The following is a 57,443-nucleotide window of genomic DNA, read 5'->3' on the forward strand; positions in this document are numbered from 1 at the left end:
CGATGTATGCCCTCTTTAACTCCTTTATATAGTTGCCATCTATATCATAAACAGAGACTGTATTCGAAAGGGTGAACTTCTCTGAACGGTCTGAGGTGACATATACGTTCTTCCCATCAGATCCAACACCTTGCCATGCCCTAAATGGTTTCTTCATTTTAATTGTTCCTTCATAAGAACTCTCAAAAGCCAAGGTATGAAAAGATAATAGCCCACTTAAACCAAATGCAAGGCATAAAATAACAATATTCTTTTTCACAGCGCCCCCTATATGTACATGATTGTATTTAATCCTCTTAGTACTATCTATTCTGAAGTACAAGAGTCACTTACTATTATATTTTTTTGTGTTTTTACGGTATAAATTATTATCGCATCTTTAAAAAAAATTAATGAGGATTGTGAATAAAAAAACGTCTAGGATAAGCCAGACAAAATTTCATTTTAGATACAAAATCATTAGTTTTCTCTAATTAAACAATTTACAATTTCTTGCGTCACAAAAACATAAGGATTCAGATATAACCTACTGATACTTACAAATATAGCAATAGGGTTACTGATTCCAAAATTACTTTGGCTCCAAAGTGATTTTGGATTTGTAAGTTCAGGCTCTACAAGATCATACTTTTCCATCAGCCTATCCTTTGTTCCACGATCCATTACAGCTCCGTTTCCTTTATCCGCAAAGACTGCTCCTGATGAAAAACACGGCATGATCAGAACAAAGGAAATGATGAGTATTGCTAGTTTCTTTTTACGCATAATACAGCTCCTAATTCTTTCTATGGTACTAAACTCTAAACCTTGTACCAACTCAAATATTTCTCGGGTAATCGCAGGAAATCTATGTATTCGACAATCTTGATCAGTTGTAGATTATATTCCTTAAAAATAATGGGATAAAAAGTATTAAATTCTATAATACACCTTTCTCCATATAAAAACAAAAGCACCCCACAGCTAAAATTAGTAGGGTACTTTTGAATAATTCTCCGTATTTACAATTCCAACATTCCAATAAATATTCTATGGGGTTGGAGTTCCGCCATTGGCATTTAGCGTTTCTCCACTTATATAGCTCGATTCCTGGCTAGCAAGAAATACATATGCCGGAGCCATTCCCCGCAGGCTGTCCCGGACGACCAAGTGGTGTGCACGCACCGAACTCCTTCAGCACTTCTTCTGGTTGCCCACCCACCACCTGATATTTCCACAAAAATACCCTAACTACCTGATAAGGTGGCTAGGGTATCTCATACTCTAAGTATCATTAATCATTTAATGGCCTTAAATTTCCTCTGAACTGTCTTGAACCGACTCATAACGAGTACGTATTTCACGATTTTTAGCGTAGATGTATAAATCTAAAGCCACTATTCCTCTACGTGCCAATTTTACAAGCAGGACGAAAAAGTAGATTCCCAAGCCAATTGATATCAACCAAATTAAAAAGAACAAAACACCTACTCCCCCGCCGAAAAAAAGACCTGTGTGTTCCATACGATTTATTCGCTCCTTAAGCAATTTTCATTTTTTATCAGTCTATATTGCTTAAGCTTAAATAAATATATGGAAACTCACACATGAATCGGGACACCCTCCAACAGTTTCGCGTATACATTACATAAAGGAGTGATAAATCATGGGCTTTTTTATTTTCCTCTTTGTTCTGTTAGCGCTACTTAACATCTTTTTCCCACGATTCGGATGGTACATGAGATACGGATGGATGGTCAAAGGTGACGTTGAGCCGAGTGAGGCTTATTTATTAATGACCCGCGTCAGCAGTATAGTGGCACTTATTATCCTCTTTTTTATCTGGTCTAGTTTCTGACTTATCCTAACGCTCTTAATACATCCTCAATCTTACGCTGATGCGACAATACGCCGTAATTCATCCAGGCCATGAAATCCACCTCATATACGCAGCCGTTACGCACAGCAGGCAAGCTGCGCCAGAGTTGTGTATCCAGTAGTTCCCGTCCTCCTCCTTCAAGCCGATCAAAGGTAATGAACAAATGATCCGCAGTCAGATTGGCAAGCTCTTCTTTTGTCAGGTTCATTCGATTCTTTCCACGGGTCAACTTCCGAACCAAACTATGGGGTTGCAAGCCCAAATCATGATGAAGCACGCTTCCTGTATACCCCAAATGCTCACATCCATAGAGAGTGATTCCGTAGACTGAGATTCTTAAACAAGCTATGGTCTGACTATGGACGGAACGGGTAAGCAGCTGCTTGGCTTGCTGTGCCTGATGCTCATAATTGCCGATCACTTCCTGGACACGTTCCGTTCTGCCAAAGACCGCTGCTGCGGAATACAATGTGGCACGCCAATCCTCTTGATGAACAGGCAGCTTGAACAACGGAGCGATCCGGCTGCACTCCTCCAGATGCCAACGATGAAAGCCATTATCCAGCAAGATCAATTCGGGCGTATACCGGGAGAGCTCCTGCCAATTACGAGTCGAAATATCTACCTCAGGCACATTGTGGAGAGCCAAGTACTCTTGTTTCCCCCACTCGGCGTGAGAATATTGCGCCACAGGCGTAATATCTAGAGCCAATAGATAATCTTCCAAAAAAGGAGCAAACACCCTCAATCCATCCTGATGGAAGCTTCTGTATTGGCCGGGAGTAACACCAACCGATCTTTTAAAACGCCGATTAAAATAATACTCATTGCTATATCCGACGGATAACGCGATATCATGCATACGATCATTCGTCAGCAGTAGATGCTGCTGCGCTCTTTCGATACGAAGCCCGTTCAAATGCTCCAAGGGAACCCTCCCTGTTACTTCTTTAAATGTTTGTGTGTAACGCGCACGTGTAATACCTGCAACTTCAGCCAATTGATCGACGGTTACAGCTTGATTATAATGTTCCTCCATATAGTGAATGGAACGCTGGATTGCCTCATGATCACCCGTGATCTGAACGACAGAGGAATTTGCACGCATGATTAGCAGCAGCAGCTCCTGAAAGCGCGTATGGCCTGCGAACCATTCGATCTCATCTGTGCTTTTACGGCTATGGTAGATAGCCTCTAGCAGTAATTTACATTGTGAAAAGGGTTTACAGCTTAACAAACCAGATCGAAGGATATCCTCTTTCGTCCTTCTTTCCATTTCACTCTGCCTATCTTCCCCGGTTTCGATGATTTCAAAAGTAAGCCGATAAAAGCTAAGCCCCCGCTCCTCGGCATTGATTTTGCTTAATAGCCCTGGTTCGAACAAGAACCCAGTACCTTTTTCCAGTGGAAACTGCCTCATCTCAGCCTCAACAAACCCCAGTCCTTCCGATACAATGATTAGGGTATGATCCTGAAACACCTCACTCTGTCCGCTTCCTGACAGGGATTGGGTTTCTATATTTATCAAGCTATAGAATAGCTTCCTTCTATTGCTGTCTTGCAAATCTTTTGCCATTCTCCCGCCCCCAATTGAGAACCATTTTCATTCACTTCAGTGTAAAACAAAAAAGAAGGTCTATCAAGGGTGCTGATAGACCTTCTTTTTGCTATTCCTTAAAGGCGGCTGCCGTTTATTTCACCATAGCTTCCAGCAGGTCATCAAGCTTCATCGAATTGGCCGTGATGGCACCAGTCTGCCAGTGGGAACGTTCCATTCTATAAACATTCCCGTTCTTCACTGCGGGCAGGCTCTTCCACAGCGGCCCATCAAGAATTTGGATCGCTTCCTGATTCCCTTCAGTATCCCAGCCCCCGTTGTCAGGGAATACGATGATATGATCCGCTTCGAGCTGAGGAATAAGCTCTTCGGAAATAATAGATTGATATTCGGTCATTTCTGCAGCCATAGGCACGGGTGTCAGGCCAAATTGAGAATAAATCACACCGATAAAACGGTTTTTAACACCGAACAAAGCAAAGGTCTTATCCGCTACGTTGAGCCGGATCACTGCTACTTTTTCTTGCCCCAGAGCCTGTTGCAGTTTAGCTTTTCCATCTGCAACCTTCTGATCATAAGCTGCGAGCACAGCTTCCGCCTTCTCCGGAATACCGAGCGCATCTGCAATCGATGTAAGCACTTGTCTTGAGTCCAGCAGCGCCGCCTCTGGGAGACGATAAGTTGGTGCTATCTTGGAATATTGTTCATACCTCGCCGCATCCGCGCCTCCGTCCGCAATAATCAAGTCAGGGTCTTTCTCCAACAACGCTTCCAAACTTCCGGTGATATCAAATTCTGGCACATCGAGATTTAAGTAATCCTGCTTGCCCCAGCTTGGATGATACCACTGAACCACCGGGGTAATCCCCAATGCCTTCAAATAATCTTCAACATAGATCCCGGCTACCCGTTGCGGTTTAACTGGAATTTCAACATCTCCGAATTCCCCTGTAATCGTCCGAGTTGCACCCTTTTCTGATGCATTTTCACTTCCTTCGGTTGGCGTACTGTTGCTAGCAGAGGTTGGTTCCCCTGCATTCTCTGTTTTAGCAACGTTATCTTTCGTAGTATTGCTATTCGTTCCGCATGCCGCCAGCGCGGTCAATGCCATAATAAGTACGGCTGACCACAAAAACTTCCGACCCCATCTTACCATTATCCCTTCACTCCAATGCTATATTTTCATTGATTATCATTCTCAATAATCATTATCACAATAATAGCATGACTTTTATAGCTTTCAATGCACTTTCTCCGCAAAAATCTTATACAAACTATTAACTAGTTTCTTCCCTTCTTCACAAATTTCTTTTTATTTACGATTGATTTATACAATGCTTTCACTTACAATAAACTCATAAACGCGCGTTTATGAAAAGAGGGGAAACATGCGCAGCGAAGATATAGCTAAGTTGGCCGGGGTTTCCCGAAGTACGGTATCCCGCGTGATCAACAACTATTCCAACGTCCCTGAAGAGACCCGTGCCAAAGTACTGCGGGTGATTGAGCAACATCAGTACGAACCGAACAGCTTTGCAAGAGCTTTAGCCGGTAAGAAGACCGATACGATCGGACTCTTCGCCATCAGTATGAACGAGAAGGAGAATACTACCCGAATTTATCAGAACAATTACTTTGCTCCATTCGTTGATGCCGTAGTCGACACCTCGAATGCCCGCGGATGTTATGTACTGATTCATACGGTGTACTCTCCCGACGATTTTATCAAGGTAAAGCAAGCTTTTCTTCAAAAACGGATTGACGGCGGTATCATTGTCGGCACTCAGAAGGATATTAATATCGTACGGGAAATGGTAGGGCTCGACTCTCCTCTAGTATTAATTGATTACGATATCTCTGAGATTATGTCGGAGCATCTTGACCGCAATCATCTGGCCGTTGTGAATTCCAAAGATTACGAGGGCACCACAGAAGCGATTGAATACTTGATCTCTCTGGGGCACGAAGAAATCGGCATCATCTGTGGGCAAATGAATACGTATTCTGGTCGAGAGCGTTATACTGCCTATGAGGATACACTGAAGAAGCATGGCCTGCCTATCAATGAGAGATTTATTCTGAAAGGTGATTTTCTGAAAGAGACTGCTTACGAAGAGGTTAAGAAGCTTCTTGCTTCTGGAGAACCTTTGCCAACGGCCTTCTTCTCCTCCAACGATGATATGGCTATATCAGCGATGGAGGCGTTCTCCGAGCACGGAATCATTGTCCCTGAGGATCTCTCCATTGCTGGATTTGATGACATTCAGTTAGCATCCCGTATTCAGCCTAAGCTGACCTCTGTACGCTTGCCGATCTATGAAATGTCCAAGGCTGCAGTAGAAAAAGTAATCGAGCTGTGTGATTCACAGCAGCCGACCTTTAGCACGATCAGCTTTCCAGCTCGTTTAGTGGAGAGAGATTCCTGTCAACCGCCGAAGAAATAGCTTAGGATCAACTCTTCACTGAAGAAATCTACATATTTTTTCGTGAAGCTGCTATGATTCGGTATCGAAACTACTGCTTTAGTTGTCCTGTATGAAAGCATTGAGAAAACTCCCTTCCCTCGAGGGAATTTTTTCTGAAACTAATAAACGCGCGTTCACAATCGAAAGGAGACTTTCTCACATGAAATTCGGAACCTTTGACGACACTCGAAAAGAGTATGTAATTAAGACACCTAAAACCCCTTACCCTTGGATTAACTATCTTGGTAATGAGCAATTTTTCGGACTTATTTCCAATACAGCTGGTGGTTATACCTTCTATAGAGACGCTCGTCTCAGAAGATTGACCCGTTACCGTTATAACAATATCCCACTGGATACCGGCGGCCGCTACTACTATCTTTATGACGATGGTGATTTCTGGACCCCAGGCTGGATGCCAGTAAAACGTGATCTCGACTTCTACGAATGCCGTCACGGTCTTGGCTACACTTCCATTACTGGTGAACGGAACGGAATTTCTGTGAACCAGCTTGCTTTTGTCCCTATGGGTCATAATGCCGAAGTACATCGTCTTGTAGTGAAAAACACTGGCTCCACTAAAAAATCCGTTAAACTGTTCTCTTTTGCAGAGTTCTGTCTCTGGAATGCACAAGATGATATGACCAACTTCCAACGCAATCTCAGCACCGGTGAGGTTGAAGTGAAGGGTTCCGTTATCTATCACAAAACAGAATATCGTGAGCGCAGAAATCACTATGCTTTCTACTCCGTAAATAAAGAACTCGCTGGTTTCGATACTGATCGTGAAGCTTTCGTAGGGATGTACAACGGTCTGGAAAGCCCACAAGCTGTAGTTGCAGGTGAACCTACTAACTCCGTAGCTAGCGGCTGGTCCCCTATCGGATCACATGCTCTTAACATTACGCTTGAACCAGGCGAAGAACAAAGCTTCATCTTTGTACTCGGCTACATCGAGAACCCTGAAGAAGATAAATGGGAATCCCTGAACGTAATCAACAAAAAACCAGCAGAAGCTATGATCGCGCAATTTGCTACAGATGCTCAAGTAAATGCTGCACTCGCTGCACTTGCTGCTCACTGGGAAAACCTGCTGTCCAAATATCAAATCCAAAGCGGTGACGAGAAACTGGATCGCATGGTTAACATCTGGAATCCATATCAATGTATGGTTACCTTCAACATGTCCCGTTCTGCTTCCTACTTTGAATCCGGTATTGGCCGTGGTATGGGCTTCCGTGACTCTAACCAAGACTTGCTCGGATTTGTTCATCAAATTCCTGAACGTGCTAAAGAACGTATTCTCGATATCGCGGCTACACAATTTGAAGATGGCAGTGCCTATCACCAATACCAACCGCTCACTAAAAAAGGTAACAACGAAGTCGGCACTGGCTTTAACGATGATCCGCTTTGGTTGATCCTAGGAACGGCTGCTTACATTAAAGAAACTGGTGATACCTCGATTCTTGATGAGCAGGTTCCTTTTGACAGCGATCCGAATAACACCGCTACTCTGTTTGAGCACTTGAAACGTTCCTTTGAGCATGTAACTAACAATCTCGGACCTCACGGCTTGCCGCTAATCGGCCGCGCGGACTGGAATGACTGCTTGAACTTGAATTGCTTCTCTACTGAGCCAGGCGAATCTTTCCAAACGACTGCCAACATCGAAGGCCGCGTCGCTGAATCCGTATTTATCGCAGGTCTGTTCGTCTTCGTTGGTCCCGACTATGCTGAAATCTGCCGTATGCGCGGACTTGATGATGTAGCTGTGGATGCAGAAGCTAAAATTGACAACATGCGTGAAATCACACTGACGCACGGCTTCGACGGCGACTGGTTCCTGCGCGCTTATGATCACTATGGCGACAAGATCGGTTCCAAAGAAAACGAAGAAGGTAAAATCTTCATCGAGCCACAAGGTATCTGTGTTATGGCTGGTATCGGTGTGGAAAATGGTCAAGCTGAAAAAGCTCTATCATCCGTACAAGAGCATTTGGATACTGATTACGGTATTGTGCTGCAACAGCCACCATACTCTAAGTACTACCTGAACCTGGGTGAAATTTCTACGTACCCTCCAGGCTACAAAGAAAATGCCGGTATTTTCTGCCACAACAACCCTTGGATCATGATCGCTGAAACTGTACTTGGACATGGCGACAGAGCGTTTGAAATTTACGCTAAAATTGCTCCTGCTTACCTGGAGGATATCAGCGAAATTCACCGCACAGAGCCTTATGTTTACTCCCAAATGATCGCAGGTAAAGATGCCGTTCGTCACGGGGAAGCTAAAAACTCCTGGTTGACTGGTACTGCTGCTTGGAACTATGTAGCCATCACTCAATCGATCCTTGGTATCCAAGCGGATTTCAATGGTCTGAAGATCGATCCTTGTATTCCTACTGAATGGGATAGCTTTGAAATCACACGTGTCTTCCGTGGAGATACTTATGTGATTCAAATCAAGAACCCGAACCATGTATCCAAAGGTGTAGCTAGTCTTACCCTGGATGGCACAGCTGTAGAAGGTAACATCATTGCTCCAGTTGGAGACGGTGCTGTACACCAAGTAGTTGTAGAACTGGGTTAATATAAAAAAATCCGCTGAACCGTACACTTGAACGATTGGGCGGATCTATAATTAACGCTGGGTGACTCCTGAACTCTTCAGGGGTCTTTTTTACCCTTCTACAACATCTGCTCTTAAATCACTCGCAACCTCAAGCATTCTCGGAATCACAGCTTCATTATTTCCAGAAACGTAAATATCGCCTTGATAATGCCTAAATGGGATTGTAGTATCACCAAAGCTCCACATAAAGAAATCTCCCTCAATGGACATCGTAGTGGCGCCTACTACTGTATAAACTGATGTATAGGTGAAATCAGGTTTGGATGCGAAATACTGCTTGCACTCTTCTAAAGATATGGTTTGTGTTGAACCTCCATCATTTTGCATAGCTCGTGTAATTCGATAACGTTTGCTCATTGTGATGCCTCCAATATTTTTTGTAAAATAATCAGCTACCTTGTCCCGATCAAATATAGCATACAATAAAGCGTAAATCCCAGCTATCCAAAACCTTAAAGTTGTTTCTGCGCTAACAGCAAAGGGGTTCTCCTATAAGAAGTTATTGCCCACGAATAAGGGAATCTCAGTTGCTCAAACACTTGATATGGCAAAAAAACTGCACATTTGCAGGTTTTCTCTGTTTTGGTGAACGGCGTGGATGGTATGGCCTAGGAACAAGCTGTAAAATACAACTGTCCCGATCGGTGAATACTGCTAAACAGTAACCAGTCCCAATTACTTTGCCTGTCCCATAACTCACATACTACCTTCCGGAATCCATACCTTCATTTCACCACTGCCACGATTGCCCCACAAGTAATATGGAACAGCTTTGACCTTAACGGACTGAAGGGGTGCTTTCTCTCTGCTGTAAAGTCCACCACTCCAGCTCTCTTGATCTACACGCAGTCCATCTGCCTCGATAACAACAGCGCCACCAAGCAAAGTCTCATCAAAAGCCGCCGTGAGTTCACCGTCTTCTTTTAAAGAAATAGAGCTTAAAGGTTCACCATTATCGATACTTTCAAGTCAATACACAAGCGGTCCGCGTTAAATCGTTACTTTTTGAGCATCTGCTCGCAAATTGGGATGAGCGTAAATGCGATGTGCCTCCATTGGGTCATTCACTTTGATTATGTCTCCTGCTTTCCACGTTCTCTGAATAACGAGGTATCCCTGCTCGATGTTCTCAGCAGTATTCAGCGCTTCGCCATTAACTCTGATCTCGATACCTTGACTCCACGATGGAATCCGCAAAGCAATCCCGAACTCCGCTTCCACTGCCGGATTAATCTTCATCGAGACTGTGTCTATTGAGCGTTAGAGACCCTATCCCTCACACGCGATGTAATATAAGAATTTTTAACCCTGATTCAAAATCGGTTTTTTTTGTTTACCTGCAATTTTTTGGAAGTGACAAGCATATTTATAGACATGCCTTTAATGTGGAGATGTTAAATATGCGGCCATTAAGATACCTTATCATTCTTTTAGGAAGCTTACTCGTTGCTGCGGGAACTAATTTTTTTCTCGTACCATATAAAATCCTGGATGGGGGAATAATAGGGATAGCCCTCATTATTAATTATTTATCCGGCGCTAAAATTGGCGTAGCTATAATTCTCTGCAGCTTCCCTATCTTTCTGCTTGCTTGGTTAAAGGAACGTGATATCTTTTACAACAGTGTACTCGGCCTATTGATCTCATCATTTCTGATCGAGCTTCTCGGTCCTCTTCAATATCACTTTCTGTATTATTTTGAGTTTGGTTCCATTTCCAGCGCCATTATTGGCGGTTTTTTGATGGGAACGGGACTTGGGATTATGCTGCGGTTTAAAGCAAGTACGGGTGGCACCGATCTGCTCGCTCAATTTATTAAAAGGTATGTCCCGCTGAACCTTGGATTCATCATTTTTTTGACCGACTTTATGATTATCGGCGCGGGGGGATTCCTGATTTCCAAGGAAACCTTCTTCCACTCCATCCTTACGATTATCTCTGGGGGTGTGGCCACGGGTCTGTGCACCCTTGAAACTCAAAATAAATAGAAAAAAATATGAATACACACGATCATACGTTCGTATTATAATAAGGAGAAAAATATAAGGTATCTCTACCTCATCTGAAGCGTGTGAACCTATGAATAAAGAGCGTGTCATTATGCTATCTGATTGCCAAAGCTTCTATGCCTCCTTGGAAAAATCCTCTAATCCGCAGTACAGCAATAAGCCGCTGATCGTTGCTGGAGACCAAGCTAGACGGAGCGGTATTGTGCTGGCTGCCTGCCCTATAGCCAAATCTTATGGCATTACTACCGCCGAGACGTTGAAGGAAGCGCTGGCAAAATGCCCCGAAGTCATCGTGGTCAGACCACATATGCAGCAATATATCGATGTCTCCTCTCAAATCACAGATATTCTACGCAAGTTTAGTAACCAGGTAGAGCCCTATTCTATCGATGAGCAGTTTATTGATGTCAGCGGTAGCCTAAGCTTATTTGGCAGTCCAAGGGAGATCGCTACCGCCATTCAGGATCTAATTCGTAGAAACACAGGTGTCCGTGCGCGAATCGGCATTGGATATTCCGATCGGCGGACACTATAAATAAAAACTATATTAAAATACACACAATATCGTTTATAATGCTATATTGGGGTTGTTATTTTCACGCAGATGAAGCGACAATCGAAATATGTAAACATAGATAATCACATTCCAGAGGAGGACCGGAGAAGTTGGATAGCACGAGTAACACTAACACTACGTATTATGAAATCGTTGATCTCTGTCTTCTTGCTGGCAAGATCATGCTGCAAAATGGTGCGGAAACATCCAGAGTTGAAGATACGATGACACGAATGGCTGGATCTCTCGGGTTCCCGGGAGCGCATAGCTATGTGACGCCAACCGTTATTATGTTCACCACAAATAGAATAGAACCTGTTAAGTTATACAGAATTGCGGAGCGAACAACAGATCTGCAGAAGGTATCGGAGGTCAATGACATTTCTCGGCGTCTAAGCGAACGTCAGATTACAGCTGAGGAAGCTCGTGCAAAATTAGGAGAAGTCGATGAAGCCTCACCTGTCTATCCCGTATGGTTGCAGATCTTAGCAGCCGCCCTTACTGGTGCTTGCTTCACCGTTATGTTTAAAGGTAGTTTGTGGGATGCCCTCCCCGCCTTGCCGATTTCCGGATTAGGCTTCGCTGCGGTCATCTATCTGCATCGTTTAGTGCAGACTAAATTTTTTGCAGAGTTTTCTGCTTCCTTCCTGATTGGACTTCTAGCCTTCTGTTCTGTAAAGCTGGGGATAGGTCAAGAGATGGACAAAATCATTATCGGCTCCGTTATGCCTCTAGTACCCGGGCTACTCATTACTAACGCCGTTCGTGATCTGATGGCCGGCCATCTAGTTTCAGGCATATCCAAAGGAGCCGATGCCTTTCTAACTGCATTTGCGATCGGTACAGGTATCGGGCTTGTACTATCACTATTTTAATCTCCAAGTGAAAGAGGTTAGCCCTTCATGATTTTGCAACTTATAACCAGTTTTATCGCCGCGGCAACCTTCTGTATTCTATTTAATGCACCTAAGCGCTCACTATTGCAGTGTGGTTTTGCCGGAATGGTGGGCTGGATGGTGTATGTGCTTCTTGATGTAGAGTTCGGGCCTGTTGTAGCTACGTTTGCAGCTAGTGTAATAGTGGGTATTGTCAGCCAATTTTTTGCGCGATCCTTCAAAATGCCGGTTATTATTTTTAGTGTAGGTGGTATTATCCCGCTTGTTCCGGGTGGTCTCGCTTACGATGCTATGCGTAAATTTGTGGAAGAGGACTATACTCTGGCTGTAGAAATCGCTGTTCGGGCATTAATGCTCTCTGGAGCCATTGCAGCTGGACTCGTGCTAAGTGATGTAATTGGACAAATGTTCCGTCGTCGTTCAATCAAATAACAGCATACTTCTTCAAAAAAAGAAATCGCCTGTGGGTACAATGGTGGTCACCCATCCATCTCCCAAGGAGCGATTTCTTTGTTCATCTCTATGCAAATACTGCTTCAGGGAAGGCTACAGGCGCATCATTCAGATGAATACTATTGATGCCAGTATTCTTGATCCAGGACAACCCTACAGTACCCTCGCCCGCATGAACAGCCACAGCAGGAATATAGGTCATAATCTCTGTACGTAAGTCAGGCGCCATTGCTTTGATGTCCTCTTCTAGCTTGAGTGCCATCTCTAAATTATTTGAATGCATGATACATACATCACTAACAAGTCCTACATCCTGTTTAAATATCTCCAAAAGCGCCTGTTGCGTCTTCTTCATCGTTCGGATTTTCTCCACAACAACGACCTTCCCTTCGTCAAAACGAAGCAGCAGGTTTATACGCAGCAATTGGCTAAGCACAAATTGCGATCCAGAAACACGTCCACTGCGATGAAGCTGGGTCAAGCTTGCAGGAATTAAGTAAAAGGACATATTCTCAATAATATTTTCAATCTTCGCTTTAATTTCTAGCCCAGAAAGGCCCTTCTTCTGCCAATGTATACCGCGCATGATCATTTCCCGGATTGGATAAGCGCCAACCTTGGCATCAATTCCAATTACATTCGCCTCCGCTATTTCGGCGCCTTGCATCGAAGCATTGTAAGTGCCACTGAGCTCTGAAGAAAGATGTACAGCAATAATTTCATCGTATTCTTCCTTCAACCGTTCGTATAGCTCGATAAACTCACCGATTGGAGGCTGTGAGCTGCCTACCTTTTCGTCCTGGCGCATTTTCTCATAGAAGTCATCGATCGTAATATCTATATTTTCTTTATAACATTCGTTGTTGATAATAATCCGTAACGGAATAATATATACATGATTATTCTTAGCGAACCCCGGATCTATGATACTTGTACTGTCGGTTACCCAGGCAATTGATTTCATGGTCATTTGTCACTTCTCTCTCTCATAAAAAGGAATAGTAGAATGAATGAGAAGACAAAGGCCAAAAATTTCAGACCAGTGAATCACACGCTCATCCTGAATAATCAACTTAAGAATTGAACAGCGGTTAAGTAATCCGCGTATTCGTAAATTATACAGGAAAATAAGCGTTAATATAGGCAAAACAGGCCTTTCATGCAAATTTCAATCCATCTAATTCAACATTATTCGACATTTTTTCACATTATATATGACGAATATACCTATCCTAATAGAGCCACTTCATGTTATGAAAAAGCTAAATCACAGCAAAAATATCCCTGTCCCCGCCCTCACTGTTCTTCCATAAATCAACGCTTGGGAGTTACATTAATAGGTACACTATACATTTTGTAAATCCAGCTCGGCAGCCCTCTTTTTCAATAAAGCGCATTGCATGCTGTCCTATTCTATTACCCACACAAGCCAGCTTCAAATACATATCACGTACGATTTGAATCGCGGATCATCATTCAGCACAGCTAATCCTCCCAAATCGATGTCTCTAAATGATCTACGAACTTGCGTAATTTACCGGCTAGCTTACGGTTAATGGTTCCATCCTGATACATTTGCTGCACCTTATCCCGCTGCTCTTGAATGGCTTTCAGCTTCATTTCAAGCTTTTGATCATCAACAAGACCATCCTTTGTCCAGCCTTTCCCTTGCTCCAGGCGAGAAATTAGCTGCTCATAACTGTTTACAACCTTCTCGGCTGCTCTTCGGTTGTTCTCGTTCTTACTCACATTAACAGCAGCTATAGCAGCATGGGCCATGGCCATTTTCGCTTCTCTAGCACACTCAGCCTGCTCAAGCATTTGTTGGCTAGCTTCCCCTTCATTCTGTCCTGAGAACATTCCCGCAAACAGCCGTTTAATCTCGGTAATCGATATTCTGATTTGTGAATTTAGACTTCTGGCTAGAAAGACCTCACTATGATCCAAAAATTCTCCCAGCTTCTGAGCCACTGAGGCGGGAATCTCATTGTTCTCTAGCAATCGGTTCAGTTCTTTACGTTCAGCTTGCAGACCCACAATCCTCGCTTCAACACCCAGTCGGCGGAAGTTCTCGAGTGCTGGATCATTTACTTGGTCCTCACGGTTTAGACTATAAACCTTTTCTCTAAATTCACTCAAAGCCGGTTGTGCTGATTCCTTACTCTCTTCTGTCATCATACTTTGCAGCATGGTTAAACCGGCAGCAATAACTTTTGATTTGGCCGCCTGCTCTGCTCCTGTATTGCCTGATTCGGCAACGGGCTCTTCTTTACCTGCCAGAATTGGCAAAAAGATACTAGCGATCAGCAGCGACATTAGAATAACACCTGCGGCGATAAAGATGATTAAATCACGCTCAGGAAATGGCGATCCATCCCCAAGAAAAAAGGGTATCGAGAACGCACCTGCTAAGGTAACCGCTCCACGCACTCCTGAAATCGTGAGGATTAATAGTGACTTAACAGATGATTTCTCTATTTTTCGCAGACGAGATCCTACTAAAGAGAACACATACACCCATACGTACAAACAGCAGCACAGTAATGGCTAATACATAACCTACAACTATAAGATTATCCACGGCCGTATCACGGTAGATCACTTCAATAACGTCTGGAATAGATAAGCCAAGAATAAGGAAGACCAGGCCATTCAATATATAGAGCAGAACAGACCATGTACTAGCGGATACCAGTTGTAGCTTATACTGCTGAGATACGGCACGGTCCTTCTCAACCGCATGAATAATCCCCCCTGCAACCACTGCCAAAATGCCAGATACCCTATCTCTTCACTGATCAAATAAATAATAAAAGGAGTTAGGATTTGCAGCAGCACATGCACTGTGATATCCTCCATCCCCAGTCTACGGATAATTACGCTTAGCCGAATCAGAAGAAAAGCCAATAATGCCCCAACGATCAACCCGCCTACAGCTATAACTACAAAGCTAATGGAGGCTTTTGGTAATGAAAACACACCCGTCACTGCTGCAGCAATGGCAAAGTTAAAAGCAACAAGTCCGGAGGCATCATTCATTAATGATTCGCCCTCTAGAATGCGATGAATACTCTTAGGAAGATGTACCCTTCCAGCGATTGCACTGACCGCGACCGCATCTGTCGGTGATAAAATCGCTGCCAGAGCAAATGTAGCGGCTAGCGGGATCGTTGGAATCATCCAGTTTATCGAATAACCAGCAATAAGCACCGTAGCAAAAACCAATCCCAGCGCTAGCATTAATATCGGACCCCGTAAGTTCCATAATTCATTTCTTGGCGTCCGTTTCCCATCATTGAACAAAAGCGGAGCAATAAACAATACGAAAAACAGCTCTGGTTCCAATGTCATATGTATTCCCAAAGGCATTAACACAACCATTACACCCAGACCAATTTGAATTAACGGTATTGGAACAAAGGGAATAAATCGGTTTATGATGTTGGAAATTGTGATAAGGCCCAGCAGGACGAGTATAACTAGAAAAGTCTCCAAACCACATCAACTCCCTTTTTTTAGTTGATTATTATATCGTAAAGCTTTGGGTAAGGAAAAATATAGAAATAGAAATAGAAGTTCTCAACAATAATGTCCCCTTGAAATTACACAAAAAATACATCAGATGTATATTGACAAAAATATTTATTTATGTTATAATTTTAAATTACTCTATTGAATTTAGATTTTATTTTAAGTATTATATGCATTAGCCTAACGGCATCGCTCTTATCATCAATCATGGAGGGATCTTATGCATATTGCTAGTGGAATAGAAATGTTAGAGATTACAGCACAGGTTATGGGCGGAAGTGATACGATTTACCCCACGCTGCTCTGGGATCAAAATTCTGCTGTACTCGTCGACACCGGATTTCCGGGCCTGCTCCCAAAATTCAAAGAAGCTCTAAAAGAAACCCACGTGCCTTGGGAACAACTACGCACCGTAATCATCACACATCAAGATCTAGATCACATCGGGAGCTTACCTGATCTACTGTCAGAAGGATGTCTAGAACTTACAGTTCTGGCTCACGAAATCGAGAAGCCTTATATTGAAGGAGAGCGAATGCTCCTTAAACACACCCCTGAAGCTTTAGCTGCGGCAGAAGCCATGATCCCCCCTCATGTACCAGAGGAATGGCGCAGCGCTTTCCTATCCGTGTTATCTCATCCCCCTAAAGGAAGAGTAGATCGAACCATAGTGGACGGGGAAATACTGCCCCTTGCCGGTGGAATTACGATTATTCATACACCAGGACATAGCCCTGGACATCTGAGTCTATACCATCATGATAGCCGTACGCTAATTTCCGCGGATGCCCTTACCGTTCAAGGCGGTGAGCTGCACGGCCCCACTCCTTCGGCAACGCCTGACATGAAGCAAGCTTTATCCTCTCTGACGAAGTTCGCCGAGTATGAGATTGAAACGGTCATTTGCTATCATGGCGGAATTTATCGCGGAAACGCAAACAAACGGATTGCTGAAATTGCGGAAGCAAGAGAATAAACAGATGCAAGAAAGCAGAGCCCCGATCTGGCTCTGCTTTCTTTTTTATATATGGTCCCTAATCGTTATACTCACTTATGATTCCGAAACAACTGTAAACCGTTCACGAATATGCTGTGGCTGTTCAATTTCATCAATAATAGCAATCGCATAATCTTCATAGCTGACATAGCTCTCACCCTTGGAATTCACAAGCAGATGATCTTTGCCTTTCACATAAGAACCCGTTCTAGTCCCAATTGCAAAATTAGCGGATGGACTAACAAAAGTCCAAGACAGCGAGTCTGTACCTTGCAGAATCTCCAGGTTCTTCCCTTGATTCGTAGCCGTTGGCTTGATAAAGTCAGGGAAATCAGGGGTATCTACCACTTTAAGCGTCTTAGCTTCATCTACATATAGACTTCCCGCACCTCCAACTACAATTAATCTTGTATTAGGGGCATCCTTTAATGCTTCAATTAGCACATTTCCGACATCCACATGCAGATGCTCTTGTCCAAATGGTGCTCCAAAAGCATTCACAATAACATCAAAACCTTTCAAATCTTCAGCGGTAAGTGCAAATACATCCTTTTCGATGACCTTTGCCTTACGATTTGCAACTTTCGATGCATCCCGTACAATGGCTGTAACTTCATGGCCTCTATCTAGCGCTTCCTGAGTGATTCGACTTCCGGCTTTTCCACTTGCTCCTACAACTGCGATTTTCATATAATTTCCTCCTGTATATGTTTACGATGTTTGTATTTTAGTATTTATACCAAGGAGATCCTGAACGATGGTTCTGTCGACATCGAGATCAAACTTTCTCCCCCAAAAGCATTCTGTCCCCGTACGAGTGATCCGGTCATAATCTTCTATCGTTAGTGTTCTTGGATAATCCGGTCCTGTTTCCCAGTCCGTATACCTCTTAATTTCACTCCGTACATTGTTCTTAAACGCACTATTCAAAATAATCGTATGGAAGAAGATTTCATCTCCACATAATGTGTTCTTAAAAAATCTAACATACTCTGGAGAAGTAGAAGTAAACTCCATGATGTATTCCATACATTCACCTGTGATAGACATCCAGTTAGAGCCTTTATACAGCGATTTTGGCAGAGCACCCAACCTTCTTTGCAAGAATGGAACGCTCATTACTACTTTAATATACCTCATCCTAACGGCAGCCATACGCCTGGTTCTTGAGATCAGGAATCTAGGATAATAAACCGACACCCTCTCATAACATCCCCACGTTTCAGAAGTATTCGGTAATTGCTGATACTTCACAAATTCGTCCCCCTGATTCTCCTTAAAGAAATCAAGAATAACTTCGTTGGAAGCTAAGGGCAGATCCTGACCACTTATGATGTGGATATAATTGAATTTCCCATGTTCTTTGATCAGCGCAAAACACTTCAAAACACATTCAATCTGACTGTAATGTCCCCACCGTACATCAATAGGCTCTTTCACAAAATGAATATCGTTACGGTGAGTAATGTTAGCTTCAATACCACTCTTCTGATCGACATGTAGGAAAAACTCGACGGAGTCATTAGTTAAACTATCGATTAGCATATTGATCTGCTCAGGATTTTTGTGACAAAGGATCACATACGCCATTTTGAATGATTCCAACAACCTTCACCCTTCCGCCCATCTTTTTTCCAAATATTATAAAATAAATGGACGAGAATGGGTAGTTCTTTCTATCCAGAAGAAGGTGAATTCGATTGATGATTAGTTATTTCGTATGACTTTTCACTATAAGTCTGATTCCAATGTTCCACGGATCTTTGAATGTAGGAGCTCCATTCTCTTCTACAACGGTGAAACCCGCCTGTTTAACACGCTTCACTACAGCCGTACGCTCCTCTTCATTCGGAAGAAGTAAGGTAAAATAATCAATTCCTACTGCATCAGCAGGTGCCACAGGTGCGCCCTGCCCCGCCCAAATATTCAATCCAATGTGGTGATGATACCCACCTGCTGAGATAAACATTGCCGCACTGCCATAATTAGCTACTAGATCAAAACCAAGCAAACCAACGTAGAACTCCTTCGCCTTAGTTAAATTGCCCACATGAAAGTGTACATGTCCGATCACAGTTCCAGCTGGCAGCCCGTTCCATTGTAAACCTTCAGAAGCCGCCAATAAACCATTTACATCCACTGGGTCTGTTGTCATCATTACATGCCCTTCCGCATCATACTTCCATGTATCCCTAGGACGATCTCTATAAATTTCGATTCCGTTGTTATCCGGGTCCTGAATATACAGCGCTTCACTCACCAAATGATCTCCCTGACCCACTTCAATTCCCGAAGCGATCAAATTGCGAACAACGAGTCCCAAGCTAGGACGATCCGGAACAAGGATAGCAAAATGATACAATCCAGCCACTGAGTTCGGACGAAGAACCCTTGCATTCTCAATCTCCCGCAGAATCAATAACACATTCTGACCATCAGCAGTCATTTCCACCTCACGGCCAGATTGCCGCAAGACACTTAGCCCCACCACGTTCTGATAAAAGGTCAGCGAACGCTCTAAATTACTTACTCTAATTTGCACCAGACCAATCTCTACGTCCGGATGAAGTGTTGTTTTAGTTGTCATTATGTTTCCTCCCACCATTCCTGTAACTTGATCAGTTACAAATTAACTATCTTTAGTATAGTTACATTCTATATGTTTGTCAATTACCAACAAAAAAATCATGCTGACTGATTCACAGCCAAACATGATTCATAAGATCACTTCATCCTTAGGAGTGCCATTCCTGTAAATATTCAGATACACTGGATTCAAGAAGTCCAATTAAGTCTTCATCCATATACTTATAATCATCTGATATATTCAAACAAATTATTCTTTTGCCGATGATACTGGATCTAAATTTATCTTGAATTCTTCTAACATGCTTCTTCTCCATCACAAAAATAACGTCCGCCCAGCCCACATACCCTTCAGAAATTTTGATTCTGGCATGATCCTCTGTTCCAGCAGATCTCACTTCATGACCATCGATTCCTTGAAATATCTTCTCCGCAGTTAGACTCCGCCAGCGATTCTGGCTGCAGACAAACAGTAATTTAATAGTGAGCACCTTCCTTATCCGAGTAAAACCTTATTTCGTTTGTCCTTTCAGATAAACTCTCCTATTTAAGGAAGCTTCCGCAACCCAATTTGATAATAAGTCTTTGTTAAAAAGATATTTATTGTCTACATTTATATAAGGAAAAGGAGTTCCAGGAAAAGTACCAAACTTACTATGCTCGGTTGTAACAATATTCATCACTTGATCTTCAGTCAGATTTAAGTATAAGGCCGTCTCTTTAATATCCATCAAAAGCTTATCAGCCGTTACTATGGATGGCGTCTGGTCTTGATCAACTTCCAACTCTTTATCGCCATTAGTTAATGAACATCCGATAATAAATGAAACCCCTAGAATAAAACTAGCTAGGACTATATAGATTTGATTAGATTTCATAAGTCACCTCCATCATAACGCACTATACAATTCATGGAGAGGTCTGTAGCTTGGGTGTTCTTCGATTTGAGTAACGACAACACCTTGCTCCGAGTCCATCACACGGTAGGCTTTAGCCTCTTCTCTGGTCGACATCACCTTATATTCATTATCCTTGTAGATGATGGCACAGTTATTATCCACTGCAATTCCGGGTATCCCCCCACCTTTAACCATACGCGAAAAATCCTCAACCCGAATATCCTCATCATAATGCGGACAATGAATGCCTGGCAGAATCCCCATCGCTTCAAGCTTAATATACTGCCAGTTCCCTTGGTCGTCGAACGCTTCAGAGTCACTATGCCCATATTCAAACCAGCAAATGGAACCTGCGCTCAGCCCTGTCAAAATAGTCCCCGAGTTGTACGCTTCTTTTAGAAGAGCATCTACGCCGGTATTTTTCCAAATCTCCAGCATCTTTCGGGTATTGCCTCCACCAACATAAATCAGATCAGCGGATATAATTAACTCTGCGATTTCTTCATGGGTATAGGTTTGGCTCACAAGCAATAAATGACTTGTTTCACATCCTAGAATCTCGCCGTACACTTTGTTGAACGTATCACAATAACCTGGTACATCACTACTAGCTGTTGGAATAAATAATGCTTTCGGATTAGCTTTCTGGGTCAACTTCACAACTTCACGATCCATTTCAAGCGTTTCTAGATCGATTAGCTCTCCCCCACCGATTACCACGATAGTCCCCATAATTCCCCCTACTTTCACTAGGATCTGTTTTCTCCCTTTCCGTATTCCTCTGCAAGAATGCTATAAATCTCCAAATCAATGAGCCCTTTACCTGACCATACATGGGCTTGTCTTAACGTCCCCTCTTTCATAAAGCCACTTTTCAAAAGGACCCGCTTGGATCGCTCGTTAAAAGGCATGACTTCAGCTTGGATTCGATTGACCTCTGCCGTCTCAAATAAATATTTTTTTACCGCTTCAACGGCCTGAGTTGCAATCCCTTTTCCCCAATAAGACTCCGCCAAAAAATAACCAATCGTGACCATATCCACTTTTTGATTAAAATCCATAGCTTCAATGATACCTAGCAGTATGTACGGATTATTTTTACGGAAAATTCCCCACTTCACTCTTAACCCTTTATTAAAATCACGTTCGAAATGTCCGATCATATTCTTTACTGTATCTTTATTATGTTTCGGAATAATTCCGCAGTACTCAAACACTTGATCATTGCTATAAATTCCAAATACCTCATCAAGATTACTTACTTCAATCTTTTTCAGTGTGAGTTGCTCGGTTTCCAAAATAGGGAATTGCTCAAATACATGACTAAGCTTCAATTCGTTCCCTCCGTTACTTTTTGATGGCTTTATCCCCGCACATTCCCTCTGTACTGCGCAGTTCTAAGCTCTCGAATATAGGGCTCTGTAGCTGGCATAACCGCATCTATGGCTTGTTGAATGGCTAACTCAATTTCATAAGGAACTCTTACAAATTGTATATTCAAAGATGCTGTTGTCAGGCCTCCATACTCCCCCTCCAAAATCACATAAGATGCCTGAGTGACATCAAGAGGATTCCCCACGCTGCCTACATTAAATAAAGTTTTCCCTTCCAAATGTTCTATAAAAGCATTGTGAATGTCCCCATAACCTACGATATCCGCTTGTCGCTTCTCCTGGCAGAGATCAGAACAACCAAACATAGACAGTCGCTTATCATAATCGTCCCAAGGCTGAATCCTTTCATAGTAGCTTCGCGGTGAAGCATGAAATAATCGGATAAACTTACCACTCATCATAAACTCAATCGAGAACGGTAATGTACCTAAATAAGCAAGGCGGTCTTTACCTAACAAATTCCGACTCCACCGGGCCATTTCAAAATCAACATCCTGATTCATTAAATCATCCCAGTTTCCCATAACACTGATTTCACAATTGTTCTTAATGATATCAACGGCTAGATCTGAATTTGGTCCTTTTCCAACAATATCCCCTAGGCAAAATATCCTGCTAATTCCACGCCGCTTAATATCCTCTAATACGGCTGTCAAAGCCGGGATATTTCCATGAATATCTGAGATTAATGCGATTTGTTCCACTGTAAATCCTCCGTTCATTTTCCCACTTCAGCATCTTAGATTTTCCCCTATATGAAGTATGATCTGTTTTCTGACTTCTAAATACAGATTCTATGATTACGTCCTACTTCCCTTCTTTGAGTCACTACTCTCCTGACCCGAGACATTGGAAGCCTTGTGATATGTTTCCAATAAAAAAGACCACAATCACGTTAGCACATGTTGTGGTCTTCATTCTACGTTGCGATATGGAATGGTTATATCTCAGGCATTTCATTCACAATCTGCTCCAAAGTAACCTCCTGAAGGACATTCTCCATCGCCTTTTGCGCGAGCGAGAATACCGGTACAATGGCGCCGGCTATATTTTTGCCGACTGGACAATCCGGGTTAGGGTGCTCATGAACCGAGAACAACGAATCCTCCTCCACCGCGTTTACTGCCTTATAAATCTGAAGTAGTGTAATCTCAGCGCTACTACGTGAAAGCGAGGCTCCTGCGACTCCAGGGCGGGCTGTTACCAGTCCTGCTTTTTGCAGCATACTCGTTAGCCGGCGGATAACTACAGGGTTGGTGTTCACACTACCAGCTATCCACTCCGAGGTGCTTTTACCCTCTTTATTACTGTCGATTAACGTTAATATATGAATGGCTACCGCAAATCGGGTGCTGATGTTCACTATAAATCTCTCCTTTTGCCATACTACCCGGCTAGCAACAAGTGCATTAATCAGATGCAACAATAATAGTTACATTTTATGCATTTGTCAAACACTTGAGCAGATGACACTTCAGGATAGTAATCAATGAATATTATGCTTTTTGAAATTACCGCCCTTAACTTCTGCTACATCATATACTACAACAAAAGCGTTAGGGTCAATTTCATGAATGATTTCCTTGATTTTGCTTTCTTCCAGACGGTTAATTACACAGGTGATTTCTTTGAATTGTTCATTGGAGTAACCACCGTATGCATCAGTATAGGTTGCTCCACGTCCCAATCGGTCACGGATCGTTTCCACCATAATTTCCGGTTGAACGGTGATAATTTTAAAGGTTTTAGAACCACTTAAACCTTCTTCAACAATATGTATTACTTTAGAAGCAATAAAATAAGCAAGTGCGGATAGAATCGCCCCTTGTAGACCAAATGCAGTTGAAACAACAATAAAGACAAACATGTTTAGGAATAAGATTAGATCACTTGTCCCAAAAGGTATTTTTCGTGAAAGTAATACAGCCAACATGTCGATCCCATCTAACGCCCCACCATTGCGTAACGCTAAACCCATACCAAAACCGATGATAATCCCGCCTACAACAGTAATTAACAATGTATCTCCTTCAATAATCGTTGGCACATGGTGCATAAGGCTTGTACCAATAGCTAGTGAGGCAATACCGATAATCGAATAAATAGCAAAGCTTTTACCAATTTGCTTATATCCTAACCAAACAAAAGGAATGTTAATTATAACAATTAGCAGCCCTAACGGTAATCCAAACAGCTGTGAGCCAACGATACTTAGGCCTGTTACACCACCATCCGAAACATTGTTAGGTATTAATACGGATTCCAGGCCATATGAAGTAATAAGTGCCCCTATAATAATTAATATGACTTTTGAAAATATCTTCAGCTTATTTGATTTTTGATGCTGTCTTATTCCATGCATTCCATTTCCCCACTTCAAATTAGTTTTTTTATATCACTGCAAGTGAAAAACATCCACTGGACAAAAGCCGACAAAAAACAGTCTATAATAAATGTCACCATTTTGGCAAATCAGACGCCGCTAGTATGATATCTATTATTTTACCCATATGAATTAAAATAACTTTATCGTTCCATAAAAAATGAAAAAACCAGACTACGAAAATTCGTAATCTGGTACTCTTCTCTATCACACCTTCATGTATTCGTTATATAATTCCTCAAAAGTATCGTATCGTTCAACTTTCCTTCCCACCTTATTATATTCTTCCAGATATTCATCCATGACCTGCAGGAACTGCTCTTTAAATAAATGCAGATGATCTGAATCAAAATACTGCATAATATCAAACTTTTTTGTTCCCCTTGATTCTGTCATTTCATCAAGAAAATTTTGTATGCCCATGGCTGCATAATAAGCATAAGATTTATCATTTAATTCCACACTTGCTATAACCTTATTGCGGCTGTTACACCATAATTCCTCAAAGGTGCCACCAAGATTATCATAGGTTGGGACAGGCTGAATCACAAAATCTTTATACATTTTATTATATAAATCATTGACGCTTTCTAAAAATCTATATGATGCACTTCTGATTTCAACGATAGTCTTCGCATCGATCACAGCCATATATATATTTTCAAAATCATCAGGAACATAACGATACGTAGCTATTTCCTCCAGGTATCTCTTAAGTCCCCTTTTAAAATAGGTATTGTTCAAATGTGTTAGAGCATTTACCAAATTGTATACAACTTCGCATGATGCATATCTCACTGCTCCGATATCTTCAGAAAGTAATGTATTCGTATATTCTTGTTTTGCTATGTCTATATTCTTTTTCGCTCTACTAATACATTCACTCCCTATAGGCTTTGCCAACGCATCGAGTGCTCTCTGTTTATATAAATTTAGCTTTTCCAGATATTCGGGCTTCGCACAATATAACAGCTCTAAATCTATCAGACTCGAAATCATCGGGCTCTCAAGATTCGCTTGATCTTCTATCCTTGTTTCCCATGGCGTACAATATAGGTCGTAGCCAACATCCTCCAAAATAAAACACGAAGATATCCCCCAGCCTTGGGCCGTGTTATTAATTATGATTAGATCAAGATCGCTTTTTTCATGGAAATCTCCGGTACTGAAAGAACCTGTAAGCCCAATGATTGCAATGTCATCAGGAAAGTCTCTCTTAGCACGTTCAATAACCATACAAATAAGTCTGTCATTTTTATTTAAAATTTTTTGTCTAATATCAGCATCCATATCCAATTCTCCTCTTAATCCATATTAATTCCATTGTATATGGTTATAGCTCCAGTAAGTATTCCGACTTTATCTATAATCAATCTATACCAAGTACAAGCCCTCCTCCTCCTTCTAGGTAAACAAATAACGCGCTGGCGAGAGTACGGCTCTTCTCTACCAACGCGTTATCTAGTAATTATGAATGCTTTTCTCACAGCTTGCTTTAGTAAATGAAAATTTCATCTAAAGGTCTTCCGTCACAAGGATTAAAATCAATCCCTAAAATCTTTGCCATCGTAGGAGCTATATCTACCATATTGAGATTCCCTAAGGGAAAATCACTTTTCACCTTATTCCCTGAGATCACCAAGTTGCATCTATAATCCTCTTTATCGGGAGAGTAGCCATGCGTAGCATATTTAATCCCTTGTTTGTCCAAATCAACAATCGCAGGTTCATCCATGCTCTCATCGAAACAATAGCCACTCCTAGCTTCAAGCATATATTTAGTAGATGGGCCTACATGAAGTTGATTCAGCTGCTCTCTAGTATACAATTCCTCTATGCCAGAAGCGCCATCTCTCATATCCTCCCGAATCGCAGCTAATGCTAATTGTTCAGCTTCTTCATCACCTTGTTTGATATGCAGATAAGCGGCTCCGCCCCCGCACTGAAAGTAAGCTCTCCACTTCATTTCGCCGTTCTCTTCATAGATCAACCCTTTTTCCCGCAAAAGGTTGTTCAAATGCACTTTGTACCGAACATTGAACTGGCCATGGTCACCCAAAACTAAAAAAACCGTGTCATCCTTTATCCCGGCTTCATCCACTGCTTGTATAATATCACCTAACCGCTTATCCATACGTGTGATTACCCGCTTCACTTCATCGCTGTCAGTGCCGTAAACATGCTTGGCGTCATCCAGATCAATCAAATGCATCATAAGAAGATTAGGCTTTTTACGCTTAATCGTTTCTATCGCACACTTAGTCGTGAAGTCATCCAGATAGGGCTGCTCAATCCCTTTTCGAATCCGCCCGTATTTCAGCTCCATCTCGATGCAATATAGCGGACTCCCGCTTTTTAACACCTTCAGTGCCTGATTTTCGTTGTTGATGGCTCTAATTTCAGGAATATTGTATTGGATTGAGGATTTCCCTGATACCGGCCAGAGGATCCCAGCGGTACTCATGTTATGCTCACGCGCAGCATCGTAAATCGTGGGCACCTTTACCGCATTTCGAAACCAGAACCAGCTTTGCTCCTTTTCCTTCACAAACGGCTGAAATGGATTGTTATGGTGGATACCATGCTTATCCGGATATACACCGGTTGCTATCGTAGTGTGCACCACATAAGTGAGCGTGGGATATACACTTTTTAATTGATTACTATGCGCTCCGCTCTTAATCAATTTCGATAAGTTTGGAAGACGGCTGGCCATTTCCCATTGGTCTTCTGAAAAGGCATCGTAAGAGATAACAATCAGATGTTTAGCCATTGCCGTTTGTTCTTTGCTTGACTTCATAGGATAAGTCCCTTCGGATCATCTTGTTCTAGCTGCTCTTTTGGTAAAGTTATAAATACGAAGAATCCAATAATAAATAGTGGGATAATCGCTAAAATACTAAATTTAGCATTGCCTGTTAAGGTAGTTGTTAAAGACATTACAGCAGGGCCAACAATCGCCGCAAACTTGCCAAAAATATTGTAAAACCCAAAGAATTCATTGGATTTTTCCTTAGGAATAATCTTCGCATAATAAGATCTGCTGAGTGCCTGAATCCCTCCCTGGGCGGAACCAATTAGAGCTCCCAGAATAAATATATGCCACACTGAAGTAATAAAGTAAGCCGCGATACAAGAAATAATATATGTAAAAATCCCCACGATGATCATCGTTCTAGCTGAGTATTTTTTGGCGAGATTACCGTACAAGATAGCACATGGAAATGCGATGATCTGGATAACTAATAAGATCCCCAGTAAAGTGAAGGTATCAAAAGCATCCGCACCCAGTACCGATGTGGCATATGGCACTACCATTTTAATAATCGTATCTACCCCATCAATATAGAGAAAGTAGGCGATCAAGAATACAAATACTACTTTATGCTGTCTTACATTTTTAAACGTGTCTCCCAGTCTTTTGAAGCTATTAATGATCGGTTTTGGTTCAGGTTCTATGTAATATCTTTGCTGCACATCCTTGATCATAGGCATGGTCAGCAGTCCCCACCAAAGGGCAGTGATTATAAATCCAATCTGATAGCCGATCGATTTATCCATCCCCATAAACAGAATCAGCAGTAGGCTGATACCGAATGGAATAACGCTGGCGATATATCCATAAGCAAACCCTTTTGAGGATACCTTATCCATCCTTTCATCCGTGGTTACATCCACCAGAAAAGAGTCATAAAAAATATTGGCCCCGGCAAAACCTATGACTGACAAAATATAAAATACAATCAATAACTGCCACTGCCCACTCGCAGGTGCAACGAATGCCAGCGAAGCAGTAGCTATCACGCCGATCAATGAGAAAAATATGAAGAAGCGTTTTTTCTTATCTTTATAATCTGCCATCGTCCCTAAAATCGGGCTAAGGACGGCCACCAGAATACTCGCTATGGAATTAAAATACCCCAAATCCATGCTGCTGTTAACATTCGAAAACATCCCAAAAACAATGGGAAGTAAAGCCGTTGTAACCGCCATCGAATAAGCCGAATTTCCACAGTCATATAAAATCCATGATTTTTCCTCTTTACTTAGTTTCATCTAACAGCCACCTTTTCACCTAGTTCCTTCTGTTATATCACTTAAGCATAAGTGGCATGTTAAATGCATGTAAAACTACACTTCATAATTTCAATGGAGAGCTGATCCTCATGTTCTCTCCTGTATTGTCAAACTCTTAAGGATCTCAGCAACTTGTAGAGCATACTTTTTACTCAAACGCGACTTACCAAGATTACTCTTCACAATCTTAATAATTCGGTTATCAGGGCTTTTAGCGAATTTCTCCAGCATGGCAAAACCCGCTTCAGGTTCACTCGCCATAAATACACTTAAGCTGTATTCAAGTCCCTTAGATAATACACGAAAATGCTCAGCGTCCTCATATTGTACTTCCCCACTCCCCATACTCTCCATGATTCGAGTAGCCAACTGAAGACAATAAAGCGTATTCTCTTTCTTTTTTAAAAGAGGAGGATGCGCTAACGCTGCTACAAAAGCTCGTTGTTCAAACCCATTCGCACCCTCCTCCCACATGTCGATCAGCTGCCTGACAAGGGCAAAGCCATCCTCCCCTATACTTTGCAGCGCCATAGCAGACGCTTCACGCATCCTCCACCTAGAGTCGTTCATAGCTGTCTTAATGATGCTCTGAATCATAACTTGCTGATCTTCTTTAGCGTAGCTGTAATAAGCACCCAACGCTCTAACCGCACAAAACGGCAGAAACTCACGGGGATCATTCACCCCAGCTTCTGCCTCTGTAAGATTAGCCCATGAATTAAGAAACTCCCAGTCTGTTTCTGTTAGTTTAGGATGAGCAAAATGTTTGGCGAAATTTCCTGAGAGCTCCAAATTCACTCGCGGCCCAGGAAGATTGCTCTCCTTCATCAGCAAATTTCTAAGCTGTACCCACTGCTCCTTATCGCTTACCCATTGCTGAAACAGCATAATCGTCATTTTTTGTCCAGCCATCTCTGGTCCCTCCGGTATTTACCTTTAGATTTGAACAATCCCCTGCATCTCGTATGGATAATCAATCTGCTTTTTTACCGAATTCATCGCTGCTTCTCCAGCCAAGTGTGAAATCAGATATAACCCCAGATCAATGGAAGTGGAAACTCCACCACCTGTAATCACATTACCATCATGCACAATACGGGTCTTCACAACTTCTTCACAGTAAGGTTTTAGTAATTCATAGGCAGATGGATGGGTAGTAGATCATAACGAAGTTTCCGCGTCCCCATTCCTCCAGGTACAAATACCATGTCATACTCCGAAAGCTCTGGCAGCACTTTTCCAGCTTTAACTGTGAAACCTAACTCATCCGTTACTTCCTCCGACGCTGCACATATATCCCAAGACAACTCTTTGCAGATTTCAAATTGCCCCAATCGATAAATAACATCATAGAACCCCGCAAAACCCAAGAACGTAATCCCGTTAAAAAGTACAAAGGCGATTTTCAAATTCGCACTCTCCTCTTTATGGCTTGGTTAGGATAATAGGCTCACCTTTCGTCACAATGATCGTATGTTCAAACTGTGCTACCCGGCCATTATCTACAACGCTCAGTGTCCATCCATCCGACTGCTGCTCCACGTAGTCTGCTCCAGTAGAAAGGAAGGGCTCAACCGTAATCACCTGTCCCTCTTTTAATACTGTAGTCACTCTTGGATTGTAGAAAGGTAAGATTTCAAAAGGCTTCTCATGCAGTGATTTGCCAATCCCGTGGCTGCACAGATTACGTACTACTCTATAGCCACGTTTCCGAGCTTCAAGTTCCATCATTCTGCCAATCTCATTGACCTTCATCCCTGCTCTCAAATGATTGATCACGCTCATCATAGTTTCCTCTGCACTCTGGCATAGACGAAGAATGTCCTCATTATAAGGTGGCAATTGAAAAGAAACTCCAGCGTCCCCATAATAACCATTTAGCTCAGCAGATACATCAATATTGATCAAATCACCAGCTTTAATCACTCTAGGACCAGGAATCCCGTGAGCAACCTCTTCATTCACACTGATGCAGGTGCTGCCTGGAAAATTATACGTTTTCATTGGGGCTGAGGATGCTCCGAATTCCGCTAGAATTCCAGCTCCAATCTTATCAAGCTCCGCTGTTGTCATACCTGGAGTTACTTTCTTTTTCATCTCGGCGATGGTATGTCCTACCACTTTCCCTATCGCTTTTAGCCCTTCTAAATCTTGTATGGTATCACTGATCATCTATCACACATTCCTCTCACTTCTGGTATGAATCACTTGTCTAACTTCTTCCATCCCACTGAAAAATATTTTCTATCCGTTTACCCGCAACATTATCGTAATAACTTCTCTTGAAGCTATGATCATCGACTTTATCAAGCTTTATCGAATACCCCTTTGTTCCATCTAAAAGCTGCAGATTCAAGAATACGGCTCTAGTAGTTACCGGTGAGAGGTCATTATATGATATCGTTACTGGCCCTGTAACCTTAACAGAAGACTCCAGCGACTCCGTCTGTTCTATGTTCGCCTGATCTGCTGTCCCAAAAATGAGTTTCCTTAATTGATCCGAATTTTTCACCGGAATAGAGTAGCCCTGACCACCATTCTCAGCTGTAGTAAAAACTCCTTTATAGCCGGGTTCATCACCTATTGCTATGTAATAATCCTTCGAGTAACCATCACCATAAACAAGATTCATTCTAAATTCAGGAGCCCAATCCAGCTCTCCCAATAATTTATTGCTCTTGTTCATAGCCTCCGCAAGCGTCTTAATCAGATTAGAGTCCTTCAGCATAAGGGTCTCGGAATGTCCTGAATGGTCAGCTTGATTCTGATCATTAGTTGTTACTGAGGTTAATGACACTCCGGTGATCCACCTAGCATTGATGAATCCAACATCATTCTTACATCCGCTTAACAGCGTAACTACTAACAAAGATACAACACACAGTAAATGCCTAATGCAAACCGCCTCCAAGAAAAGAAAAGAAACATAACCCAATTATAACAGCGTCGATAAATATAAAGAAATCAACTTTCCGAACCGTTACAAGCATAAACGTCTTCGGCGTCCCTATAAGGACGGCAAGTGTTTGAGCGAGAAATATAAGGATAATTTATAGCATGGAACATATAAATTCTTATATTTTAAAAAAAGACTACAACCTGCTCCTTTAATGAGTGGTTCTAGTCTTATAGAATCAAGTAAATATGTAGTGATATGATCAGAAGATTAAGCTTTAATTGCACCTACCGTCTTAAGCCAAGCATCTGCAATAAGTGCATGGCCCGCAGGTGATGGATGTACTCCATCCGGAGCCCAATAAGCAGGTTCTGCTTTCACGGATGCCGCAGCAAACAGGCCATCCAGCGGTACAAGGGTTGCACCATATTCACGTGCCAGTTCACGAACGATGTGAATTTTAGGGTCCAGATCCTTGCGCCAGGTTTTACGATCTTCAGGGACAGGCAACACGAATGGCTCGATTAAGACTAATTTTGCAGCGAGCGAATGTTGCGTGCGTTCGATCAGGTCACGATACGCAGCTTCAAATTGTTCAGGCGTTGTTTCCTGACCAGAATCAAAGCGGCGCCAAGTGTCGTTAATCCCAATATATATGGATACCCAAGTCGGCTTCAGATTCAGGCAATCCTTCTCCCAGCGTTCCTGCAAATCTACTGCACGGTTTCCACTAATTCCACGATTATAGAACGTAAGATTCTTCTCAGGATATAAATGCCCCAGACGAGCGGCGATCATCAATGCATAGCCTACACCAAGCGATGAAGCATCTTCATAATTGCGACCACAATCCGTTATACTGTCGCCTTGAAACAGAATGACATCGTTTTGCCGGAATAACATCACGTAATCCTCCCCTATTTCCTCTGTTAATATTAGCCAATCTATTATATCAAAAATGAATACTACGTACTAGGACAACCATTGACAATTCATGGTAGAAACCACTAGAGATCAACAAAAAACCCGCTCAAATCTGAGCAGGTTTTCCAAGTAATAAAATTAATATGCTAAGCTAAACAACCCTTTAATATGAGACAAGTAACGAATATTACTTGCTTCCTTCATCAAGGTTGCAGGTAATCCTTTTAGCGGAGTTGAGCTAGCACCAACGATGGCTACACCGTCTTTACGACCTAAGCTCGCAAGCGTTCCTGAATTGATCGGACTAAAGGATTCAAATGATTTATCCTTCAAGTATGCATAAAGATTGTACCCGATCAATTCGCCCATTTGCCAAGCGATCTGTGCAGTTGGTGGATATGGACGACCATCTTCGGCAAAAACAACGGCGCTGTCGCCAGCAACGAATACGTCTTTGTGTGATGTGGATTGCAAGAATTCATTTACCGTTGCACGACCACGGTTCACTTCAAGACCGGACTCACCAATCAGTGGATTTCCTTGTACGCCGCCAGTCCATACGAAGGTGTTAGCAACAATTTTTTGACCGTCTTTCAAGTCAATGACATTATCCGCAACATTCGTAACAGGTAGACCTGTCAAGAATTGAACACCACGTTTTTCTAAGCTTGCCACTGCGCGTTCGATCAGTGCATCTGGCAATACTGGTAGAATCTTAGGACCTGCTTCAACCAGCATCAGTTTGATTTCTTTAGGATCCACGCCATATTTCTTAGTGAGCGTTGGCAACACATCAGCGATTTCACCAACAAGTTCAACACCTGTTAAGCCACCGCCACCGATTAGGATGCTTGCATCCGCTGGATTTTTAGACTTCGCATATTCACGGATACGCTCATCAATATGACGATGAATTCTGTTAGCATCTGCTGCCGATTTCAATACCATGCTGTATTGCTCAAGACCTGGAATGCCAAAATAAGCCGTAGTGCTTCCAAGACCCACAACTAAAGCATCGTAGGACAATGTCACACCATCAGATAGTGTAATTTGTTTGTTCTCAACAGAAAAAGAATTCACCTTTGCAATTTTCAGGTCGATATCTTTACCTGCAAAAAGCTTAGCTAGTGGCATAGCAACAGCACCTTCTGCAACACTACCCGCTGCAAGACGATGCAATTCTGTAATAATTTGATGAGTAGGATATTGATTAACGACTGTAATTTTAGCTTCGTCTTTCTTCAGGTATTTGCGTACAGTTAAGGCGCTTAGTAGACCACCATAACCCGCTCCTAGAATGACAATATGTTTAGACATGATGTTTCCTCCGTCCTTACGAATGAGATATAAAAAATATTATTTCTGTTGACTGCGTTCGCCGGCAACTTGAAGATAAGCATTTACAAAACGGAAAAGTTTCTGTGCTTGTGGATCTTTCATCATTTTCATAAGACCAAATACACCGATCACTTCTTTGCTTTCATTCGCACGATCTTGCGCTTCGATCACTGTAGCTGCCATATTCTTCGCCGAATGCACCACTGGTTCAGCAAGTTCTTTAATTGCACTTACCGTATCACTTTTCAAGACTTCATCCGCAGCGACAGTTTGAACAAAGTCATATGACTTTGTGAGCACGCCGACAAGCTCTGTTAATTTTGGCAACTGTTCCACTAAGACAGTTAACGACTCCTGAACTTCAGGCTTCAATAGCTGCTCCAGAACATTCATTTGTTCTTGAGTGACAGCTAATTTTGGTGATTCTTGTTCAGGTTGTGTTTGAGTGATTGTTTCTGACATATCCGAATCTCCTCTGCAAATAAGCTTTGCTGCTTAATAGTATTTAAAAATAATAACTTATAACGCCATATTTCTATTATAGCACTTATCAAGTTATAAATGTCACAAAGTTTTTGAATTTTTCCAAAGTTTTGTGATTTTTATTACATTAAAATAAATTAGTCATAATTTTCGATATTATTTATACACGCATAGATGATTAAATGCTTATTGTGTAAATTTATTCAAATTCATCTCCGCTTTCAATAAAGCCTCGACCATTGCCGGATTGTTCTTTATTGGTAGCAATCTAAAATACAGAGAACGAACGAAATTTTTAGTGTTCACACGAGCAACGTACTGGCCGCGGCTTCTCGGCCACCCTCCACATTGCTCCAAGTTGCGGATCCAGTCGGCAATAGATTGTTGTGGAAGTAAATGATGATCTATCATTGTAGCTACAATCGTAGCGATCCGTTCATCTTCTTCGTCACTAAATATGTACTGATCGTTGTAAAGCATCCTTTGGATGACTGCCAAAACCTCTTCCCGGATTGCAGCATCACTATCTGAGCACCGTACCAGTTCATCCAAGGCATCTGCGCCATGGGCTGCAGCGTGTGCCCAGCCTTCTTCTGGCATAAATCCTCGTAAATCCTGTTCTTCCTCATAATATCTAATCAGAGCTTCCTTCACATTTTTAAACTCAGCGCTATCTAAAAAAGCCCGTTCCCTATGCCGCTGAAGAATCAGCGCAACGACCAGCACAGAAAATGTTCTTGTGAACACAGCCTGATCTTCTTTACTGCCAATGTGATAGAACAAATGCTTCTCGTCAAGGAGAATCAAAAGTAGTTCACGAAGCTCCACATCACTAAACCATTGTTTCTCGTTAATCCATTTGTAAAAGGTGGAATAGATCAAGTCATCTCGTAGCATCGGCTGTGGATCTCCTATATACTCAAGCATCAGCTTCACATAATCCCTTAATTGCTCCCCACTTCTAAGCTCGTAATCGTTCTCTTCAATTCTTTGCAGGTCTATTATCAACTGCTCTCTAGTATCGTTCAACATTCCCACCCTTTCATTAATAGAAGCAATTTTAATTTTTCTTATCCTAATATCCTAATTTACATCCCAATATTTTACAACATAGGATTTATTCTTCGAACACTCGAAGGACTTAGAAGGCTGAAGCTACATGAAGTGAATTTAATCATTGACGAATATAATTAACTGTGCTATTTTGAGTTAGTAACAAATAGTTAGTTTATTTATAAATGTCACTTATTTATAATTAACAAGCAAATACATACACATTATGGAGGAATAACTCATGAGCACTTTTACAGATTTAATTGAATCCCGCAGGTCTGCTATGAATTTTGTTGAAGGGGTGAAGATACCTCAGAATGAACTAGAGGAAATGTTCTCTTACGCCAGATTGGCGCCATCGGCTTATAATCTTCAACATACCAATTATAAAGTGGTTTCTAATGAGAATTTAAAAGAAGAGATTCGTAAGGCGGCTTACGGTCAATATAAAATACACTCCGCCTCAGCGGTAATTGTAGTACTCGGAGATAAACATGCTTATCTGAAAGCTCCAGAAATCTACGGTGGACTTAAAGCTTTAGGGGCGATGAGCCAAGAGGATTATGATGCAGAGATAGAAACAATTAACAATGCTTACGCAGAAAATGATGCTTTTCAAAGAGATGAAGCTATACGGAATGCCTCCCTTTCCGCCATGCACTTCATGTTGATTGCCAAAGATAAAGGCTGGGATACCTGCCCGATGATCGGCTTTGATCCGGAATCCATTCAAGCTACTTTAAATCTCCCCGATCATATGGTACCTGTTATGCTGATCACTATCGGCAAAGATAAGAAACATAAAATCAGACCACGTGGCTATCGTAAGCCGGTCAATGAATTCGTTGAATTTATCTAAGGGTAATTGAAAGATACCGATAGATATGACAAAAGTGTTCCATCCGATTTTTGCATCACGGATGGAACGCTTTTGTTATGAGGATGGATGTGGATCTGAAACCTTTCTCGACTACTTAGCATACTGAAGAATTGCAATTGCTGCTCGTTCCCGTCGTTCGGCATCCTCACTGACAAGTGCTTCTTTCAAAATATCAAGCGCCATTGTTAATGTCTCTTCATCCACATGCTCTCGATTACTCACCGTTTGCTCTGAATCAGAAGAACCTGTAATCCACAGATCCACACGAGCACTAGGCATCGGTCCCTTATACTGTTTAACCACTCCACTATCGCTAAGAAACTCTTTTACCCCTGCGTTTAGATCGGTTATAGGAAGACTTTTCAGCCAAGTTACACCACGCCGATGGCATGTACCGATGTCTGGCGTGTCAAATAATTCATTGTAAAAATAATCTCCAAGATCACCCAGATGTACCCAATCTCCATCACACACCAGCACATAATCGCCATCCTGCATCGTATGTACGAATAGTTGAATGGCTTGCATATGTTCTGTAAGCTCCAGCTCACTGAATTTGTAAGTACGAAGCAACCGATCATTTATTTTCTCCATACTGATGTTCTCCAAATCTCCTATTCCGGGGTAGCCGATACTCACATAATTATCCTCTAAAAATGCTGTGATTCGTTCGGTCCCCAACGGTTTCGATCCTATCTGAAACAGATTCATCATTCAATCCTCCAAGTATTTAATGAAATGCTTGTAGTAGCCCTTGGACTTTGGAGTTACAAACCTTCCATCATTCTCAGAATCCTTCATTAGTTTATGAAGTTTTGGGCCTCCAGTATAGGGGTCTACTACGCTAGCCTTAAGCCGTGTCGCTTGGATCGCCTTCTGAGGACAAGAATAAACACAACGCATACATAATAAGCAATTTTGACTGAATATAATCCCATCTTGGCTGTTGGTAATATTAGAAGTTGGACAGCTTCTAACACATTTCAAACATCGTGTGCAAGAGTCAGTTGTTCGCAATCCTTTGGCGAAGTATTTTCCCCCTTGGCTTTCCTCACAATAATATACCGTTCTCAGCACTCTCTCCAGCACTGGATGAATCCGCAAGTTCCGTGGAATCCGATTCACGATTTCCTGTGCAAATAACTTCACCTTATGCTGAGCGACCTGATACAACTGCTTATTCAATCTGTCATCATATTTAATATAAAAATTGCATGGCATCGCCAAAATGGAATTGTGGAAGGGTGTAAACCCCTTTTCACGCAAAGAACGCAGAACCGTATTCGAAGCTCCATTATTAATATAGTGTGGAGAAGAGGCTGTCTTGAACACGAAGGCAGGGGTTCCATTACAATCAGGCAACTGTTCCACAAAACGTTCAACAAATCCGGATGCGCCAAAACCTAGAACCGGATGGCCTATGCCAATAAGGCCGTAGGATTCATATTTGACAGAACGAGAGCCTTTTAGAATATCTTCCATTCTAAACAAATCTACGTCTTGCCCGCTACTACTTAGTTCTTCAGCAAATTGCTTAGCAATAAGTTCCGTATTTCCAGTTCCTGAGAAATAAACTATAGCCGTCTTCGCATTATGCATTTCATCCCCTCCTAAATCAAATATAAGTCACTCTCGTTAGAGAAGCTGTGAGGTTGAAGGTATATTTAGGATAAATCGGACTCAGTTGCAGCTATTCACCCAGTCTACTCAATTACTGCGTATAATCACATCCTTAATTCTGCGTCCTCACAGGAGTAATTAAAAAAAGTGTGGACGAAGATGCGTCTACAGGTAGGATCACCAGCGGCCTTTCTTTTCCCGCGAACCTTATTCTAAGCGTCTCACAATCAATCGCCCGAAGGATGTCTCTGAAATACTTGCCGTTAAATGAAACTCGAAAGTGTTCACCTTCTAGATGCTCCAAAGGAATCTCTTCTTTTACATCCCCAATTTCTGCAGTCTTGGACACTAAACTAAGCGTGTTAGAAGGAAGTACGCTGAGCATAACACTCTCACCAGCCAATATTGAAATACGTTCAACTACATGTAACAAACGGTCTGTCTTAACAATCACTTCGGAGAGGTACGCTTTTGGGATTAAATTATTGACAGAGGGATAAGTTCCTTCTAGAAGGGCAGACTGAACCCTCAATCCATTAGAAATAAATCTGATTTGCTTAGGGCCTATTTCTAATTCGGTGCTGCTGTCTGTATTATCGTTTAATATTTTCAAAAGATCCTCAAGGGTGCTGCCTGGGATTACAACATCTAAAGGAATTGCACCGTAATCTTCTACACTTTCAATAACATGCTGGGCGAGGCGGATGCCATCAGTGGCGGCAACACGTATATTTCGCTTATCAATTTGAAGTGATACGCCTGTCAGCACAGGTCTGGTTTCCGATGAAGAGACCGCAAAAACTACTCTTTTAAATATTTGCTTCAAGAGGGTGTTCTTCATGCTAATCCTTTGAAAGTTTGGATGATCTATATATTGGATTCTCGGAAACTCTGCCGCATCCATTCCACATAAACGAAATTGAGTGTTCCCTGATTGAATGTTTAAAATCAATGACTCTACGATTTCCAGCCTAATTAGTCCAGGATCAAGCTTACGAATGATCTCATAAAAATAACGCGCGGGAACTACGATCTCACCTGGTTTGTGTACTATCATCGAATCCATTTTCACAGGGAGCTTATATTCAATGGTCATTCTTAAATTGCTGGCTGTTAATATCAGACCCTGAGTTTGCGCCTGAATATGTATTCCGGAAAGAACACGGGAGGAACTATTCGCGGATATAGCTTTTAAGGCTGCTTGTAATGCAGTGCTGAGAGAATCTTTTGACACATGGATTAGCAAAGACTTCACCTAACTCTCCTTAGATTCCTTTGCAAAATGTCCCTCAATGATGTTCCGAAATACTTGGGAGCGAGATGCGTTCTGATCCGCACAAGCCTGCTCTATCTCCTGCCAAACTTCCTCAGATAACGTCAAAGATACCTTTTTAGTTACACCAGTGCTTTTTCTGCCTGCACCTTCCCGAAGACCTCCCCTTGTAAAAAGGAACCCTAACTGCCCGTCTTTAGTAGATACGCCTAGTTTTACTTTATTCTTAGAGTTACTTGTGATATCGCTTGTGACTTTAGCTTTGATTTCGCTTAAAATCCCATCTCTGTGTTCCTCTTCGAATTTATGATCACTCAATCCTTACACCTCATAGTTTGAATTTAGTTACTTAATTCAATATATCCACTATTTTCATAATACCATATTGTGCTTTCATCCACCATATACACAACACAAAAAACCACTCCATAATGGAGCGGTCCCATATCGGAACAACACTTCTGTGCACTCAAGATGCGTGGCCATATAGGTGTATTTTCTGGCTCTATCTCAAGATATTCTGATAATTTGGTGTAAGGTCAGACTTACGCGGGTCTCTCAAATGCTTGAATGATTCTAACTTCACCTTAGGACCAGGAGTGATTCTAAAAGTCATAGTATCCTCTCCAACGGAAAGATGCGGACCCACTGTAGGGTGTATGTTGAGTGTAATTAAGAAATCAAACCGTCGAAATCCATTCACTCGCTTCATATCTGTAACTTCTACTAAATAAGGATACACTGTCGGAGTTATCGTCAGAAGTGGTGCATAGATCTCAGCGATTTTTTTCTCAATATGGGGTAAAAGAAAGAGCATCATTGTGTCTTTGTACATGAGCTCGCGGGAATCCTGATCTGGAAGCTTCGGTTCCGAATCAGATCTGGACGGAGCCTCGGCTTGCGGTTGAACAAGCCCATTAGCGGAGCAAGGTTGTTGCCCCAGCAAGAACATAACTGCGATAAGAAGAGGAGCAATCCAGTTTTTTTTCATCAAAATAGCCTCCTTAGGGAACTTTTAATAAATTCCCCAAAGAGGCCCTATTTTTATACGTTAAATCTCAATTGTGTTAAAAAGAAAGGGATCTCCCTTAAGATAATTCCTTAGAATCGCTTGCGCATAAGGCTGTTCTGCTTTCAGTCCCTCGGTTTCTCTAGGGTCGGGTGCATGATGGCAATAATTTTCGATCATAACCATGACCGTAAAATGCTCTAACGTCTGAACCCACTCCCCATCAAGCTTGATAACACTCTCATACCCCTTAATGACTAGTTCTCTTTGCAGAGGATATATTCCCAAAATGGTATGTGCCACATCATAAAGATAATAGCCCCAGCCACATCTTCCAAAATCAATCGGTCGAGGTTCACCCTCTTTAAATATGATGTTCCCTTGATGTAAATCACCATGGATGACCCCATAAGTCCTTCTGTTCTTATTTTTATGCTGCTTGCTTAACCAGCCGTATAATTTCTCAGCCGCAGACTGATACAGCACGAACTCATCATCCGAAAGAAAACTATGGTAGTGCAGCTTTAATCGGAGCATTGCTTTTCTAAAGCTATGTTCATCCCACACGGGACGATTAAAACCTGGAGGTAACTCAAGCTCCTGTGCCGCTTTATGTAGCTTGGCTAATAGAACGCCTTCTTTGTAAATTTGCCCTTCGGTAAGTCTTTCGTTCGCATGTTCGCCTTCAACCCAGCGCATTAACGATGCATATATACCATCCCCATTACCTTGCTCCACTTTGAACGTAACAGAACCTGTTCGATCATGAACGCCCTTTGGCAGGGGCACATCGATTTTCCTCTTCAAAAGCTCCAGCCACGCGATTTCAGAGTTAATTTCCTCTTTAGATCTCCCCGAGTGAAGACGCAGCAAAAAAGTTCCCTCTTTATTAGTCTCTATTACAAAAGTGCAGGTGTCCGATAGTTGATTGAAACGAATCTGAGTCCAATCGAGGTCAAAGTGCTGGAGCGCCATTAAAGCTGCTTGCTTATAATTATTTCTCATTTTTTGTACCATTAAGTTCCATCATGAATAATCCATCCTTTCAATGATTATTTAATATGAAAACTATCTGAAATAAATATTTCTCTTGAAAATAATTTCAGAAAACTAAATAATATAAAGCAGTACTACATGTCGGATCTATCATCTTAATAAGGGTGGAGCTTCATTACAGACAGAAGAAAGGTTGAACATTGGCACCATGAACGCAATTCCAAACCTCAACAAGGAACCCGCCCGTGTGGAAAAAACACGCAAAGAACCTTTCCCCATCTCTATTCTTTCGCTTACAGTAGGCGCTTTTGCCATTGGAATGACTGAATTTGTCATCATGGGTATTTTACCAAATGTCGCCAAGGATTTACAGGTTAGTATTTCAACAGCAGGCCAGCTGATCACGATGTATGCCCTTGGGGTAGCCGTCGGTGCTCCTATTCTAACCATCCTTACACAACGAATTCCGCAAAAGAAACTGTTATGCCTGCTCATGGTATTATTTATTCTAGGCAACGGAATCTCTGTATTTGCTCCAAACTATGCCGTTCTTATGGTTGCTCGTATCATCACAGCTTTAACACACGGGACTTTCTTTGGCGTTGGTGCAGTAATCGCTTCTAATCTGGTCAAGCCCAATAAGCGGGCCGGAGCCGTATCCATTATGATGGCTGGTCTAACGATTGCTAATATCGTCGGTGTTCCTCTAGGAACATTTATTGGGCAATACATGGGCTGGCGCGCCTCATTTGCTGCGATAGCAGTCATGGGAGTCGCTGCACTAATCGGCATTCTTATTTTCATTCCAAAGATTAAACAAGACAAACCTGCTAGTGTAATCCAGCAAATCTCTGCGCTAGCTAATCCTAAACTGCTTCTATTCTTACTGATCGGTGCGCTTGGTAACGCCAGCTTGTTCACAGTGTTCACTTATATAGCGCCACTGCTAATGGAAGTTACCGGCTTTGCCGAGCATAGTGTGACATGGATTTTAGTTCTCTTCGGCTGTGGTGTAACCATCGGGAATATCGTTGGTGGGAAGCTTGCAGATTGGAAGCTGATGCCTTCTATCGTGGGACTTTATTTCGCGGTTAGTGTCATTCTTACGATCTTTTCCTTCACAATGCATAGTCCAGTAGCTGCGGTCATCACAATATTCTTCTGGGGTTTGGTATCCTTTGCGGTCATGCCAGGACTTCAAATAAGGATCATGAGTCTGGCTCAGTCCGCACCTGCACTTGCTTCTACAACTAGCCACTCCGCAGGTAATCTCGGAAACGCAACAGGTGCCTTCATCGGCGGATGGGTCATTTCTCATCTTGCGATTACTTCGCTGCCATGGGTCGGTGCTGTTCTGGTAGGACTCGGTCTGGTACTGGGAATTGCTTGTTATGTAGCTGAGCGTAAAGAGAGAGTGGCGTAATATTTTATAGGGCTATATTTAAAAAAGAGGGTGCCCCCAAAGCGATAAAAATGGCTTAGGGACGCCCTCGTGTTTTTTAACAAACTATAGCTATCTATTTATGGGTTCCTTCTTCTAATACTTAGCATCTGATTTGCCCCTTTTTGAAATTCATAAGGAACCTTCATCTCCTCCACAGCGAAACCTTGGCGAACCAGCTCATCGATAAGGCGATCTAAATGCTCATATCTTTGGCAGGACAGATCAACTAATGGGAAAATACGAAGCTCTCCTCTAGTCACCCGCATAAGCTCATTAACAGTCCTTAGATGAAAATCATAGTCCAGCCGATCACTATACATAAACAGGAAGTGTGCAGACAATGTCAGATCAAAAGCCTCATCATTAAATGGCAAATCAGGTAAAACCACAGGAACATATCGCTCCGGGGTTTGTCTCTGATCCTTGATATTATCGTTTAAAGCCTTAATTCTCGCTTGTGTCAGATCCTCTATAGACTCAAAGTAGTCCCACACAAAGTTATCCTGTACCTTACTCAGTTCAGACATAGCATGCTCGATATCTTGAACACCTTTGTCCGCAAGCTCATCCGTAGAGTAATAGTAAGCAATATCGGCAGCAGTTACGTTACTCCCCAATTGATTGGATATCGCCGTGAAAGAACAGGCACCCGCAGGACAATCCAAAATCCGCCCGCCTACAAGATCCGCTTCTTTCAAATTAAACATCTGCAAATATTCCTCATAGGTCCTTCCTATAAAAACAATCCTCTCCAACTCAAGCTTTCCCTCTACTCCACTCATCTCATCTCACCTTTTCTCATTTCGACTAATACTGCTCGCTTTTACTTCTGTTTAAATATATATATAAGATAATCTATAAGAAGTCCTAGAATCAGGAACGTCCCAAAATGAATTACATACGTAGGAAATCTGACGCTGATCAATATACTGCTTGCAGCCCATTCCGTATTATTAGCATCAACCATCCAGTTTGCAAAAGGCTTCATAAAGATCAGCGTATCTATAATCGGATTAAGTCGTACAAGAATGATGTTTGCAAACCCGATCCCCAAATAATCACCTAGACAGATGATGATACTAATAATCGAAAACCAGAAACTGAATTTTCTCCTTAAAAACATCAAGCACCGCCCTCTCTTTTTTTCCTAATATATACAATTCGTTTAAAATTCAAAATATCCTTGTCGCGGATAGCTCCTGCTTTAAAAAATGATACAATCTGGAGCTCGCTAACTTGAACGGATAATCCGAAAGTTTACATAGGATTCCACAGGTCATATCGATAACCTTTCCCTCCAATCTTCGCACTACCGTTCCTGCAGGGGCCGGATTCAAGACTATCTCAGGGACAAGAGCGACACCTAAGCCACTTTCCACAAAATACTTTAAAGCCGACATGCTTCCAATCTCCATAGTATCGAATGGTGCTCCACCTGATTCCTGTAGCACACTTTCTAATTTTTTGCGATAAGGACAGTTTGCTGCCGTAATAAGTAACCGATGCTCCTGTAAATCCTCTGGTGTAATATTCTCCTTGGAAGCTAGCGGATGCTCTTCTGGCATAAGTAACACAAATCCCTCCGTAAATAAAGGTTCAAAATAAAGCTCCTTACCCAGCTCTGGCGCTGAACATACAGCCATATCAATTTCGCCTCGCAAAAGTAGTTCACTGAGTGCAGAGGTTCCCGCGATCTCCACGGAGACTTTCACTTTCGGAAACTGCGTCATAAAGCTACTTAACAGCTGCGGCAAACGGTAGCTCGCCGTCGGATCTGTTACCCCTATGCGGACGTTGCCAGCCTCGCCTATCTTCAAATCGGCCAAACGACTCTGTAACCGCTCCATATCCTTAACAATATGTAAGCTTTCTTCATAAAACAATCTACCAGCTTCTGTTAAGCAGATTTGTTTTCCCCGCTCAAGCAGTTGACATCCTAAGTCGGATTCAAGCCTCTGCATTTGCATCGTGACCGTTGATTGGGCATAATTCAATTCCTCTGCTGCACGGTTAAAGCTACCTGAAATCACAATTGCTTGAAAGGTTTTTATTGTTTTTAGATCCATTCCTGAGCCCTCCACTACTTAATTCAAATAAATTGAACGGAACCTTCAATTAATTCAATTATACGAAATCCAATAATCACTATAGAATACTCTATATCAACAACATACGCCAACAAAAGGAGTGAATAAGGATGGATCTTAACAATAAAGTAGCCTTAGTAACTGGTGGAGGTACTGGAATTGGCACGGCTGTAAGTCTGGAATTAGCCCGACGCGGAGCCCTTGTTGCAGTCAACTATTCTAGATCCGAGGCAGAAGCTAATGAAACTGTGAATACGATTATAAATCAAGGTGGACAAGCGATAGCAGTACAAGCCGATGTTTCTAAGGATCAGGAAGTGCGAAGTATGGTCCATTCGATTATTCAGCATTTTGGGACGGTAGATCTACTGGTGAATAACGCCAGTATTACTAAACATATTGCGCTGGGTGATCTGGAAAAAGCAACGGAGGAAGTCTGGGATGAACTATATGATGTAAATGTGAAAGGAATGTTCTTCTGCGCCAGAGCAGTTGCACCGTATATGAACAAAAGCGCCTCAGGCGCCATCGTTAATCTCGGCAGCATCGCCGGACAAACTGGCTTAGGCTCTTCCCTTCCTTATGCGGTCTCCAAAGCTGCTGTTCATGGCCTCACGAAATCTCTAGCCCATGCGCTAGCTCCAACTATTAGAGTGAACTGTGTCGCTCCGGGAGCTGTTGCTACAAGATGGTGGTCTGGTCGAGAAGAACAGATGCATAAATTAGCACCTAATCTGCTGCTCCAGCGTATATCATCCACTGACGATATCGCTCAATTCGTCTGCGCAACACTCGAACAGGAAGCAATGACCGGACAGATCATTACGGTAGATAGTGGACAAACGTTGTAACAACTAAAACCAGCAAATGGAATGTCAAATGAAACGCCGCTAGAATATTCAGGGAATATCTCCCTATAACTCTAAGATCACTACCCGTCCAACTAATAATTACGGAAAACCTCCCTATAATTTAGCTGATTTGCTGTAAAATAAAGAAATTGCCCTGATTTATAGGGAGGATTTCCCTATTTTCGATCATTTAAAGCTAAAATCGGCTATTTATAGGAAGGATTTCCCTATTTGGTTTTTTATGCACACGTCGTCTGTTGTCTGGTTTGTTTTATATAGAAAGAAGCTGCCCCAAAAGTAGATTTCTCTACTTCTAGGACAGCCTCCTCAGTACTACTGGTGATGATCTTTAGTTAGGGTCACTACCCCAAATCAAATTTCCTGACACGTATGCTGGTGCTTTGCTCCAGTCTACATAGTTCGTATCTACCGCATTAAAGGAATAATCTCCGGTTTGAGTGTAATTCGTCCAGTCCTCTTTAGCCACACGCACCTGGATGTCGATGCTCGCACCCGCAGCAAGTGAACCCGCTGCACTCGAGAAGCCAACCTCTAGATAATAATCCGCATTCGCTTTAGCTGTTGGCAATTTAACAAATATTCCGGTTACATTCACACTTCCCACCTGTGACCAATCGCAGAAGAAGCTTTGTGGCTTCTCTCCATCAATCGTGTAATAGTATCTTAAATTCACATTGGAGAGCGCTCAGCACTTGTGCTCGTATTCACCAGCTTGAACTTTGGATTCAACGTATTTCCTGAAGCAGACAATGTTCCGTTATACATCTGTACTTTCAATGCTGCGGTAGGAGCTACTGTCGTATCCGAAATTTACCGAGAGAAAATGGTTGTATTCTCATGAAGTTTGTCTCTAAAAATCGTACCATTTTCACACCTTAGATTACATTTTACAAGCACAGATGCCTCCTTTTGAGATGGCATCCGTTTCTCGGTTTATTTTATTGATTTATTGCCGCAAACGACTCTGCTGCTGCAGAAAGATAATAAGCCAACCCCGTTTGCTGACTCTCAAGCATTTTAAGATGAAAGTCATCACTTAAGAAAAATTGAGTCTGCGCTGCAAAGTCTTTCGCAGATATGTTATGGCCATGTTTGTTCATAAATTCAAGATGATATCGAATCAAATTCTCTATTTCCTTATCGTTATGTTTTATCCCTTCTCTTAATGAACTTGCTATTTTATTCATAAATGTCATGCCTTCAAGCGCTTGTTCATTCATATCCTGAACATCTTCTGGTACAACTTTAATAGAGTCCATCCCATACGATTCCTTCAAATATTGATTTTGCTCGATCAGAGCTTCTTTCCATTCTCGTTCGCTTTCAAATCCTTCGAACATTTCCTTATTATCCATGTGCTCCCCATCCTTTAAATAACCAATAGATTTACGTAATGTCTGAACAATCGTATCCAGCCTGGCTTTACGGACAAGGAGTAGCTCCGCCTGCTGCGAAAGAATAGAGTACCTGTCGGAATGATGCTCCATCATTTCCTTGATTTGATCTAAAGAAAATTCTAATTCTCTGTAAAATAGAATCTCTTGCAAACGTTCCAGCTCTTTCGTTCCGTACAACCGGTATCCAGCATCACTTATCCTGCTTGGTAAGAGAAGACCGATCTTGTGATAATGATGAAGCGTTTTAATCGTAACCTTGGACAGTTCCGATACTTCTTTTACCGTGTACAATGTTGCTCATTCCTCCTTTCCTTATGTAGCTTAATGCCTCCCCTAAGAGGAGTGTCAAATCAAAAATCCAGAAGAATCCCAAAAAAGCCCTCTCCACCTCAACGGTGAAGAAAGCTACTACTGCTTAATGCGTAAGCACAAATTCATCCAGCATCTTACCATCCACATCATATGCCTGATAAGTCAAACTATCCTTGGTAACACTAATCCCTGCGAACATTTGCTTGTAGTTTTGAAAATGCACCGCATGATAAAACTGATCCACTTTTTTCTCGTTAAATTTCCCTCCGGAAGCATTGGTCACCACATATACCGTACCTTTTTTAGCACCTACCGGATTCTCACCTTCAGGAACGATTTTTCCAGCCCGTAACGGGTAGGACCTGGAGTATTCATGATTATGACCCTGCAGCACCAGATCGACCTTGTATGCATCAAAAATATCTGTCCAATCTTCAACCTTCTTATATGAATTCCCCCCGTATGCCGGACGGTGCATCGCAACAATCTTCCATTCCTTATTCGTGCTCTTCAAATCTTGCTTCAGCCACTCCGCTTGCTTTTTCAAATTGCTCTCTGTATTCAATACAGACACATGTACAGGACCGTAATCGAAAGAATATGAGATGCCTGCAATAGAACCTTTTGCCCCGTTATCTGGCAGGTTGAAATGGGAAGTAAAGTCCGTCGCATCGTCATCAATCTCATCATGATTTCCCGTAACAGGCATTAAGGGTATACCAGAAAGCAAGCCTTGCACGTTACCAAAAAATTGATCCCAGCCCGCCGAATCCTCCGGGTTCTCCGTTAAGTCACCGTTATGCACAATAAACTTGGCCTCTGGAAAGGTCTGAAAGGCCTTGCTCAATGTCTTCCCCCACAGTTTAAAATCATCCGCACTCTCCCCTTGGGAATCCGCGACGTTGATAAATCTAACACTATCTAGTCCAACCTCTTCTGTGGTGAATTCCGCAACTGAACTCCATTCTCCCTCAAGTCCGCTGCCCACTCGGTAAGAATATAACGTCCCAGGTTCAAGTTCTGTAACCTCCGCTTTATGAACACCTCTGGTACCATTGTCTGTTTTTATGGCTCTACTATTTGCTTCTACCCTTAGTACATCCAATTCTACAAAAGAGGACACCTGTCCCTTTACTAACTCCAGAACTCCTCCAGCACTGGATTCACTAGTATACCAAGTAAACGCACGACTCGTTCCCGCATCTCCCTTAAAGGTGGTAACAAGATCATACGGGGCTGGTGATTTCTTGGAGCTCCCGGATTTGGACCACTCCATTCCAATAGCCACCAAGATCAGAACAATCACTACTATCCCTAGGATGATGGCGAATTTATAGTCTTTCATCACGGCTCCTCCTTAAATGTCTCTCTAGTCTTCTAACTAAGATAGCCTTCCAGAAAGTCAGAAGTCAAATCTATAGATCTATACTTTTGTTAACGCAGTGTAAAACACTCAGCTAACATTCAGTCTATTTTAAGTTAAACATAAGGTCTGTCTCCTAGAATTAGTTGTGCAAGAAGGTTAGCCTACGGCAGAGATAGAGATAGAAACGAGGTGGGAAAATGAGTAACAAGCTACAATTCCGGCATGAGCTAAAATTCTTCATTAACTATCATCAATACCTTGCATTGCGCCTGCGATTACAGAGTTTGATTGATACAGACCAGCATGCCAATGAGAGTGGCGAATATCATATTCGCAGTTTGTATTTTGACGACATTAACAACTCGGCGCTTGCCGACAAACTCGGAGGTCTCAGAGAACGCGCCAAATATCGTATTCGTATCTACAACATTCAAGACAACATCATTCACTTTGAGAAAAAAATCAAAATGGACGATTATATCGCCAAAATTAAAGAGCCGCTGACCCGTCAAATGTACGACGAGATCATGGCAGGCTACTATGAGGTCCTGAATGTCTCTGAATGTCCCTGACAGTCCACTGTTCATGGAATTATACAATCAGATGCGCCATAACCTGCTTCGGCCGAAGGTCATCGTGGATTATGTTCGCGAGCCCTATGTTTGCCATAACGGCAACGTGCGGATCACGTTCGATAAAGAATTACGTACCGGTCTGCATTCGACGGATATTTTTGATAAGGATTTGCATCGATTCGAGCGATTGATGAGAACTTCATTATTTTTGAAGTGAAATTCGATGAATACATTCCGGAATACATTAAAATTGCGCTGCAGTTAGAGGGGCTGAACAGACAGTCCGCTTCCAAATACGTGATCTGCCGCAAATTTCTAAAAACCAACACTTGGGAGGATTATTGATTATGAATGCATCACTAGCAATGCTAGCAGCAACCTCAACATCAACAGATACTACAAATACTTTTTCGGATATCATTAAAAACTCGGTGATAGACAACTTTGTCTCCGATATAAGCATCTCAAAAATGCTCATCACGTTAGGTGTGGCTTTTCTGATTGGCTACTTTATTTATCTGCTCTATAAACGTGTATTTAGCGGAGTGTTATACTCCAAAAGCTTCAATGTCTCGCTAATGGGCATGACCATGATTACAGCCACTGTTATTATCGCCATCAATTCTAACCTTGTTCTGTCCCTCGGTATGGTCGGCGCATTGTCCATCGTTCGTTTCAGAACGCCGATCAAAGATCCAACAGATCTGATCTTCTTATTCTGGGCAGCAGTCGCAGGGATTGTAACTGGCGCAGGCTTCTTCACTTTGCCTATTGTGGGTTCAATCATCATCGGTCTAATTCTATTCTTGTTCATCAAACATTCTTCTATCGAAACACCATACTTGCTGGTCATTAACTGTGATGGCGATGAGAGTGAACGTGAAGTCCACAACCATATCACCAAATCCGTGAAACGTTACAACGTGAAGCAAAAAACAGTATCTGCAAACAATATCGAATTAACACTAGAGCTTCGTCTGGATGATAAAGTAGGTGGCTTTGTCAACACAGTTTCCGACCTTAAGGGTGTCAAAAATGCACTTCTGATTAGCTACAGCGGTGACTATGTATCCTAATCATAATAAGATGAAAGGCGGTGCCCCAGATGAAAGCAAGAGGTAAATCTATCCTGCTGAGTCTTTGTTGCCTGCTGCTGGTCATCGCCGTAGCTGGGTGCCAGAACGCAAGTCCCTCTGCAACAAACGAAACTGCAACAGATTCTCAGGATAAGAAAGTCTCGAGCGACGAGAAAAATCTAGACGAGCAGGTCTTTCCAAAAAATAAGGTCGTCGATGTCAAAATTACTTTAGACCCGGATGATTTTCAGGATATGCTGGATAATGCCAGCGCGGAAGAATATAAAACCGCTTCGGGTTGAGTATAACGGCATTAAATTCGATAACGTGGCCGTACGGACTAAAGGGAATCTTAGTCTCAGAAGTGTAGTACAGATGAAGGACTCTGACCGTTACAGCCTCAAAATTTCTTTTGATGAATATGTGAACCAGAATTTATTCGGCATCACTAAGATCAACCTAAATAACAATTACAGCGATGCTTCTTATATGCGTGAATTTCTGACCTATGAGCTCGCTGAGAGTGTCGGACTCCCGACGCCGAAATATTCCTTCGTTAATGTATTCGTCAACGATGAGCTAAGGGGCTTCTACCTCGCGGTAGAACAGATCGGCGGCGCTTATCTGGAACGCAACTTCGGGAACTCTTACGGCGCACTTTATAAAGGGGAAATGACCGGTCAGGGCAGTGACTTGACTTGACTTGGCTTGGTGACGACCCTTCCCTCTATACCGGATTAGTAATGAAGTCGGATAAATCTAACGATGATATTCTGATCGATATGCTGAATGAGCTTAATCACGGCACCGATTATGAAAAATACATCGACGTAGAGGAATCGCTGAAGTATATCTCTCTAAATGCGGTCACGGCAAATATGGACAGTTATTTAGGTGGTAATAAACAAAATTATTACTTATATGAAGACAAAGGCGTCTTCTCGATCCTGCCGTGGGATTATAATATGGCTTTTGGCGGCATGGGCAGCGCAGACGTGCTGATTGACGAGCCTACACAAGGCGCGCTGGCTGAACGTCCTCTGATTGCGAAGCTACTTGCTAACGACGAATACAAAGCGAAATATCACGAGATCTTCAGCGAAATGATGAATGGCTATCTAGCTGATGATACGTTCCAAACTAGAATGGATCAGCTGGACATCATGATTTCCAGCTATGTCAAAGCAGATCCTTCTGCTTTCTACACCTTCGAGCAATATGAAGAAGGGATAAAGTCTGTTAAGATCTTCATGTCGAACATGGCGAAAAATATCCAGCAACAGCTCGATGGAACAATCCCTTCCTCCGGTGACCGATCGGGAAGCGGTATGGGTGGTGGCATGGGCGGCGGTGGCTTTGGTGGTGGCGCTAGGAATGGCGCGGCACCGGGAGCAACTGCTGCTGGACAAGGCGCGGGCGTTGCTAACGCGGGAACTAAGAGCACAGGTGCTGGCACTGCGGCTACGAATGCCGAAAGCGGGCAAGCTGCCACGGATGAACAGGCTCCTCAGGGCGGCGCAGGCGGTGAGCCCGGGGCTATGGGTGGACCAGCTATCCCTGAAGGTGGAAATGGGCCTGGCGGTGGCGGAATGGGTGGCGGTATGCCTGGTGGCATGGGTGATAACTTTGGCGCGGGTGCTGGCGCTATGCAGCAAAAAGGAAGCACGAGTGAAGCCATCACAACTGGGGTCGCGATACTTCTCTTACTGCTGACTGCAGTCATTGTGACCTTCTATAAGCGGAAACGGCTGTAGACAAAAAAGTTATTCACAACAAAAAAACATAAGAGAAGCTTCCGTCGTTTATCGGCTGGGACTTCTTTCATGTCCCAAAGATCATATTGCCCAAATCTCCACAAAAAAACTGTGAACAGTCTCACACTTCACTCGAGACTGTTCACAGTTATAAATACAAACTTTTTTCTAATCAAAGTATCCAATTCAGATCACGAAATCCAACGATCCCTACTACTCTTTCCGCCCGCGCAATATACTTATAGCCGCTATTAGAAAGGCTAGTAAAGATATCCCGACTGCGATGTAGACCATTGGGTTGACACTGTTTATTTTTTCCTCATCTTTCATGATAGCATTATGCTCTTCCATACTCATGGAATCGCTCTTGACATTGGAACCGTGAGAATGTTCATCCCCACCGGAGGCTTGTACAATTGAAGTAATAGAATGCGGATTCTCTGTTCCAGCCTCACCGGACCATTGCACCAAGCTTCCATCGGCGTAGTGTTGATAAGCATCCCATGCAATGTCACCAGCGGCATCAGGGTTCTTGGCCGTAAAGTAGAAGCGTTGGAATTGCCCCTTCTGAATGCCCTCACCATTAGCTATCCAGCTAACCTTATTCCCCTCAATGGTAACATCCCATCCGGGTGTAGCCTCATATTGTTTAAACTCTGCACCTGCTGGAACTCGTAGATCAACTTGTACAGTTGCCACATCTTTTTCCGAAGGAACCTTTAATGTATAAGTCTCCCATGCCCCCGTGCTAGATTGTGCTGGTGCCACAGTTACGTGCGCGCTAGCCACTGCTGCGAACAATAACAGTGTTGCTGCAGCTGGTGCGAATAGTGTCATTATTTTTCGAGATAATCTGTTCATGGTTAGCCTCTTCTCATCCATAATTATATAATTTCGTCCTTAACTTCTTGCTATACATCTTTAGAAAAATCCCGTTTACGCGAAGCAAGCCCTTGCTCCAAGGCATAACGCGTCAGCTGCGTTCGGTTTTGGAGTTGCAACTTTTGGAGGATGTTCTTCAAATGATTTTTTACAGTATGCTCCGAAATCCCCAAGCTCACAGCAATCTCCTTGTTTTTTGATCCAGAAGATACACAGCTTAAAATTTCTTTCTCTCTAGCCGTCAACGACTCCCCTTCATCCGTTACAGAGGGTACGGTGAACTCCTTCAAGATTTGAAAAGCCAGCTCCCGACTTAGAGGTGCTTCTTCATTAACAATGGCCTGCAAATATTGAATCCAGGTGGAAGGTGCCAGATTCTTTAGCAAATACCCCTGTGCTCCTTGCTTTAGCGCTTCGAGGAGGTGGGAAATCTCGTCCGATACGGTAACGATAACGATTTTGACATAGGGATATTCCTGCTTGATCCGGCGAGTCGTCTCCAGCCCGTCCATTTCCGGCATCTGAATATCAATTAGGATGAGATCAGGCATCCACTGGGCTGTGAAAGCGATCGCCTTAGCACCACTCTCCACTACTCCAATAACCTCAAAACTATCATCCATGGACAAAATCTCACACATCGCTTCACGTGCATGCGCATGATCATCTACAACTAAAACCCGGTATCGGCTCATGGACTGACTTCCCCTTTCGTAATTTCAACCTGGGTGCCTGTGTCACTAGACGTGAGCCTAAGCTTCCAGCCCATCCCCTCGACACGTTCCTTCATGATTTGAAGTCCGTAGCTGCCGCTCACTTCAAATGGATTATGCTGAAATCCTTCTCCATTGTCTGTAACAACTACCCTCCAGCTCTTCTCATCACCAGCCCCAGTAATTGAAACCAGTCCAGCTCGTGTATGCTTACGAACATTAATGATCGCTTCACGAATACAGGATAACAATTCTGATTTTTCCGAAGGGGAGAGCGCATCATCTTGCAGGCTCCAATCGAGAGAAGCTTCGATCATAATCTCATTTGCCATCTGGGCTAGCTGATCTTTTACCGACTGTTCCAATGAAAAAGAACTCTGCTCTGAGACCGGAATCTTCAGATTGGCAATGGCCTGCCGCACATAACGGTTCACCTCATGGACCGTCTTTTTGATCTGATCCACATTTTCCTCACTGACTTCACCATTCTTGCGGCTTGCTTCTAGCCGGTCAATTTTGACAGATAAGAGAAATAAAGATTGCGCCATCCCATCATGCAGTTCCTTGGCAAGTCCTTCCCGGGCTTTCATCGCATCTTTAAGCGCACGTTCCTGCTCCAGCTCCCGCTGATTCCGCTCCATAAGTGAGAACAAAGGCAGGAGCAACACAAGACTGACTAAAAACACCAGGACTGGCGTCAAATAGTTCCCCAAATCCATAGAAATATAAGGCATTAGAAACTGGTGACGCACAATCTCCCAGATCCCCACCATTAGCGTTGGCAGTAACAGGATCATATACTTTATTTGTTTATACGTTGCCGTCCCCTCCTGCACATCTTATGCTTAACAATATCACCGTCTCATCTAAGCTTCATGACTCGATCGGGCTATATTGACTTGTTAATGTTACAAATTTAAGTATTTTAAAAGGTGAATGCCGACATTTATAATATCATAAGTAAGCTTTCATATATTGTAGCAAAAAAAAGATACATCTCACGATGCACCCAATCATTTCTACTTTTTACTGCGAAGTCCTACCTAAAGTGGTGAAGTATAACGTCCATATTGGATTTCCATTTCTTTCAACGAATCTCCTTCTTTTTTCAGAAAAAACGTATTTACTCCCTCTGAACCCCACCAATTCAGGCCGAGTAGTGGTCCCTCTGAGGTTTCAGCAGCAAAAAGGATGGAGAACATTTCAGGCATAACCTCTCCGCCATCATCCACCCGCCAGACTGAATATTCATCGCCTTGAATCACCGCTGGATAGTCCATGAAGGTAAATTCATCTTTTTCTTTCCAGACGAGACTAAATAACATATCCTGATCCAGCCTCACGAATTGAACGAGATACAGCTGCCGATCTGAAGATAGGTCTGCCAGCTTCCATATTTTCTGAATTTCACGTTTTTTCGTATCTACAATACGCTGTCGAACACTTTCCTCCACAGTAGACAAAGCTTCTTGACCCTCAAAAGATTCAATAGGCAAAAGCGCATCAACCTTAAAGTCTGTTTGATCCGTCAAATAGTAGGTTTCATCCGGGGTCGCACTTGTTTCTTCCACCGTAAAAAGATAACCCGCCAGATTCACAAAATTATGCGCCATTTCCCGGCCATTACTGTTCTCTGTTCCATCCTGCCATTTATTAAATTTAACCTTTAACACATTCCCCTGATCACCAATAGCCTCATTGAATTGTGCCATCTCTTGATCCAGCCCTTTTTCATGCCCGGTGACTAGAATATTCCGCCCCTCTGCATCCGCAAAGCCAAAATTCGTCTTCAGCTTCTCAATATCTAGATAAGCTTCAGTCTTCTCCATCCTAAGAGTTGGTAATGGCTCTGCGCTTGGAGGAAGAGTTGGAGAAGGCAGTACAGTTTCCGCACTTTGTTCCGGTGTAGACTCAGCATGATCGCTATCACTGGTCAAAGCGTTGTTGCTAGAACAACTCACCAACATAAGAACAATAAAGAAACTTACCATAAGCTTATTCATTCTTATTCCTCCAAACGAAGTTAGAATATTCCCATGCTCAGGTAACGTTCCCCCGCATCAGGTGCAATACATAGCACTCGCTTGCCGGCCCCGAGGCGCCGTGCTTCCTGCAATGCTGTCCATACTGCGGCACCACCTGATGGGCCAAGCAGAATCCCTTCCTGTGCTGCCAGCATTCTCACGGTATTCAGTGCATCTTCATCCGAAACTTGAACAATTTCATCATAGACCCTCGTATTCAGAATGGCGGGTATAAAGCCAGGACTGGTTCCAACTAGCTTATGCGGTCCAGGCTTTCCACCGGATAACACTGGTGAGCCCTGCGGCTCAACAACTAAAATACGAATATCTGGAAGCTGCTCACGCAACACCTCCCCAGTTCCAGTTATCGTACCACCTGTTCCTGAAGAAGCAACGAACACGTCCAACTTCCCTTCCATTTGCTCCATAATTTCAAGAGCTGTCGTAGTTCGGTGAATGTCAGGGTTCGCTTTGTTCTCAAATTGCTGTGGAATAAAGCTGTTCTCCACTTCTTTTCCTAGCGCAATTGCTTTTGCAATAGCTCCCGGCATCCGCTCCGCTGCAGGTGTCAGCACAACTTCAGCGCCATAAGCCTTTAGAATATTGATTCGTTCCTTCGTCATATTGTCAGGTATGACAAGAATCGCTTTATAGCCTTTTGCTGCGGCATTCATAGCCAATCCAATGCCTGTATTTCCGCTTGTCGGCTCTATAATGGTCCCTCCGGGCTTCAACAGCCCGGCTAGTTCTGCTTGCAGGATCAGATTATAAGCTGCTCTATCCTTTACACTGCCACTGGGATTGAAGCGTTCCAGCTTCACATATAGTTCTGCATCTTGGGCGGTGGTCAACCGATTTAGTCGAACAACCGGTGTATTCCCAATCAGCTCAGTTATATTATTAACAACTAGGGGTGTCATATATAGAACCTCCTTCATTACTTTACATACCCTTCATTGTAACTTGAGTGGCACCTCCTGTCGATTCTGGAGCTTTTCAGGCACCCTAAACCAGGTATAAATACCTTCAACGATCTTATAAGGAAAGCCGCCTCCCATACTTATGGGTAGGCGGCTTCATCACAACTGACTACGGATCTACAATTTACGGATTCACGTTAAGGGTAAAAGTAGATGTATTATTCTTAATATACGTTACCGTATTCGTAATCTTCAGATTGTTGAACGTTGCTGAGCCTCTGGCTGGACCTTGACCCGCCTCAGCAGCTTCATTCACCCAGATACCCACCCCGGATTTACTATCAAAAGCATCGCCGCTCTAAAAAAACAATTCATTATTCGCTGCTAGTCATTCCTCATGCATCTTTGACTCCCACTTCAACAAGTCTCTGATCTATACCAAGAGGTTGACCATATCCTAACTAATAATGGTAATAATATAATTTATAGGAAGGTGGACGTCGATGGCGATTTTATGCTTTATGTGTGGAATCTTCTCATTTAAGAAGAAACAATGTTTACGTCCTTAAACCTCTCAGAATTCAAACTGATTGATACATAAAAAATAAATAGACCATTACTTCTAGCCCAGGGGCAGGAAATAATGATCTTTAAGAAATCTGTCTATTCGTATAAATTGCCGTTCGCCAGCTCTGCCAGCTTCCCTTCATCCAGTACACTTAGGCGTCCACGATTTCGCGTAATAATCCCTTCATCAATAAAACGACGTACGATTCGATTAAGATGTCGATAGCTTGTGCCAAGCAATTCTGCTGTCTCTATAAGGCTAGAGGTCCGAATCTCCTCCACACGTCGATCACCGTTTTTATCGGCGAATAAAGACATCAAATAACTGGCAAATCGATTCTCTACCGGATACAACAGGTTAAGTGCAGAGGCTTGGCCAAGCGTGTGCAGCTTGTGACTAAGCTCTCCAACGAGGAAACGCAGTAGTGCTGTATTTTCCTCAAGCTCCCTAAGCAGAAGTCTTCTCTTGGCAAAAAGAATCAGGCTCTTTCCCACAGACTCCACTTGATTCTTGACAGGAAAGCGATGAAGCAGCTCCACATCCCCAATCACAGATATCGGATTTGTAAACCGCACCAGCATAGACTTGCCGTTTGGCAACAGTGTCTGAATTTTGAGCTTGCCCTCGACCAATATGAACATCCCATCCAATTGATCGCCAACTAAACACAGCTTTTCTTCA

At 42.6% G+C, this 57,443-nt stretch carries 62 protein-coding genes and 5 pseudogenes (2 of these 67 cut by a window edge); 16 read left to right on the forward strand and 51 right to left on the reverse strand.

Annotation, left to right across the window (positions count from 1 at the left end; genetic code table 11):
• The 4 genes and pseudogenes from L1028_RS10640 to L1028_RS10655 form a co-directional block, all read right to left on the reverse strand.
• A protein-coding gene (locus L1028_RS10640) for a hypothetical protein (protein ID WP_234533623.1) crosses the window boundary here: on the reverse strand, nucleotides 1-259 show its 5' end (the start). Its footprint begins 470 nt before the window's first position; the window shows 259 of its 729 coding nt (coding positions 1-259); its start codon is at nucleotides 257-259; the stop codon falls past the left edge of the window.
• A gap of 200 nt (nucleotides 260-459) precedes the next feature.
• Nucleotides 460-765 (reverse strand): hypothetical protein, encoded by a 306-nt coding sequence (locus L1028_RS10645; RefSeq protein WP_234533625.1) that lies wholly within the window; start codon nucleotides 763-765, stop codon nucleotides 460-462.
• 264 nt (nucleotides 766-1,029) lie between these two features.
• Nucleotides 1,030-1,207 (reverse strand): annotated as a pseudogene (locus L1028_RS10650) (SDR family oxidoreductase); the annotation flags it as partial.
• Nucleotides 1,208-1,290: 83 nt separating this feature from the next.
• Complete coding sequence (locus L1028_RS10655) at nucleotides 1,291-1,503, reverse strand: hypothetical protein (RefSeq protein WP_234533627.1); 213 nt, start codon at nucleotides 1,501-1,503, stop codon at nucleotides 1,291-1,293.
• 142 nt (nucleotides 1,504-1,645) lie between these two features.
• On the opposite strand from L1028_RS10655, the gene L1028_RS10660 reads away from it, so the two are divergent.
• Nucleotides 1,646-1,837: a DUF6199 family natural product biosynthesis protein gene (locus L1028_RS10660; protein ID WP_234533629.1), complete on the forward strand. Its 192-nt coding sequence runs from the start codon at nucleotides 1,646-1,648 to the stop codon at nucleotides 1,835-1,837.
• 1 nt (nucleotide 1,838) lies between these two features.
• On the opposite strand, the gene L1028_RS10665 is transcribed toward L1028_RS10660, so the two are convergent.
• Together L1028_RS10665 and L1028_RS10670 are read right to left on the reverse strand one after the other, a co-directional pair.
• Entirely contained in the window at nucleotides 1,839-3,434 is a 1,596-nt protein-coding gene (locus L1028_RS10665) for an AraC family transcriptional regulator (RefSeq protein ID WP_234533631.1), read from the reverse strand.
• 115 nt (nucleotides 3,435-3,549) lie between these two features.
• Entirely contained in the window at nucleotides 3,550-4,572 is a 1,023-nt protein-coding gene (locus L1028_RS10670; protein WP_234533632.1) for an ABC transporter substrate-binding protein, read from the reverse strand.
• Nucleotides 4,573-4,804: 232 nt separating this feature from the next.
• Between L1028_RS10670 and L1028_RS10675 the strand changes: the two genes are divergently transcribed.
• A complete protein-coding gene (locus tag L1028_RS10675) occupies nucleotides 4,805-5,860 on the forward strand; it encodes a LacI family DNA-binding transcriptional regulator (protein ID WP_234533634.1) in 1,056 nt (351 codons plus the stop codon).
• A gap of 181 nt (nucleotides 5,861-6,041) precedes the next feature.
• The gene (locus L1028_RS10680; RefSeq protein WP_234533636.1) at nucleotides 6,042-8,477 is read left to right on the forward strand and encodes a glycoside hydrolase family 94 protein; all 2,436 of its coding nucleotides are present in this window, start codon (nucleotides 6,042-6,044) and stop codon (nucleotides 8,475-8,477) included.
• Nucleotides 8,478-8,567: 90 nt separating this feature from the next.
• Here the strand turns inward: L1028_RS10680 and L1028_RS10685 are convergent, their stop codons facing one another.
• The 3 genes from L1028_RS10685 to L1028_RS10695 form a co-directional block, all read right to left on the reverse strand.
• Entirely contained in the window at nucleotides 8,568-8,876 is a 309-nt protein-coding gene (locus tag L1028_RS10685) for a hypothetical protein (RefSeq protein WP_234533638.1), read from the reverse strand.
• 339 nt (nucleotides 8,877-9,215) lie between these two features.
• Nucleotides 9,216-9,479 carry a hypothetical protein gene (locus tag L1028_RS10690; protein ID WP_341482530.1) on the reverse strand — a complete coding sequence of 88 codons (264 nt, stop codon included), beginning with the start codon at nucleotides 9,477-9,479 and terminating at the stop codon, nucleotides 9,216-9,218.
• Between the two features lie 30 nt (nucleotides 9,480-9,509).
• Nucleotides 9,510-9,758 carry a beta-L-arabinofuranosidase domain-containing protein gene (locus tag L1028_RS10695; RefSeq protein ID WP_234533642.1) on the reverse strand — a complete coding sequence of 83 codons (249 nt, stop codon included), beginning with the start codon at nucleotides 9,756-9,758 and terminating at the stop codon, nucleotides 9,510-9,512.
• Nucleotides 9,759-9,910: 152 nt separating this feature from the next.
• Here L1028_RS10695 and L1028_RS10700 point away from each other — a divergent pair, with 152 nt between their 5' ends.
• From L1028_RS10700 to L1028_RS10715, 4 genes and pseudogenes are all read left to right on the forward strand, one after another.
• Nucleotides 9,911-10,507, forward strand: coding sequence for a YitT family protein (locus L1028_RS10700; RefSeq protein ID WP_234533643.1), 597 nt, complete (start codon nucleotides 9,911-9,913; stop codon nucleotides 10,505-10,507).
• A 91-nt stretch (nucleotides 10,508-10,598) separates the two neighbouring features.
• Nucleotides 10,599-11,036: pseudogene (locus L1028_RS10705) on the forward strand (Y-family DNA polymerase); the annotation flags it as partial.
• A 158-nt stretch (nucleotides 11,037-11,194) separates the two neighbouring features.
• Nucleotides 11,195-11,959 carry a threonine/serine exporter family protein gene (locus tag L1028_RS10710; RefSeq protein ID WP_042187254.1) on the forward strand — a complete coding sequence of 255 codons (765 nt, stop codon included), beginning with the start codon at nucleotides 11,195-11,197 and terminating at the stop codon, nucleotides 11,957-11,959.
• Nucleotides 11,960-11,986: 27 nt separating this feature from the next.
• Nucleotides 11,987-12,412: a threonine/serine exporter family protein gene (locus L1028_RS10715; RefSeq protein ID WP_234533645.1), complete on the forward strand. Its 426-nt coding sequence runs from the start codon at nucleotides 11,987-11,989 to the stop codon at nucleotides 12,410-12,412.
• Nucleotides 12,413-12,500: 88 nt separating this feature from the next.
• Here L1028_RS10715 and L1028_RS10720 read toward each other — a convergent pair whose 3' ends face one another.
• Both L1028_RS10720 and L1028_RS10725 read right to left on the reverse strand, forming a co-directional pair.
• Nucleotides 12,501-13,397, reverse strand: a complete 897-nt coding sequence (locus L1028_RS10720; RefSeq protein WP_234533646.1) for a DegV family protein — start codon at nucleotides 13,395-13,397, stop codon at nucleotides 12,501-12,503.
• Nucleotides 13,398-13,918: 521 nt separating this feature from the next.
• Nucleotides 13,919-15,928: pseudogene (locus L1028_RS10725) on the reverse strand (Na+/H+ antiporter).
• A 256-nt stretch (nucleotides 15,929-16,184) separates the two neighbouring features.
• On the opposite strand from L1028_RS10725, the gene L1028_RS10730 reads away from it, so the two are divergent.
• On the forward strand, nucleotides 16,185-16,940 hold the full coding sequence (locus L1028_RS10730) for an MBL fold metallo-hydrolase (RefSeq protein WP_234533647.1): 756 nt from the start codon (nucleotides 16,185-16,187) through the stop codon (nucleotides 16,938-16,940).
• Nucleotides 16,941-17,015: 75 nt separating this feature from the next.
• On the opposite strand, the gene L1028_RS10735 is transcribed toward L1028_RS10730, so the two are convergent.
• The 21 genes and pseudogenes from L1028_RS10735 to L1028_RS10835 all read right to left on the reverse strand — a co-directional run bounded on the left by L1028_RS10735 (nucleotide 17,016) and on the right by L1028_RS10835 (nucleotide 34,970).
• The gene (locus L1028_RS10735; RefSeq protein WP_234533648.1) at nucleotides 17,016-17,651 is read right to left on the reverse strand and encodes an NAD(P)-dependent oxidoreductase; all 636 of its coding nucleotides are present in this window, start codon (nucleotides 17,649-17,651) and stop codon (nucleotides 17,016-17,018) included.
• Between the two features lie 21 nt (nucleotides 17,652-17,672).
• Nucleotides 17,673-18,566 (reverse strand): beta-1,6-N-acetylglucosaminyltransferase, encoded by an 894-nt coding sequence (locus L1028_RS10740; RefSeq protein WP_234533649.1) that lies wholly within the window; start codon nucleotides 18,564-18,566, stop codon nucleotides 17,673-17,675.
• A 106-nt stretch (nucleotides 18,567-18,672) separates the two neighbouring features.
• Nucleotides 18,673-19,548 carry a VOC family protein gene (locus L1028_RS10745; RefSeq protein ID WP_234533650.1) on the reverse strand — a complete coding sequence of 292 codons (876 nt, stop codon included), beginning with the start codon at nucleotides 19,546-19,548 and terminating at the stop codon, nucleotides 18,673-18,675.
• A gap of 148 nt (nucleotides 19,549-19,696) precedes the next feature.
• The gene (locus tag L1028_RS10750; protein ID WP_234533855.1) at nucleotides 19,697-20,029 is read right to left on the reverse strand and encodes a low molecular weight protein tyrosine phosphatase family protein; all 333 of its coding nucleotides are present in this window, start codon (nucleotides 20,027-20,029) and stop codon (nucleotides 19,697-19,699) included.
• 30 nt (nucleotides 20,030-20,059) lie between these two features.
• Nucleotides 20,060-20,425, reverse strand: a complete 366-nt coding sequence (locus L1028_RS10755) for a hypothetical protein (protein WP_234533652.1) — start codon at nucleotides 20,423-20,425, stop codon at nucleotides 20,060-20,062.
• A gap of 12 nt (nucleotides 20,426-20,437) precedes the next feature.
• Nucleotides 20,438-21,178 carry a Type 1 glutamine amidotransferase-like domain-containing protein gene (locus L1028_RS10760; RefSeq protein ID WP_234533654.1) on the reverse strand — a complete coding sequence of 247 codons (741 nt, stop codon included), beginning with the start codon at nucleotides 21,176-21,178 and terminating at the stop codon, nucleotides 20,438-20,440.
• A gap of 17 nt (nucleotides 21,179-21,195) precedes the next feature.
• Nucleotides 21,196-21,780, reverse strand: a complete 585-nt coding sequence (locus tag L1028_RS10765) for a GNAT family N-acetyltransferase (protein ID WP_234533656.1) — start codon at nucleotides 21,778-21,780, stop codon at nucleotides 21,196-21,198.
• A gap of 29 nt (nucleotides 21,781-21,809) precedes the next feature.
• Nucleotides 21,810-22,544, reverse strand: a complete 735-nt coding sequence (locus L1028_RS10770) for a metallophosphoesterase family protein (protein ID WP_234533658.1) — start codon at nucleotides 22,542-22,544, stop codon at nucleotides 21,810-21,812.
• A 236-nt stretch (nucleotides 22,545-22,780) separates the two neighbouring features.
• On the reverse strand, nucleotides 22,781-23,203 hold the full coding sequence (locus tag L1028_RS10775; RefSeq protein WP_234533660.1) for an Rrf2 family transcriptional regulator: 423 nt from the start codon (nucleotides 23,201-23,203) through the stop codon (nucleotides 22,781-22,783).
• A 123-nt stretch (nucleotides 23,204-23,326) separates the two neighbouring features.
• Nucleotides 23,327-24,202 (reverse strand): YitT family protein, encoded by an 876-nt coding sequence (locus L1028_RS10780; protein ID WP_179085712.1) that lies wholly within the window; start codon nucleotides 24,200-24,202, stop codon nucleotides 23,327-23,329.
• 228 nt (nucleotides 24,203-24,430) lie between these two features.
• Entirely contained in the window at nucleotides 24,431-25,513 is a 1,083-nt protein-coding gene (locus tag L1028_RS10785; protein ID WP_234533662.1) for a nucleotidyltransferase domain-containing protein, read from the reverse strand.
• Between the two features lie 205 nt (nucleotides 25,514-25,718).
• The gene (locus L1028_RS10790; protein ID WP_234533664.1) at nucleotides 25,719-27,023 is read right to left on the reverse strand and encodes an alkaline phosphatase family protein; all 1,305 of its coding nucleotides are present in this window, start codon (nucleotides 27,021-27,023) and stop codon (nucleotides 25,719-25,721) included.
• Nucleotides 27,020-28,279: an MFS transporter gene (locus L1028_RS10795; RefSeq protein WP_234533666.1), complete on the reverse strand. Its 1,260-nt coding sequence runs from the start codon at nucleotides 28,277-28,279 to the stop codon at nucleotides 27,020-27,022. The genes L1028_RS10790 and L1028_RS10795 overlap by 4 nt, the downstream gene beginning before the upstream one ends.
• A gap of 108 nt (nucleotides 28,280-28,387) precedes the next feature.
• Entirely contained in the window at nucleotides 28,388-29,212 is an 825-nt protein-coding gene (locus L1028_RS10800; RefSeq protein ID WP_234533667.1) for a hypothetical protein, read from the reverse strand.
• 24 nt (nucleotides 29,213-29,236) lie between these two features.
• Nucleotides 29,237-29,709 (reverse strand): annotated as a pseudogene (locus tag L1028_RS31660) (type 1 glutamine amidotransferase family protein).
• A gap of 16 nt (nucleotides 29,710-29,725) precedes the next feature.
• A complete protein-coding gene (gene map, locus L1028_RS10810; RefSeq protein ID WP_234533669.1) occupies nucleotides 29,726-30,472 on the reverse strand; it encodes a type I methionyl aminopeptidase in 747 nt (248 codons plus the stop codon).
• A gap of 40 nt (nucleotides 30,473-30,512) precedes the next feature.
• Nucleotides 30,513-31,097 carry a YhfM domain-containing protein gene (locus L1028_RS10815; RefSeq protein ID WP_234533671.1) on the reverse strand — a complete coding sequence of 195 codons (585 nt, stop codon included), beginning with the start codon at nucleotides 31,095-31,097 and terminating at the stop codon, nucleotides 30,513-30,515.
• A gap of 369 nt (nucleotides 31,098-31,466) precedes the next feature.
• Nucleotides 31,467-32,099, reverse strand: coding sequence for an SGNH/GDSL hydrolase family protein (locus tag L1028_RS10820; protein ID WP_234533673.1), 633 nt, complete (start codon nucleotides 32,097-32,099; stop codon nucleotides 31,467-31,469).
• Between the two features lie 159 nt (nucleotides 32,100-32,258).
• Entirely contained in the window at nucleotides 32,259-33,437 is a 1,179-nt protein-coding gene (locus tag L1028_RS10825; RefSeq protein WP_042126690.1) for an NAD(P)/FAD-dependent oxidoreductase, read from the reverse strand.
• A 39-nt stretch (nucleotides 33,438-33,476) separates the two neighbouring features.
• A complete protein-coding gene (locus L1028_RS10830; protein WP_234533675.1) occupies nucleotides 33,477-33,920 on the reverse strand; it encodes a helical membrane plugin domain-containing protein in 444 nt (147 codons plus the stop codon).
• Nucleotides 33,921-34,127: 207 nt separating this feature from the next.
• The gene (locus L1028_RS10835) at nucleotides 34,128-34,970 is read right to left on the reverse strand and encodes a DUF2785 domain-containing protein (RefSeq protein ID WP_423803033.1); all 843 of its coding nucleotides are present in this window, start codon (nucleotides 34,968-34,970) and stop codon (nucleotides 34,128-34,130) included.
• A gap of 265 nt (nucleotides 34,971-35,235) precedes the next feature.
• Between L1028_RS10835 and L1028_RS10840 the strand changes: the two genes are divergently transcribed.
• On the forward strand, nucleotides 35,236-35,853 hold the full coding sequence (locus L1028_RS10840) for a nitroreductase family protein (protein WP_234533678.1): 618 nt from the start codon (nucleotides 35,236-35,238) through the stop codon (nucleotides 35,851-35,853).
• Nucleotides 35,854-35,964: 111 nt separating this feature from the next.
• On the opposite strand, the gene L1028_RS10845 is transcribed toward L1028_RS10840, so the two are convergent.
• From L1028_RS10845 to L1028_RS10870, 6 genes are all read right to left on the reverse strand, one after another.
• Nucleotides 35,965-36,588, reverse strand: a complete 624-nt coding sequence (locus tag L1028_RS10845) for a hypothetical protein (RefSeq protein WP_234533680.1) — start codon at nucleotides 36,586-36,588, stop codon at nucleotides 35,965-35,967.
• The gene (locus L1028_RS10850) at nucleotides 36,589-37,473 is read right to left on the reverse strand and encodes an EFR1 family ferrodoxin (protein ID WP_234533682.1); all 885 of its coding nucleotides are present in this window, start codon (nucleotides 37,471-37,473) and stop codon (nucleotides 36,589-36,591) included.
• 133 nt (nucleotides 37,474-37,606) lie between these two features.
• The gene (gene dnaN / locus L1028_RS10855; RefSeq protein WP_234533684.1) at nucleotides 37,607-38,728 is read right to left on the reverse strand and encodes a DNA polymerase III subunit beta; all 1,122 of its coding nucleotides are present in this window, start codon (nucleotides 38,726-38,728) and stop codon (nucleotides 37,607-37,609) included.
• Between the two features lie 21 nt (nucleotides 38,729-38,749).
• Complete coding sequence (locus L1028_RS10860) at nucleotides 38,750-39,085, reverse strand: hypothetical protein (RefSeq protein WP_234533686.1); 336 nt, start codon at nucleotides 39,083-39,085, stop codon at nucleotides 38,750-38,752.
• 187 nt (nucleotides 39,086-39,272) lie between these two features.
• Nucleotides 39,273-39,758, reverse strand: a complete 486-nt coding sequence (locus L1028_RS10865; RefSeq protein ID WP_234533687.1) for a DUF3888 domain-containing protein — start codon at nucleotides 39,756-39,758, stop codon at nucleotides 39,273-39,275.
• Between the two features lie 60 nt (nucleotides 39,759-39,818).
• A complete protein-coding gene (locus L1028_RS10870) occupies nucleotides 39,819-40,793 on the reverse strand; it encodes a phosphotransferase enzyme family protein (protein ID WP_234533689.1) in 975 nt (324 codons plus the stop codon).
• 187 nt (nucleotides 40,794-40,980) lie between these two features.
• On the opposite strand from L1028_RS10870, the gene L1028_RS10875 reads away from it, so the two are divergent.
• Nucleotides 40,981-42,195, forward strand: coding sequence for an MFS transporter (locus L1028_RS10875; RefSeq protein WP_234533691.1), 1,215 nt, complete (start codon nucleotides 40,981-40,983; stop codon nucleotides 42,193-42,195).
• A 98-nt stretch (nucleotides 42,196-42,293) separates the two neighbouring features.
• Here L1028_RS10875 and L1028_RS10880 read toward each other — a convergent pair whose 3' ends face one another.
• From L1028_RS10880 to L1028_RS10890, 3 genes are read right to left on the reverse strand one after another with little or no spacing between them, the layout of a single operon-like run.
• A complete protein-coding gene (locus tag L1028_RS10880) occupies nucleotides 42,294-42,998 on the reverse strand; it encodes an SAM-dependent methyltransferase (RefSeq protein ID WP_234533693.1) in 705 nt (234 codons plus the stop codon).
• A 41-nt stretch (nucleotides 42,999-43,039) separates the two neighbouring features.
• Complete coding sequence (locus L1028_RS10885; protein ID WP_234533695.1) at nucleotides 43,040-43,339, reverse strand: hypothetical protein; 300 nt, start codon at nucleotides 43,337-43,339, stop codon at nucleotides 43,040-43,042.
• A gap of 49 nt (nucleotides 43,340-43,388) precedes the next feature.
• The gene (locus L1028_RS10890) at nucleotides 43,389-44,282 is read right to left on the reverse strand and encodes a LysR family transcriptional regulator (protein ID WP_234533697.1); all 894 of its coding nucleotides are present in this window, start codon (nucleotides 44,280-44,282) and stop codon (nucleotides 43,389-43,391) included.
• A gap of 131 nt (nucleotides 44,283-44,413) precedes the next feature.
• On the opposite strand from L1028_RS10890, the gene L1028_RS10895 reads away from it, so the two are divergent.
• Nucleotides 44,414-45,154: an SDR family NAD(P)-dependent oxidoreductase gene (locus tag L1028_RS10895; protein ID WP_234533699.1), complete on the forward strand. Its 741-nt coding sequence runs from the start codon at nucleotides 44,414-44,416 to the stop codon at nucleotides 45,152-45,154.
• 349 nt (nucleotides 45,155-45,503) lie between these two features.
• On the opposite strand, the gene L1028_RS10900 is transcribed toward L1028_RS10895, so the two are convergent.
• The 3 genes from L1028_RS10900 to L1028_RS10910 all read right to left on the reverse strand — a co-directional run bounded on the left by L1028_RS10900 (nucleotide 45,504) and on the right by L1028_RS10910 (nucleotide 48,229).
• Nucleotides 45,504-45,848: a cellulose binding domain-containing protein gene (locus tag L1028_RS10900; RefSeq protein ID WP_234533701.1), complete on the reverse strand. Its 345-nt coding sequence runs from the start codon at nucleotides 45,846-45,848 to the stop codon at nucleotides 45,504-45,506.
• Nucleotides 45,849-46,113: 265 nt separating this feature from the next.
• Nucleotides 46,114-46,863, reverse strand: coding sequence for a MerR family transcriptional regulator (locus L1028_RS10905; RefSeq protein ID WP_234533703.1), 750 nt, complete (start codon nucleotides 46,861-46,863; stop codon nucleotides 46,114-46,116).
• A gap of 124 nt (nucleotides 46,864-46,987) precedes the next feature.
• Nucleotides 46,988-48,229: a purple acid phosphatase family protein gene (locus L1028_RS10910; RefSeq protein ID WP_234533705.1), complete on the reverse strand. Its 1,242-nt coding sequence runs from the start codon at nucleotides 48,227-48,229 to the stop codon at nucleotides 46,988-46,990.
• Nucleotides 48,230-48,447: 218 nt separating this feature from the next.
• On the opposite strand from L1028_RS10910, the pseudogene L1028_RS10915 reads away from it, so the two are divergent.
• The 5 genes and pseudogenes from L1028_RS10915 to L1028_RS31475 all read left to right on the forward strand — a co-directional run bounded on the left by L1028_RS10915 (nucleotide 48,448) and on the right by L1028_RS31475 (nucleotide 51,655).
• Nucleotides 48,448-49,170: pseudogene (locus L1028_RS10915) on the forward strand (polyphosphate polymerase domain-containing protein).
• Between the two features lie 2 nt (nucleotides 49,171-49,172).
• Nucleotides 49,173-49,901 carry a DUF4956 domain-containing protein gene (locus L1028_RS10920; protein WP_234533707.1) on the forward strand — a complete coding sequence of 243 codons (729 nt, stop codon included), beginning with the start codon at nucleotides 49,173-49,175 and terminating at the stop codon, nucleotides 49,899-49,901.
• Nucleotides 49,902-49,930: 29 nt separating this feature from the next.
• Nucleotides 49,931-50,203: a hypothetical protein gene (locus tag L1028_RS31465; protein ID WP_341482523.1), complete on the forward strand. Its 273-nt coding sequence runs from the start codon at nucleotides 49,931-49,933 to the stop codon at nucleotides 50,201-50,203.
• Nucleotides 50,166-50,603 carry a CotH kinase family protein gene (locus L1028_RS31470; protein WP_341482524.1) on the forward strand — a complete coding sequence of 146 codons (438 nt, stop codon included), beginning with the start codon at nucleotides 50,166-50,168 and terminating at the stop codon, nucleotides 50,601-50,603. Before L1028_RS31465 ends, L1028_RS31470 begins: the two co-directional genes overlap by 38 nt.
• Nucleotides 50,600-51,655 carry a CotH kinase family protein gene (locus L1028_RS31475; RefSeq protein WP_341482526.1) on the forward strand — a complete coding sequence of 352 codons (1,056 nt, stop codon included), beginning with the start codon at nucleotides 50,600-50,602 and terminating at the stop codon, nucleotides 51,653-51,655. The genes L1028_RS31470 and L1028_RS31475 overlap by 4 nt, the downstream gene beginning before the upstream one ends.
• Before the next feature lie 213 nt (nucleotides 51,656-51,868).
• Here L1028_RS31475 and L1028_RS10930 read toward each other — a convergent pair whose 3' ends face one another.
• The 7 genes from L1028_RS10930 to L1028_RS10955 form a co-directional block, all read right to left on the reverse strand.
• Nucleotides 51,869-52,516, reverse strand: coding sequence for a DUF1775 domain-containing protein (locus tag L1028_RS10930; RefSeq protein WP_234533708.1), 648 nt, complete (start codon nucleotides 52,514-52,516; stop codon nucleotides 51,869-51,871).
• A 50-nt stretch (nucleotides 52,517-52,566) separates the two neighbouring features.
• Nucleotides 52,567-53,232 (reverse strand): response regulator, encoded by a 666-nt coding sequence (locus L1028_RS10935; protein ID WP_234533711.1) that lies wholly within the window; start codon nucleotides 53,230-53,232, stop codon nucleotides 52,567-52,569.
• Nucleotides 53,229-54,047, reverse strand: coding sequence for a sensor histidine kinase (locus L1028_RS10940; RefSeq protein WP_234533712.1), 819 nt, complete (start codon nucleotides 54,045-54,047; stop codon nucleotides 53,229-53,231). Before L1028_RS10940 ends, L1028_RS10935 begins: the two co-directional genes overlap by 4 nt.
• A 246-nt stretch (nucleotides 54,048-54,293) precedes the next feature.
• The gene (locus L1028_RS10945) at nucleotides 54,294-55,253 is read right to left on the reverse strand and encodes a hypothetical protein (RefSeq protein WP_234533714.1); all 960 of its coding nucleotides are present in this window, start codon (nucleotides 55,251-55,253) and stop codon (nucleotides 54,294-54,296) included.
• A gap of 20 nt (nucleotides 55,254-55,273) precedes the next feature.
• Nucleotides 55,274-56,194, reverse strand: coding sequence for a cysteine synthase A (gene cysK, locus L1028_RS10950; RefSeq protein WP_234533716.1), 921 nt, complete (start codon nucleotides 56,192-56,194; stop codon nucleotides 55,274-55,276).
• A 184-nt stretch (nucleotides 56,195-56,378) separates the two neighbouring features.
• The gene (locus tag L1028_RS31260; protein ID WP_279306849.1) at nucleotides 56,379-56,510 is read right to left on the reverse strand and encodes a hypothetical protein; all 132 of its coding nucleotides are present in this window, start codon (nucleotides 56,508-56,510) and stop codon (nucleotides 56,379-56,381) included.
• Nucleotides 56,511-56,857: 347 nt separating this feature from the next.
• Nucleotides 56,858-57,443 carry the 3' portion of a Crp/Fnr family transcriptional regulator gene (locus L1028_RS10955; protein WP_234533717.1) on the reverse strand. Its footprint extends 113 nt past the window's final position, so 586 of the gene's 699 nt are visible here — the last part of the coding sequence; the start codon falls outside the window, past its right edge; its stop codon occupies nucleotides 56,858-56,860.

This window comes from Paenibacillus pseudetheri, from assembly GCF_924513355.1.
GTDB classification, from domain to species: domain Bacteria; phylum Bacillota; class Bacilli; order Paenibacillales; family Paenibacillaceae; genus Paenibacillus_AQ; species Paenibacillus_AQ pseudetheri.

Bases quoted from the DNA above. Each gene is read 5' to 3' on its own strand.
- L1028_RS10645 (WP_234533625.1), bottom strand. From the start codon at position 765: ATGCGTAAAAAGAAACTAGCAATACTCATCATTTCCTTTGTTCTGATC.
- L1028_RS10655 (WP_234533627.1), bottom strand. From the start codon at position 1,503: ATGGAACACACAGGTCTTTTTTTCGGCGGGGGAGTAGGTGTTTTGTTC.
- L1028_RS10660 (WP_234533629.1), top strand. From the start codon at position 1,646: ATGGGCTTTTTTATTTTCCTCTTTGTTCTGTTAGCGCTACTTAACATC.
- L1028_RS10665 (WP_234533631.1), bottom strand. From the start codon at position 3,434: ATGGCAAAAGATTTGCAAGACAGCAATAGAAGGAAGCTATTCTATAGC.
- L1028_RS10670 (WP_234533632.1), bottom strand. From the start codon at position 4,572: ATGGTAAGATGGGGTCGGAAGTTTTTGTGGTCAGCCGTACTTATTATG.
- L1028_RS10675 (WP_234533634.1), top strand. From the start codon at position 4,805: ATGCGCAGCGAAGATATAGCTAAGTTGGCCGGGGTTTCCCGAAGTACG.
- L1028_RS10680 (WP_234533636.1), top strand. From the start codon at position 6,042: ATGAAATTCGGAACCTTTGACGACACTCGAAAAGAGTATGTAATTAAG.
- L1028_RS10685 (WP_234533638.1), bottom strand. From the start codon at position 8,876: ATGAGCAAACGTTATCGAATTACACGAGCTATGCAAAATGATGGAGGT.
- L1028_RS10695 (WP_234533642.1), bottom strand. From the start codon at position 9,758: ATGAAGATTAATCCGGCAGTGGAAGCGGAGTTCGGGATTGCTTTGCGG.
- L1028_RS10700 (WP_234533643.1), top strand. From the start codon at position 9,911: ATGTTAAATATGCGGCCATTAAGATACCTTATCATTCTTTTAGGAAGC.
- L1028_RS10715 (WP_234533645.1), top strand. From the start codon at position 11,987: ATGATTTTGCAACTTATAACCAGTTTTATCGCCGCGGCAACCTTCTGT.
- L1028_RS10720 (WP_234533646.1), bottom strand. From the start codon at position 13,397: ATGAAATCAATTGCCTGGGTAACCGACAGTACAAGTATCATAGATCCG.
- L1028_RS10730 (WP_234533647.1), top strand. From the start codon at position 16,185: ATGCATATTGCTAGTGGAATAGAAATGTTAGAGATTACAGCACAGGTT.
- L1028_RS10735 (WP_234533648.1), bottom strand. From the start codon at position 17,651: ATGAAAATCGCAGTTGTAGGAGCAAGTGGAAAAGCCGGAAGTCGAATC.
- L1028_RS10745 (WP_234533650.1), bottom strand. From the start codon at position 19,548: ATGACAACTAAAACAACACTTCATCCGGACGTAGAGATTGGTCTGGTG.
- L1028_RS10755 (WP_234533652.1), bottom strand. From the start codon at position 20,425: ATGAAATCTAATCAAATCTATATAGTCCTAGCTAGTTTTATTCTAGGG.
- L1028_RS10760 (WP_234533654.1), bottom strand. From the start codon at position 21,178: ATGGGGACTATCGTGGTAATCGGTGGGGGAGAGCTAATCGATCTAGAA.
- L1028_RS10780 (WP_179085712.1), bottom strand. From the start codon at position 24,202: ATGCATGGAATAAGACAGCATCAAAAATCAAATAAGCTGAAGATATTT.
- L1028_RS10785 (WP_234533662.1), bottom strand. From the start codon at position 25,513: ATGGATGCTGATATTAGACAAAAAATTTTAAATAAAAATGACAGACTT.
- L1028_RS10790 (WP_234533664.1), bottom strand. From the start codon at position 27,023: ATGAAGTCAAGCAAAGAACAAACGGCAATGGCTAAACATCTGATTGTT.
- L1028_RS10795 (WP_234533666.1), bottom strand. From the start codon at position 28,279: ATGAAACTAAGTAAAGAGGAAAAATCATGGATTTTATATGACTGTGGA.
- L1028_RS10800 (WP_234533667.1), bottom strand. From the start codon at position 29,212: ATGGCTGGACAAAAAATGACGATTATGCTGTTTCAGCAATGGGTAAGC.
- map (WP_234533669.1), bottom strand. From the start codon at position 30,472: ATGATCAGTGATACCATACAAGATTTAGAAGGGCTAAAAGCGATAGGG.
- L1028_RS10820 (WP_234533673.1), bottom strand. From the start codon at position 32,099: ATGTTATTCCGGCAAAACGATGTCATTCTGTTTCAAGGCGACAGTATA.
- L1028_RS10825 (WP_042126690.1), bottom strand. From the start codon at position 33,437: ATGTCTAAACATATTGTCATTCTAGGAGCGGGTTATGGTGGTCTACTA.
- L1028_RS10830 (WP_234533675.1), bottom strand. From the start codon at position 33,920: ATGTCAGAAACAATCACTCAAACACAACCTGAACAAGAATCACCAAAA.
- L1028_RS10840 (WP_234533678.1), top strand. From the start codon at position 35,236: ATGAGCACTTTTACAGATTTAATTGAATCCCGCAGGTCTGCTATGAAT.
- L1028_RS10845 (WP_234533680.1), bottom strand. From the start codon at position 36,588: ATGATGAATCTGTTTCAGATAGGATCGAAACCGTTGGGGACCGAACGA.
- L1028_RS10850 (WP_234533682.1), bottom strand. From the start codon at position 37,473: ATGCATAATGCGAAGACGGCTATAGTTTATTTCTCAGGAACTGGAAAT.
- L1028_RS10865 (WP_234533687.1), bottom strand. From the start codon at position 39,758: ATGAAAAAAAACTGGATTGCTCCTCTTCTTATCGCAGTTATGTTCTTG.
- L1028_RS10870 (WP_234533689.1), bottom strand. From the start codon at position 40,793: ATGGTACAAAAAATGAGAAATAATTATAAGCAAGCAGCTTTAATGGCG.
- L1028_RS10875 (WP_234533691.1), top strand. From the start codon at position 40,981: ATGAACGCAATTCCAAACCTCAACAAGGAACCCGCCCGTGTGGAAAAA.
- L1028_RS10880 (WP_234533693.1), bottom strand. From the start codon at position 42,998: ATGAGTGGAGTAGAGGGAAAGCTTGAGTTGGAGAGGATTGTTTTTATA.
- L1028_RS10885 (WP_234533695.1), bottom strand. From the start codon at position 43,339: ATGTTTTTAAGGAGAAAATTCAGTTTCTGGTTTTCGATTATTAGTATC.
- L1028_RS10890 (WP_234533697.1), bottom strand. From the start codon at position 44,282: ATGGATCTAAAAACAATAAAAACCTTTCAAGCAATTGTGATTTCAGGT.
- L1028_RS10895 (WP_234533699.1), top strand. From the start codon at position 44,414: ATGGATCTTAACAATAAAGTAGCCTTAGTAACTGGTGGAGGTACTGGA.
- L1028_RS10910 (WP_234533705.1), bottom strand. From the start codon at position 48,229: ATGAAAGACTATAAATTCGCCATCATCCTAGGGATAGTAGTGATTGTT.
- L1028_RS10920 (WP_234533707.1), top strand. From the start codon at position 49,173: ATGAATGCATCACTAGCAATGCTAGCAGCAACCTCAACATCAACAGAT.
- L1028_RS31465 (WP_341482523.1), top strand. From the start codon at position 49,931: ATGAAAGCAAGAGGTAAATCTATCCTGCTGAGTCTTTGTTGCCTGCTG.
- L1028_RS31470 (WP_341482524.1), top strand. From the start codon at position 50,166: ATGCCAGCGCGGAAGAATATAAAACCGCTTCGGGTTGAGTATAACGGC.
- L1028_RS10930 (WP_234533708.1), bottom strand. From the start codon at position 52,516: ATGAACAGATTATCTCGAAAAATAATGACACTATTCGCACCAGCTGCA.
- L1028_RS10935 (WP_234533711.1), bottom strand. From the start codon at position 53,232: ATGAGCCGATACCGGGTTTTAGTTGTAGATGATCATGCGCATGCACGT.
- L1028_RS10940 (WP_234533712.1), bottom strand. From the start codon at position 54,047: ATGATCCTGTTACTGCCAACGCTAATGGTGGGGATCTGGGAGATTGTG.
- L1028_RS10945 (WP_234533714.1), bottom strand. From the start codon at position 55,253: ATGAATAAGCTTATGGTAAGTTTCTTTATTGTTCTTATGTTGGTGAGT.
- cysK (WP_234533716.1), bottom strand. From the start codon at position 56,194: ATGACACCCCTAGTTGTTAATAATATAACTGAGCTGATTGGGAATACA.